Origin of the sequence: Bartonella sp. A1379B (genome assembly GCF_002022485.1) — a bacterium.
Taxonomy (GTDB): Bacteria; Pseudomonadota; Alphaproteobacteria; order Rhizobiales; family Rhizobiaceae; genus Bartonella; species Bartonella rochalimae.
In genome coordinates this window covers 461371-519041 of the sequence record NZ_CP019780.1, presented here as the reverse complement: position 1 = coordinate 519041, position 57671 = coordinate 461371, and the positions used below count along the sequence as shown (strand labels likewise).

The 57671-nt window shown below is 34.5% G+C and carries 42 protein-coding genes, 3 tRNA genes and 3 pseudogenes (2 of these 48 only partly in view); 23 read left to right on the top strand and 25 right to left on the bottom strand.

Going from position 1 to position 57671, the window contains the following annotated elements; all coding sequences use genetic code 11:
* The 3 genes in view from ribD to glyA are tightly spaced (at most 12 nt apart) and all read right to left on the bottom strand, a layout consistent with a single transcriptional unit that may run on beyond the window.
* Positions 1 to 846, bottom strand: the 5' portion of a protein-coding gene (ribD, locus tag BA1379B_RS02175; protein WP_078673708.1) for a bifunctional diaminohydroxyphosphoribosylaminopyrimidine deaminase/5-amino-6-(5-phosphoribosylamino)uracil reductase RibD. The gene continues 279 nt to the left of window position 1, outside the view; 846 of the gene's 1125 nt are visible here — the first part of the coding sequence; it begins with the start codon at positions 844 to 846; the stop codon falls past the left edge of the window.
* Positions 839 to 1321, bottom strand: a complete 483-nt coding sequence (gene nrdR, locus BA1379B_RS02170; RefSeq protein WP_078692340.1) for a transcriptional regulator NrdR — start codon at positions 1319 to 1321, stop codon at positions 839 to 841. The genes ribD and nrdR overlap by 8 nt, the downstream gene beginning before the upstream one ends.
* A gap of 12 nt (positions 1322 to 1333) precedes the next feature.
* On the bottom strand, positions 1334 to 2647 hold the full coding sequence (gene glyA, locus BA1379B_RS02165) for a serine hydroxymethyltransferase (protein WP_078692339.1): 1314 nt from the start codon (positions 2645 to 2647) through the stop codon (positions 1334 to 1336).
* A gap of 321 nt (positions 2648 to 2968) precedes the next feature.
* Here glyA and argC point away from each other — a divergent pair, with 321 nt between their 5' ends.
* Positions 2969 to 3901, top strand: a complete 933-nt coding sequence (gene argC / locus BA1379B_RS02160) for an N-acetyl-gamma-glutamyl-phosphate reductase (RefSeq protein ID WP_078692338.1) — start codon at positions 2969 to 2971, stop codon at positions 3899 to 3901.
* Positions 3902 to 3919: 18 nt separating this feature from the next.
* Here the strand turns inward: argC and BA1379B_RS02155 are convergent, their stop codons facing one another.
* From BA1379B_RS02155 to hfq, 3 genes are all read right to left on the bottom strand, one after another.
* The gene (locus tag BA1379B_RS02155; RefSeq protein WP_078692337.1) at positions 3920 to 4996 is read right to left on the bottom strand and encodes a COX15/CtaA family protein; all 1077 of its coding nucleotides are present in this window, start codon (positions 4994 to 4996) and stop codon (positions 3920 to 3922) included.
* 1636 nt (positions 4997 to 6632) lie between these two features.
* Complete coding sequence (gene hflX, locus BA1379B_RS02140) at positions 6633 to 7979, bottom strand: GTPase HflX (protein WP_078692336.1); 1347 nt, start codon at positions 7977 to 7979, stop codon at positions 6633 to 6635.
* Between the two features lie 52 nt (positions 7980 to 8031).
* Positions 8032 to 8271, bottom strand: coding sequence for an RNA chaperone Hfq (gene hfq, locus BA1379B_RS02135; RefSeq protein ID WP_035005952.1), 240 nt, complete (start codon positions 8269 to 8271; stop codon positions 8032 to 8034).
* Between the two features lie 792 nt (positions 8272 to 9063).
* Here hfq and BA1379B_RS02130 point away from each other — a divergent pair.
* From BA1379B_RS02130 to mazG, 8 genes are all read left to right on the top strand, one after another.
* A complete protein-coding gene (locus BA1379B_RS02130) occupies positions 9064 to 13653 on the top strand; it encodes a hypothetical protein (protein WP_078692335.1) in 4590 nt (1529 codons plus the stop codon).
* 327 nt (positions 13654 to 13980) lie between these two features.
* Positions 13981 to 16335 carry an NADP-dependent malic enzyme gene (locus BA1379B_RS02125; RefSeq protein ID WP_035005955.1) on the top strand — a complete coding sequence of 785 codons (2355 nt, stop codon included), beginning with the start codon at positions 13981 to 13983 and terminating at the stop codon, positions 16333 to 16335.
* Positions 16336 to 16509: 174 nt separating this feature from the next.
* Complete coding sequence (locus tag BA1379B_RS02120) at positions 16510 to 16794, top strand: acyl carrier protein (protein ID WP_035005956.1); 285 nt, start codon at positions 16510 to 16512, stop codon at positions 16792 to 16794.
* A gap of 9 nt (positions 16795 to 16803) precedes the next feature.
* Positions 16804 to 17979 (top strand): beta-ketoacyl-ACP synthase, encoded by a 1176-nt coding sequence (locus tag BA1379B_RS02115; RefSeq protein WP_078692334.1) that lies wholly within the window; start codon positions 16804 to 16806, stop codon positions 17977 to 17979.
* A 15-nt stretch (positions 17980 to 17994) separates the two neighbouring features.
* Positions 17995 to 19269: a beta-ketoacyl-ACP synthase gene (locus BA1379B_RS02110; protein ID WP_035006682.1), complete on the top strand. Its 1275-nt coding sequence runs from the start codon at positions 17995 to 17997 to the stop codon at positions 19267 to 19269.
* A 56-nt stretch (positions 19270 to 19325) separates the two neighbouring features.
* Positions 19326 to 20354, top strand: a complete 1029-nt coding sequence (locus BA1379B_RS02105) for a zinc-binding dehydrogenase (protein WP_035005958.1) — start codon at positions 19326 to 19328, stop codon at positions 20352 to 20354.
* A 2-nt stretch (positions 20355 to 20356) separates the two neighbouring features.
* Complete coding sequence (locus BA1379B_RS02100; RefSeq protein WP_035005959.1) at positions 20357 to 21289, top strand: lipid A biosynthesis lauroyl acyltransferase; 933 nt, start codon at positions 20357 to 20359, stop codon at positions 21287 to 21289.
* Between the two features lie 24 nt (positions 21290 to 21313).
* Complete coding sequence (mazG, locus tag BA1379B_RS02095; protein ID WP_078673702.1) at positions 21314 to 22135, top strand: nucleoside triphosphate pyrophosphohydrolase; 822 nt, start codon at positions 21314 to 21316, stop codon at positions 22133 to 22135.
* Positions 22136 to 22197: 62 nt separating this feature from the next.
* Here the strand turns inward: mazG and BA1379B_RS02090 are convergent, their stop codons facing one another.
* Positions 22198 to 22575, bottom strand: coding sequence for an iron-sulfur cluster assembly accessory protein (locus BA1379B_RS02090; RefSeq protein ID WP_035005961.1), 378 nt, complete (start codon positions 22573 to 22575; stop codon positions 22198 to 22200).
* A 569-nt stretch (positions 22576 to 23144) separates the two neighbouring features.
* Here BA1379B_RS02090 and BA1379B_RS02085 point away from each other — a divergent pair.
* A tRNA-Pro gene (locus BA1379B_RS02085) sits at positions 23145 to 23221 on the top strand.
* A gap of 188 nt (positions 23222 to 23409) precedes the next feature.
* Here the strand turns inward: BA1379B_RS02085 and BA1379B_RS02080 are convergent.
* Positions 23410 to 23916: an Hsp20 family protein gene (locus tag BA1379B_RS02080; RefSeq protein WP_035005963.1), complete on the bottom strand. Its 507-nt coding sequence runs from the start codon at positions 23914 to 23916 to the stop codon at positions 23410 to 23412.
* Positions 23917 to 24177: 261 nt separating this feature from the next.
* Here BA1379B_RS02080 and BA1379B_RS02075 point away from each other — a divergent pair, with 261 nt between their 5' ends.
* The 3 genes from BA1379B_RS02075 (at position 24178) to BA1379B_RS02065 (ending at position 26014) form a co-directional block, all read left to right on the top strand.
* A complete protein-coding gene (locus tag BA1379B_RS02075) occupies positions 24178 to 25074 on the top strand; it encodes a serine aminopeptidase domain-containing protein (RefSeq protein WP_078673701.1) in 897 nt (298 codons plus the stop codon).
* Positions 25075 to 25481: 407 nt separating this feature from the next.
* Positions 25482 to 25844 carry a cell cycle two-component system response regulator CpdR gene (gene cpdR / locus BA1379B_RS02070; protein WP_035006684.1) on the top strand — a complete coding sequence of 121 codons (363 nt, stop codon included), beginning with the start codon at positions 25482 to 25484 and terminating at the stop codon, positions 25842 to 25844.
* 95 nt (positions 25845 to 25939) lie between these two features.
* Positions 25940 to 26014 (top strand) — tRNA-Val (locus BA1379B_RS02065).
* A gap of 292 nt (positions 26015 to 26306) precedes the next feature.
* Here the strand turns inward: BA1379B_RS02065 and BA1379B_RS02060 are convergent.
* A complete protein-coding gene (locus BA1379B_RS02060) occupies positions 26307 to 26531 on the bottom strand; it encodes a hypothetical protein (RefSeq protein ID WP_078692333.1) in 225 nt (74 codons plus the stop codon).
* Between the two features lie 58 nt (positions 26532 to 26589).
* Between BA1379B_RS02060 and BA1379B_RS02055 the strand changes: the two are divergent.
* Positions 26590 to 27510: pseudogene (locus tag BA1379B_RS02055) on the top strand (MFS transporter); the annotation flags it as partial.
* Positions 27511 to 27753: 243 nt separating this feature from the next.
* Here BA1379B_RS02055 and BA1379B_RS02050 read toward each other — a convergent pair.
* The 3 genes and pseudogenes from BA1379B_RS02050 to BA1379B_RS02040 form a co-directional block, all read right to left on the bottom strand.
* On the bottom strand, positions 27754 to 29142 hold the full coding sequence (locus tag BA1379B_RS02050; RefSeq protein WP_078692332.1) for an amino acid permease: 1389 nt from the start codon (positions 29140 to 29142) through the stop codon (positions 27754 to 27756).
* Positions 29143 to 29578: 436 nt separating this feature from the next.
* Positions 29579 to 31072 (bottom strand): annotated as a pseudogene (locus tag BA1379B_RS02045) (aromatic amino acid lyase).
* Between the two features lie 43 nt (positions 31073 to 31115).
* A tRNA-Arg gene (locus tag BA1379B_RS02040) sits at positions 31116 to 31192 on the bottom strand.
* Between the two features lie 261 nt (positions 31193 to 31453).
* Between BA1379B_RS02040 and BA1379B_RS02035 the strand changes: the two genes are divergently transcribed.
* Together BA1379B_RS02035 and BA1379B_RS02030 are read left to right on the top strand one after the other, a co-directional pair.
* The gene (locus BA1379B_RS02035; RefSeq protein ID WP_035005968.1) at positions 31454 to 32227 is read left to right on the top strand and encodes an NAD kinase; all 774 of its coding nucleotides are present in this window, start codon (positions 31454 to 31456) and stop codon (positions 32225 to 32227) included.
* 149 nt (positions 32228 to 32376) lie between these two features.
* Positions 32377 to 33777 (top strand): DEAD/DEAH box helicase, encoded by a 1401-nt coding sequence (locus BA1379B_RS02030; protein WP_078692331.1) that lies wholly within the window; start codon positions 32377 to 32379, stop codon positions 33775 to 33777.
* A 39-nt stretch (positions 33778 to 33816) separates the two neighbouring features.
* Here BA1379B_RS02030 and gltX (BA1379B_RS02025) read toward each other — a convergent pair whose 3' ends face one another.
* The 6 genes and pseudogenes from gltX (BA1379B_RS02025) to rpiA all read right to left on the bottom strand — a co-directional run bounded on the left by gltX (BA1379B_RS02025) (position 33817) and on the right by rpiA (position 41336).
* Positions 33817 to 35205 carry a glutamate--tRNA ligase gene (gene gltX / locus BA1379B_RS02025; protein WP_035005970.1) on the bottom strand — a complete coding sequence of 463 codons (1389 nt, stop codon included), beginning with the start codon at positions 35203 to 35205 and terminating at the stop codon, positions 33817 to 33819.
* A gap of 11 nt (positions 35206 to 35216) precedes the next feature.
* Positions 35217 to 36893 (bottom strand): NAD+ synthase, encoded by a 1677-nt coding sequence (locus BA1379B_RS02020; RefSeq protein WP_078673697.1) that lies wholly within the window; start codon positions 36891 to 36893, stop codon positions 35217 to 35219.
* A 122-nt stretch (positions 36894 to 37015) separates the two neighbouring features.
* Positions 37016 to 38288 (bottom strand): annotated as a pseudogene (locus BA1379B_RS02015) (3-deoxy-7-phosphoheptulonate synthase); the annotation flags it as partial.
* A 108-nt stretch (positions 38289 to 38396) separates the two neighbouring features.
* Positions 38397 to 39776, bottom strand: a complete 1380-nt coding sequence (gorA, locus tag BA1379B_RS02010) for a glutathione-disulfide reductase (protein ID WP_371441553.1) — start codon at positions 39774 to 39776, stop codon at positions 38397 to 38399.
* Between the two features lie 236 nt (positions 39777 to 40012).
* Positions 40013 to 40570, bottom strand: coding sequence for a DUF2059 domain-containing protein (locus BA1379B_RS02005; RefSeq protein ID WP_035005974.1), 558 nt, complete (start codon positions 40568 to 40570; stop codon positions 40013 to 40015).
* A 61-nt stretch (positions 40571 to 40631) separates the two neighbouring features.
* Positions 40632 to 41336, bottom strand: coding sequence for a ribose-5-phosphate isomerase RpiA (gene rpiA / locus BA1379B_RS02000; RefSeq protein ID WP_078692330.1), 705 nt, complete (start codon positions 41334 to 41336; stop codon positions 40632 to 40634).
* A gap of 473 nt (positions 41337 to 41809) precedes the next feature.
* Here rpiA and bfr point away from each other — a divergent pair, with 473 nt between their 5' ends.
* Positions 41810 to 42295: a bacterioferritin gene (gene bfr / locus BA1379B_RS01995; RefSeq protein WP_035005977.1), complete on the top strand. Its 486-nt coding sequence runs from the start codon at positions 41810 to 41812 to the stop codon at positions 42293 to 42295.
* Between the two features lie 71 nt (positions 42296 to 42366).
* Here bfr and BA1379B_RS01990 read toward each other — a convergent pair whose 3' ends face one another.
* Complete coding sequence (locus BA1379B_RS01990; RefSeq protein ID WP_078692329.1) at positions 42367 to 44631, bottom strand: ComEC/Rec2 family competence protein; 2265 nt, start codon at positions 44629 to 44631, stop codon at positions 42367 to 42369.
* Between the two features lie 113 nt (positions 44632 to 44744).
* Between BA1379B_RS01990 and gltX (BA1379B_RS01985) the strand changes: the two genes are divergently transcribed.
* The 6 genes from gltX (BA1379B_RS01985) to BA1379B_RS01960 all read left to right on the top strand — a co-directional run bounded on the left by gltX (BA1379B_RS01985) (position 44745) and on the right by BA1379B_RS01960 (position 51557).
* The gene (gene gltX, locus BA1379B_RS01985) at positions 44745 to 46160 is read left to right on the top strand and encodes a glutamate--tRNA ligase (RefSeq protein ID WP_035006686.1); all 1416 of its coding nucleotides are present in this window, start codon (positions 44745 to 44747) and stop codon (positions 46158 to 46160) included.
* Positions 46161 to 46421: 261 nt separating this feature from the next.
* Positions 46422 to 47726, top strand: a complete 1305-nt coding sequence (gene gltA / locus BA1379B_RS01980) for a citrate synthase (protein ID WP_078673693.1) — start codon at positions 46422 to 46424, stop codon at positions 47724 to 47726.
* A gap of 711 nt (positions 47727 to 48437) precedes the next feature.
* Entirely contained in the window at positions 48438 to 49190 is a 753-nt protein-coding gene (locus tag BA1379B_RS01975) for a transporter substrate-binding domain-containing protein (RefSeq protein ID WP_078673692.1), read from the top strand.
* Positions 49191 to 49271: 81 nt separating this feature from the next.
* Entirely contained in the window at positions 49272 to 49985 is a 714-nt protein-coding gene (locus BA1379B_RS01970) for an ABC transporter permease (protein WP_035005981.1), read from the top strand.
* Between the two features lie 4 nt (positions 49986 to 49989).
* Complete coding sequence (locus BA1379B_RS01965; protein WP_035005982.1) at positions 49990 to 50697, top strand: ABC transporter permease; 708 nt, start codon at positions 49990 to 49992, stop codon at positions 50695 to 50697.
* A gap of 80 nt (positions 50698 to 50777) precedes the next feature.
* A complete protein-coding gene (locus BA1379B_RS01960; protein ID WP_078673691.1) occupies positions 50778 to 51557 on the top strand; it encodes an amino acid ABC transporter ATP-binding protein in 780 nt (259 codons plus the stop codon).
* A gap of 9 nt (positions 51558 to 51566) precedes the next feature.
* Here the strand turns inward: BA1379B_RS01960 and lpxB are convergent, their stop codons facing one another.
* From lpxB to bamA, 6 genes are all read right to left on the bottom strand, one after another.
* The gene (lpxB, locus tag BA1379B_RS01955; protein WP_035005985.1) at positions 51567 to 52760 is read right to left on the bottom strand and encodes a lipid-A-disaccharide synthase; all 1194 of its coding nucleotides are present in this window, start codon (positions 52758 to 52760) and stop codon (positions 51567 to 51569) included.
* Complete coding sequence (locus tag BA1379B_RS01950) at positions 52753 to 53625, bottom strand: LpxI family protein (protein ID WP_078673690.1); 873 nt, start codon at positions 53623 to 53625, stop codon at positions 52753 to 52755. Before BA1379B_RS01950 ends, lpxB begins: the two co-directional genes overlap by 8 nt.
* 9 nt (positions 53626 to 53634) lie before the next feature.
* A complete protein-coding gene (lpxA, locus tag BA1379B_RS01945) occupies positions 53635 to 54450 on the bottom strand; it encodes an acyl-ACP--UDP-N-acetylglucosamine O-acyltransferase (protein ID WP_035005987.1) in 816 nt (271 codons plus the stop codon).
* 22 nt (positions 54451 to 54472) lie between these two features.
* Positions 54473 to 54940 (bottom strand): 3-hydroxyacyl-ACP dehydratase FabZ, encoded by a 468-nt coding sequence (fabZ, locus tag BA1379B_RS01940; RefSeq protein WP_035005988.1) that lies wholly within the window; start codon positions 54938 to 54940, stop codon positions 54473 to 54475.
* A 1-nt stretch (position 54941) separates the two neighbouring features.
* Entirely contained in the window at positions 54942 to 55988 is a 1047-nt protein-coding gene (gene lpxD / locus BA1379B_RS01935) for a UDP-3-O-(3-hydroxymyristoyl)glucosamine N-acyltransferase (RefSeq protein ID WP_078692328.1), read from the bottom strand.
* A gap of 67 nt (positions 55989 to 56055) precedes the next feature.
* Positions 56056 to 57671: the 3' portion of an outer membrane protein assembly factor BamA gene (gene bamA, locus BA1379B_RS01930; RefSeq protein WP_035005990.1), read on the bottom strand. The gene runs 781 nt beyond the window's last position; 1616 of the gene's 2397 nt are visible here — the last part of the coding sequence; its start codon lies beyond the right edge, outside the window — the gene reads right to left on this strand; the stop codon is at positions 56056 to 56058.

The following is a 57671-nucleotide window of genomic DNA, read 5'->3' as shown; positions in this document are numbered from 1 at the left end:
ATTATTGTTAGTATCCACTGAACATATGGTTATACCACATTGTTCTAAAGCTATTTTTTTTCTTTTTTTCAAAGAACCTGTATTACAAATAACCCATGTAGGGATATTCGCTGCTGTTTGAACGACTTTCGCATCAAGAGGAATGCGTAAATCTTTATCCAAAATAACACGTATAGGTGAACGCATTTCAAGTCCTGGCAAACGACAATCTAATTGTGGATCATCTGCTAATATAGTGCCAATACCAACCATAATAACATTATTTTGGGCACGCAAAATATGAGTTTGTGTACGAGAAATTTCTCCACTAACCCTTACACTCCCTTGCCCTTTTTTGCCTATGCCATTATCTGCAGAAATAGCCATTTTCAAAGTAACTTCACAGCGCTGCAACTTCTTTACACATAAATAAGCACTTAATGTTTCAAAAGCCTCTTCAGCTAAAACCCCTTCAACAACTTCAATACCTGCTGCACGTAAGAGAGCAATACCACAACCATAAACTCGCTGATCCGGATCAGAAAGAGCAATGACAACTCGAGTAATACCTGAATTAATAAGTGCATTAACACATGGTGAAGTTTCTCCATAGTGTGAACATGGCTCTAAAGTAACGTAAGCAGTCGCGCCACAAGCCAAAGGGCCTGCCATAAGTAAAGCTTGCACTTCAGCATGAGGTCTCCCCTGAATAGCAGTTACGCCATAACCAACAATAGACGCACCTGCCCCTTTATTTTGTACAATTAACGCACCGACAGAAGGATTTTCACCCGTAAGACCAATATGACGTTCTGCCAAACGAATAGCAGCAGCCATAAATCGCTTATCTTGTTCTGCTTTATTCATCAAAACCAGATTCTATATCTGTTGTGTCTTTTGATAATTCATCTATCACATTATGAAAATCACTTGCGTTACGGAAATCACGATATACAGAAGCGAAACGAATATAAGCGATATCATCAATACCTTTTAAAGATTCCAGTACAAGATGACCAATTTTTTCTGAAGAAATCTCAGGTTCTCCTAAACTCTCAAGCTGTCGCACGATACCGGAAATTGCCTGTTCAATATGCTCAGAATCAATATCACGTTTACGTATTGCTAGATTAACCGACCGCATTAATTTATCACGATCGAACAACTCACACCGACCACTTTTTTTGAGAACAAAAAGCTCACGTAGCTGGACACGTTCAAAAGTTGTAAAACGACCACCACAAACGGAACATACACGCCGACGACGGATGACTGTTGCCTCTTCCGTAGGACGTGAATCCTTAACCTGTGTATTTTCACATTGGCAATAAGGGCACCGCATCTTTTTTATACCTCAACAAGAACTCAAATAAGAATAAAGAGGAAATTCACTTGTCATATCATGTACCTTCTTTTTGACAGCTCTTTCAACTGAAGTATTCTCTCCATCATTTCGTGCCAAGCTAAGATTATCAAGAACCTCTGCAATAAAATTTCCAATCTGAGTAAACTCACGTTCTGAAAAACCACGTGTTGTTGCAGCAGGTGTACCCAAACGAATCCCTGAAGTTATTGATGGTTTCTCGGGATCAAAGGGAATACTATTTTTGTTGCAAATAATATTAGCACGGCCCAAAGCTTGTTCTGCACTCTTTCCTGTTATATTTTTAGAACGCAAATCGACTAAAAATAAATGATTATCTGTACCACCAGAAACAATATTAAAACCATTATTTTTTAAGCTTTCTGCTAAAGTTTTAGCATTAATAACTACATTAGCAATATAGTCTTTAAAAGCAGGTTGCAAAGCCTCTCCCAATGCAACAGCCTTAGCTGCAATAACATGCATTAAAGGGCCACCTTGAAGACCTGGAAAAACTGCCATGTTAATTTTTTTGGCTAAGGCTTCATCATTTGTCAATATCATACCACCACGGGGACCACGCAACGATTTATGCGTTGTTGTAGTGACAACATGAGCATATGGTACAGGTGAAGGATGAGCATTTCCAGCAACTAAACCTGCAATATGAGCCATATCAACCATCAAATACGCTCCAATTTCATCTGCAATTTCACGGAACAATTTCCAATTCCATAAGCGTGAATAGGCTGTGCCACCTGCTAAAATAAGCTTTGGTTTATGCTTTTTTGCTAAACGCCCTATTTCCTCCATATCCAGAAGCTGATCTTCTTGACGAACACCATAAGAAACAACATTAAACCATTTGCCTGACATATTAACAGATGAACCATGGGTGAGATGGCCACCAGAATTCAAATCCAGCCCCATAAATGTATCACCAGGCTGGAGCAGAGCTAAAAATACAGCCTGATTCATTTGGCTACCAGAATTAGGCTGCACATTTACAAAAGCTGCACCAAAAAGCTTTTTTGCTCGCTCAATTGCTAATTCTTCAACTAAATCAACAAAATGACAACCACCATAATAACGCTTTCCTGGATAACCTTCTGCATACTTATTGGTTAAAATTGATCCCTGAACTTCAAGAACTGCCCTTGAAACAATATTTTCTGAGGCGATCAATTCAATCTCATGGCGCTGCCGTCCAAGCTCACCACTGATTGCATCAAAAACCACAGAATCAGTAACTTGTAAACTATCATTAAAAAAACACTTCCGCAGATCATTTGCTTGCTTGGTCATAAACATGTCCTAATATTAGAAATTAAAGTAATAGAAGGTAACACAGCAAATCTTATAGATAAAATCTTTTAAATTTAATTTCAAAAACTGTAAATACAGCAAAAGTTCAGTCTATATCTTTATTTTTGTAATAATAAAATCCTATCTTCAAAAAAATAAATGACAAACAAATTACATTCTAAAACTTATATTACGTAATGTTATTATACTCTTTTCAAACAAGAAAATAATAAGCTTGCAGTTCTAAAATATCCAATTATTTAATTGAATAGAATATTAAAAATGGGATCTAACAGTAAAAATTAAATTTAAGGATAATAGATGGCAACAAAAATTTTTATTGATGGTGAACATGGAACAACCGGACTGCAAATACAAAAGCGATTGGCGAAACGTTCTGATTTAGAATTGCTATCTATCCCTCACAAAGATCGCCATAAGCTTGATTCTCGAAAAGACTACCTTAATCAAGCTGACATTGTTATTTTATGCCTTCCAGATGAAGCCGCACAGGAAACTGTTAACCTCCTTAAAAATAATAAAAAAATTAGAATTATTGATAGCTCAACAGCGCATCGCACTGCTGCAGACTGGGTTTATGGCTTTCCTGAAATGACAACAGGACAAAAAAAACGTATCCAAGAAGCGCACTATGTTGCAAATCCTGGATGTTATCCAACCGGCGCAATTAGTTTGATTCGGCCATTACGTGAAGCAGGTTTAATAGACTCTGATTACCCAATATCAATTAATGCTATATCTGGCTACACAGGCGGTGGCAAACAATTAATTGCTCAAATGGAAGATCAATCTAAAAAAGATTCTCTGAAAGAAAACTATTTTATTTATGGTCTAAATCTTAATCATAAACATATTCCCGAAATCAAAATTCATGGGCAAATTAGCCAAACACCTATTTTTGTGCCAAGTGTTGGCCGTTTTCCTCAAGGAATGATTGTTAATATTCCCCTACATCACACCTTATTTACAAAATCAGTTAACTGTTCTGATCTTCGTGAAATTTTTCATGTTCATTACAATAAACAAAATACAATATCTATTGCATCACAAGAAGAAACCGAAATACTAACCAAACTAAACCCAGAATCCTTAGCACATAAAGATAGTATGAAACTTTTTGTTTTTGGCAATGACAATGACGGTATTTTCAATCTTTGCTCTATATTTGATAATCTCGGAAAAGGAGCATCCGGATCTGCTGTTCAAAATCTTGATTTAATGCTTTCAGGCTGAAATTTTTTTTAAAAGTTCTTATTTAAGAACAAGATATGGCCCCTTTGTAGCCCGCCAATGAACAACTGAAAAACACAATACTGCTAAAGCAATACTTTGATGAATAAGGCCCCAACTAATTGGCACTTCATTTAACAATGTAATAATACCCAAAAATGCCTGAAAAACTATGATAACAAATAACAAAAATGCACGACGAGCATGCGTTGAGTGAGGATTTCTTTTGCTTACATACAAAACGTGAATAATCGCCATAATAAATAAAAAATAAGCAAAAAAACGATGTACAAATTGCACTGTTAAAGGATTTTCAAATAAACTGAGCCAAACGGGACTATAGTTCAGCAATCCATCAGGTATAATTTGTCCATCCATTAATGGCCATGTATTATAAACCTTGCCTGCATGAAGACCTGCAACTAAAGCACCAAAATAAATCTCAACTAAAATGCAAAAAACAAGCCAACCTGCAAAACGTTGTACAGTTTGATCTGCCGGTTGTTCTGAATATTCTGTAAGACCTCGAGATAAATAAGTAACAAAAATAATCACAAAGCATGCCGTTATTAGATGAATCGCTAAACGATATTGACTAACGCTTGTTAAATTACTTGACCCTAAACCAGAAGCTACCATCCACCAGCCAATAACACCTTGAACAGCAATAAGAACTGGTACGGATACAAGCTGAAGAAGAATATTTTTTTCGATACGCTTAGTTGCCCAAAACCAAATTAAACCGCACAAAGCTAAAAGACCAACCAAACGACCAAGAAAACGATGACCCCATTCCCACCAAAAAATCACTTTAAATGCATTTAAAGTCATATCACGATTGAGTACTTTATACTGTGCTATCTGTTGATATTTTAAGAACTCTTCCTGCCATTGTTCTACACTAATCGGTGGAATTACACCATAAATCGGCTTCCATTCAGTTATTGATAACCCAGATCCTGTCAAACGAGTAGCTCCGCCTATTAAAACAATCGCTAAACAAAGCAATAAAATAGCATAAAGCCATATCTGTATTTGTTTTCGATTTTGTTTCTGTAGTGGCGTCAAAACTATGTCATTCAACCTTTTTATTGTCATTTCTGATTATCTCCAGTTTATCTACAACTACAAAAATGCCCTATAAAACACCAAAGCCCTGCTATAAGATATAATTAGCGCTGTTTTTGCACATTACAACTATGAATTGATACAATAAATATTCTTTGAGAATTTATATATCGTCTGCACTATCCAATTATGTTTACAAAGTAGAACACCACAAACATAATAATCTGTCAATTCTGCAATTTCTTCAAATCTATATTGAGGCTCAACAGTCATCTCTAAAATAATAAAATCATAATCTTTTTTAAGTTCTTGTAATATAATTAAGGGTAGCATTTGAATTTTTTTTGCGCGCTCAGCAATTCATTGTCCCCCACGGAAAAATATCAACTCCCGTATCATAATCACGATAAATAACATCATGCAATTGCTGACATTCTTTTAAAACATCACCCCTGAACATGAGCTCATCGCTTTTTCTATTTGTTGCCAAGAAATATCTACCAACAAGATTATTTTATATTCCTTGATAAGAAGAGATAATTTTTCTGCTATTCTTGCAACTTCTGGTCAGATGATTGAAAAAACTGTTGAAACACATAATTTAAGCAAACTGATAATTTTTTATTACACTCAAAATTTAAGAGCTTCTTTTTGCCTTAAATCAGAAGTACTATCATTGCTTTTAAAACTTTCTTTCTCTAAGTGTTTTTTGTTACAGAATATTTTTGCAGTAATAGCCCTTCTCCACAAGTGATAAGGATTGAGATTGCTCCTTCACAAAAGTATTAATTTTCTCTCTTAACTGTGTTTTAAAGCTTTCTGCAATGATCCCATCCCAATGAATTTGATCAACAATCTGGGAAATTTTACTTTCTAACTGAGCAAAAAGTTCCTCTATTTCTACCAATCATTACCTTGATTTGACGCAGCCATTAAGCCTAATTGTAAAGCCATATGAGCTTTTTATGTATTCAAAAATCAAGTTTAGTCTTTATAGCTATAACAACAGAATTATCCATTATAAATTAAAGATAATAGAGATTGTTCTTGTTGATACATGATTTTAATAGAAACAATAGATGAATGAAATGTCTTTAAGATATGAAAAGTGTATTTTTATCGTATTTGATCTCGCTTCATGATTTTTTCAGAAAAGTTAGAAAATCAGGTTTCTAAGCCCTGTCAGGTATCTTCAACAGTTTTGCTTCAAAAGAAAGATCAATAAAATCACCTTCGCGTAATAATTGGATATTTTTATAAACTCTTTCACGTCTATATCATAGAAAATTATTCTATCAGAACTTGAATAATTTAGAAAAACCGGTTGAGAAAATAGTAATGGGATAATATTATTTTGTTTATCAGTCGATAATCGATAATAGTATTCTATCAGAAGCGCATAATATAAATGTTAATATTGCTTGGTAAGGTTTTGGATAAACAAAATTCACAATACACAATGTATCGTTATTAAAAAAGCAATAAGAGTTTTTTGCTACATTATGCGCACTAACAATTTTTTATCGTATTTAAAGATTCATTTTTATTTTAACCAGAAAAATATATTACTCTCTTTTATTTAAGAGATAATAGGAACACTCCTCTTAACTACAGCCTATATTCGTTCAAGATAAGAAAATATAAAAACTTTTTATTTACGATAACTTTAGTACATATTTTGTTTTATATAATTCAATCGTTTTCTTGCCTCAGCAGTAAGCATTGCTTTAATAGTAATAGAGCCATCATCGTTGCTTTTTTGTTCTATTTGACCAGAGTTCTTATAGAACCAATCAATAATCCTCATTTCATCAGGCTTTAAAATCAACTCAACACTCTGTATATCCCCAAAAATCTTCTTTTCAATAAATGCTAACAATTGACTTAAACCTTTACCAGTAAGGGCTGATATCATCAGTGCAGAATTTAACATTTTTTTTGAATTTGTCTGCAAAACGCCCAATGCGTGTTGATCCAACGTATCAATTTTATTCCAAATTTCCACGATATGATCCGTGTCATTAATATCAACACCAAGATCTGAAAGTATTTCAAAAACATCTTGAGCGTGAGCGTAATGATCAGGATCGGATACATCTCTTACATGAAGAATTAAATCAGCTTCTATCACTTCTTCAAGGGTTGCTCTAAAAGCTGCAATTAAATGTGTTGGTAAATTAGATATAAAACCTACAGTATCGGATAAAAGAACTGTTTGCCCATGAGGTAGAACAATTTTACGTAAAGTGGGATCAAGAGTTGCAAATAGCATATCCTCTGCCAATACATTAGAATCACTTAAATGGTTAAAAAGTGTTGACTTCCCCGCATTTGTGTATCCTACCAAAGCAATAACAGGATGAGGTATCCTTTTTCTTTTAGCTCTGTGAAGAGCACGTGTTTTAACAACAGTTTCTAATTCGCGACGAATACTAATAATTTTATTTTGCAAAAGACGTCTATCTGCTTCAATTTGAGTTTCACCAGGACCACCCAAAAAGCCAGTACCACCACGTTGCCTCTCCAAATGTGTCCAACTACGAACAAGCCTACTTTTTTGATAAGATAAATGAGCCAATTCTACTTGTAGGACCCCTTCCTTTGTTCGCGCCCGATCACCAAAAATTTCAAGAATCAAAGCTGTTCTATCAATAACCTTACAATTCCATAATTTTTCCAAATTACGCTGCTGCACTGGTGTTAGAAAATGATCAACAATCGAAAGCATAATATGATGCTCATTTATATAATGAGCAAATTCATTCGCCTTACCTATCCTAAACAAAGTTGAAGAACATGGCTTAGCAATATTGATAATTTCATAATGAACAACATTCAATTTAATAGCACGTGCTAATCCTAACGCTTCTCTTATTCGAGAATCTACTGAGCGTTCATTGAAAGTCTTTTTCTGCTTGTATCCATCAGAACAGATCGGTACAAAAATAGCAACACGCATCTGCTGCTCAATCTGTGAAATAAACTTCCCAGATTTCTTATTTTTACATATCATGACAACTTAAAAATTATAAAAAGGATAAAAGATATACAATACTGTAGGCTGTTTACTGATCATCTTCATTTTCGAACAGCTGTACAGATTGCCCGGGCATAATTGTAGAAATAGCATGTTTATAGACTAACTGCACATGCCCATCACGGCGTAGAAGGATACAAAAGCTGTCAAATGATGCAACAATACCTGTCAGCTTAACACCATTTACAAGAAAAATTGTAAGAGAAATTTTTTGCTTACAAACTGTATTTAAAAAAATATCTTGCAGGTGTTGTGATCGTTCTGCCATTATTTTTACACCTTGTGTTGTGAAATGCATAAATATTTATCACAATATTTTTTAATATATATTGACTGAAAGTACTAACTTGTCAATGTATCGGTACTAAAAATTTTATAAGATATTATCTTATATTACATCGAATATAATATTTATGAATTATGAGCATAAATATTAGCAAATTCAGATACAAAGTATGATAACTTTTTAGCACTTACTTGGCGTTAATAAATATTATTTAAAGATTCACTTTACTATTTTTCAATAAAATTTTCAGTAAAAATACGATATTTTTTAACTGAAAGAATAACAACCATGTTTATTTTATAAGGAATAAACGATTAGACTATCTAATTTAGAAATATAGTACTTTGATTATGTCTTCTTATTATAAAAGAAATTAATGTGCTTCAGAAATTTCTCCTCAATACAAATATCGCATTATAATATTATTTTTTGTATATCGACATACTCATTACATTTTGCAACAATCTCTAGAACATTATTTTAAATACAATTTCTATTAAATTGCTCCCAATTAAATGCGCTAAATTTGTAATATTTTCTATCAATTTAAATTATCTATAGATAGTTCCATTACAGTTATAATTTTATATGATATTGTTTTTAATATGTTTTTTATTGTTTTTGAGCATAAAACAAAAGCCGCGTTAACTTTATCTTGATAAGTTTTTAAATTTTTCCTTAAACATATTCCTTTCTAAACAATTAACGGTTAGTATATAGAAATATCTGGATAAGGGCGTATTCCTTTTCCATCTGTAAGAGTATGAGGCGAGTATGGCACGCAGAACCAAATTGCAAACATTTGAAATCGAAGTCGAAGAAGCTCTTGAAAAAGCAATGAACTTTGACTTTGATAACGCAGAGATCGAAGAAATAATATCAAGTGACTCTGAAAATCTAATTAATGTAGATGATTTGATTCAAAAAATTGCAACTTCAGAAGAAGAAATCCTTTCTGAAAATGAAACTTCAGTTCTCACCTCATCTAATATTCATGATAATGCTGTTGTTGATGAATCAGTTGCTGAATTACTTTTTGGTCAAAAACCGATTCATGAGCTTTCAGGTGGAACTGTACGTGATACACTATTACCTACACAACCTCTCCCTGCTAATGATGATATAACAGTACCTTTCAATTTCAAATCATTAAAACAAAATGGTGCTTCTCGAATTTATTGGAGCACGACAGCTCTCAGTGCTCTATGGGCAACAGGTGGTGCTTTTATTGCTCATAAACTAGCTCCTTCTGGTCTAAGCTCTTTAGCAAATATAATTACTTTTATTACATCCCCCCTCGGATTAGCTGTAGCGGCAGGAACTACAATTCCTATCCTTATGTCTTGGGGAGTTACCCAACTTATAAAACGTTCAAATGAATTGCGTAATATTGCCATTCTTATGACCAATGCTGCACAACGCCTTAGCGAACCACAGAACATTTCTGAAAAACAAGCAATTGCTATAAGTCAAACTCTTCGTAAAGAAGTAGCTGCGATGAATGAAGGAATCGAACGCACCCTCGGCCGTGCTGTTGAACTCGAAGCTATCATTCAAAGTGAAGTTCATAATCTTGAACGAGCCTATTCTGAAAATGAATCACGTATTTATACCTTAATTAAGGAGTTAAATAATGAACGTACAGCAATCTTGAATCATGCTGATCGCGTACAAACAGTAATCAAAGGAACACAAGAGCAACTGAGTGATGAATTTGACTTAGCTACTTCCAAAATTGCAACCAATGTTGAGAAACTTGCGCAAACTCTTACCCAAACCTTACAACAACAAGGGGAAGATCTTGTTAAAAAGCTCTCTTACGCAGGTGATGGTGTAACAAATCAACTCTTTGAACAATTTAATGAAACAACATTACAAGTTCAGCAGAAAAATACAGAATTTTTTCATGTATTAGGAAAAACCTTTGATACTTTTGCAGAGCGTTTTGATAATAATGAAAAACAATTAGAAAAAACTTTCGATGAAACAGCTGCTAAAGCTGAATTGCATATTGCTAAGCTTGCAACGCGTATACAAACTGCAACAGACCAAACTTTATATAGTGTTGATGAGAAATTTAAAACATTAGATGAAGCAATTATTGACCGTAATAATCAATCATTACAAGATTTTGATGAAAAAATTAAGCAGCTTGATCAACAAGCATATAAACTCTCTTCTAAATTTGATAATATCACCTCAGAAGCAATTGAAGCGTTTGGAAATCGCCTAGTAAACGTTGACTTATCTCTTAAAGAACACAGTGATACCATTATCGAATCCTTCGTTGCACGTAGTAAAGAATTAGAAAACAACGCTGAAAAGCTTGGTAACTTTCTGGAAGCTCATGCCTCTCAAATCAACGTAAATCTTAAAGAAATAACTACTGATATTAGTAATGTATTTACAAACGGACATGATCAGATTTTTTCTGCAGTTGATGCAAGCAAAAAAGTTTTACAAGAAGAAATCAAAAATGTCGATAATGCAATTATAGACATAATAAATGAGCGCTCGCAAGACTTCAAAACACAAATCGCTAATCAAAGAGATGTCATGGCGAGCATGTTGGACAGCGAAAACAATAAAATTGCTGACACATTAAAAGATCAAATTGATGTATTGACCAAAAATGTTTCAGATGTTGAAAAGACGTTGAGTCAAAATATTCAAATTGTTGATCAACATGCTAAAGATCATGCTAATAACATAATTCAGTGTACAGAAAAACTACAAGAATCCATCACACAAAGCTGTGATACAACTAAAAATGCTTTAGAAGAACAAATTAAAAATATTGATATACGTGCCGATGCTCTTCGTGATTCCTTAGCTATCAATAGTTTTGCTCTTAATGAAGTCCTTGCAGATCAAGCGCGCACACTTGAGCAACGTATGGAAACAATTCATAATATCATCGCTAAAAGCGATATACATGTTGATATGGCATTAAAACAACAAGCAGACTTAGTCGAAAATGCAATTACTAATAATAACAAAGCCGTTACTGAAACCGTTCAAAACCATATAAAAAATCTTGAAGGACATACTGATCTCCTTAAGAACACTCTTTCTCAATCACATGATGTATTCCTTGATACTCTTCAGACACGCGTAGGATTATTCGACGAAAATTTGGAAAGTCGTGCACGTCAAGTTTTTGAACGTGCCGCTACATTGGAAGAAACGTTATCCGAAAAACTTGAGAAAGTATGTGAAACCATCGACATGCAAACATCTACTTTTGAAGAACGATCCAATAACCTAAAAAAATCTATAGTCCTTAATAATGAACATAATCAAGCAATCCAAAAAGCACTAGAAGAAAGCGCAGATAACATACGTCTCTCATTAGAAAATTCTGTTGATACAGTTACAGATAACGTACAAGAGAAGTTTACCAATATTTCTGAAAAATTAGTATCAATAATAGCTAATGAAACAGAAAAGTCAGAGGCTTCTCTTGCTACTGCTGGTAATCAATTTATTTCATCTTTTGCTGATGTTGTTATCAAAGCAACAAATATTATCTCAGAATCTAGTAACCGTATTGCATTGAATGTTGAACAAACGGTCAATGAAACTAGTGAGAAAGTCATTTCTGCTCTAACTGAGCAGACAGCTCACACTGCAAATGCCTTCACAACAGTAAGTAATAATGCGCAAGCATTGATTAATGAAACAATTCATGCTTCAGCAGAAGCAGTTAATCAATTACTCAGTGAACGTTCTAATGTTCTTCATCAATCGATGTTAGATTTTCAAAATAATTTAAGTCATCAATTAGCTAATGTAAACAATCGCTTAGAAGAAGCAAAAGATGAAACATCCGCGAAAATTTCAGGACATATGGAACAATTAACAGAATTAACAGATTATTTGAATCAAACAGTATACAATACAACTGAAACGGTTAGTAACTTAACCCAGCAAATTGGTGAACAGCTCTCGCTTTCAACACAAGAAGTTGAACAAAGAATTTATGCACAAAATGAATCCTTAGTGAATACTCTTACACAAAAAAATTCCGAAACTATTCAAACTATGGCTACTGTACAAGAAGATCTTATTAAGAATGTGTCAGGTGTCATCGAGCAATTGAACCAATCCATTTATAATATTCATGAAAACAGTAACATTTTGATATCAACGGTTCAAAGCCTTGACGGTCAGTTGAATGAAACTGCTAATAATTTCTTCCATAATACCAATCAAGTAGCAGAATACTTATCAACGTCAAATCAAGAGCTCAATAGCAATGTAGAGACGTTACAAGGACTTTCTCAAAATACATTTGAACAAATTAGTCATATAACAAACAATTTTGGTGAACATGCTAAAACGCTTTCTGAAGCTATTCGCGTTCTTGAGCAATCAGAAAACACACTTAATATAACACTCCAAGAAAAGCAAAATGCACTTTCCGTATTAAGCAATGCCCTTATTTCGAAATCTGATGAGGTTAATCAACTTATAAAACATTACGAAAATGTTCTTAGCTTAACATTTGAACGTGCTGATGAAAATACACGTAACTCGACACATTTAATGCAACGAACACTTCATGAATTGATTAATGAAGCTTCAACACGTTTTTCAGATGCTGCAGAAAATATACGCTTTTCAGCCAATGAAATTCGCTCAGAACTTTCAAAAGTTAATAATGATTTTAATGAAAGTATTCAAAAATTACCAGAAAAAGCGAAAGAAACAACACAGACAATTCGACATGCCTTAAGTGAACAAATTGTAGCACTAAAAGACTTAACGAATATTATGCACAATACTGAAAAAGAACAATCAACACCAACAATATCCCCATCGTTAATGTCAAATAGTGCAACTTCTGGAGTCAATAAAAAAATAGTGCCACCACAGCCTATTGTACAATCAGGACAACACAAAACAAAACAAAACAAATGGGTATCAGACCTTTTAGAAAGAGTCTCACATGAAGAAATATTATACTCAGAAAAAGATAATAATTTCTCTTCCTCACCAGAAAAAGAAAAGTCTGATTCTATGAATGAATCCCTGAACTCACTAGTAAATAGTATTGTTCAAACCATTAATCATAATGCTGCTGTCGAGTTATGGAATCGTTATAAACGTGGACAAAAAAATATCATAGCTGAACATCTTTATACACCGAATGGAAAAATAATATTTGAAACAATTAGAAAAAAATATCTAAATGATATAGATTTTAAAGATTCAGTTAATCAGTATATTTCAGAGTTTGAAAAATTATTACGTGATATATCTCGCAATTCTGGAAATACCCATTTAGCCCGCCAATATTTAACATCAGATACTGGAAAAGTTTATACTATGCTTGCTCATGTAAGTGGACGAATTCAATAAAATAAAAAGAAAGGTGAAAAAGTTTTTCTTTTTCGCCTTTTTTCTTTTTAATTTTATCTATTATATATAATTATATTATACTTTTACTGAAAGCATAATCTATTTAAAATTGTAAAAATTATAGAAATTCTGTCAGAAGGACAAAATAATACTACTAATATTAGTGAACCTATTAATTAATATACTCTCAGAAAGTGGTTTCGTAATCTGGAAAAATTAACCTACCCTTACCTTGTGATATGAAAAGAAATCAGAACCTGTAATGGATAAAACTGATTATAAATAGCAACGCTTCTATAAATATAGACTAACTCGGATATTATCAAAATGTCTAAAAAACAAAATAGCAATACTCGTCTGCAACAAACTGAACTTGAAAGCGCAGCACTTTTTTATCACCAACATACGAAACCTGGAAAACTAGAGATACAAGCAACAAAGCCTTTAGATAATCAACGTGATCTAGCGCTTGCTTATTCTCCAGGTGTTGCTGCGCCATGTCTTGCGATTTACGATGATCCAAAACTTGCATCTCAGTATACTTCTCGTTCTAACTTAGTCGCTGTTATAACAAATGGAACTGCCGTTCTTGGCTTAGGAAATATTGGCCCACTCGCCTCTAAACCGGTTATGGAAGGAAAAGCTGTTCTATTTAAAAAATTTGCAAATATTGATGTTTTTGATATCGAACTTGATGCACCCGATATCACAAAAATGATAGAAACTGTATCTGCATTAGAACCGACATTTGGTGGAATTAATCTTGAAGATATTAAAGCTCCAGAATGCTTTGAAATTGAAGAACAACTTCGTGCTAAAATGAATATTCCGGTTTTCCATGATGATCAACATGGAACTGCTATTATTGTTTGTGCAGCGGTGTTAAACGCTTTAAGTCTTGCTAACAAAAAAATTGAAAATGCAAAAATAGTTTCCTCAGGTGCAGGCGCAGCTGCCTTGGCTTGTATTAACCTTTTAGTCCGTCTTGGAGCAAAAGTAGAAAATATTTGGCTTAGCGATTTAGATGGTGTCGTGTACAAGGGTCGCAAAACACTTATGGATCGTTGGAAAATTAACTACGCACAAAAAACTGATGCGAGAACTCTAGCCGACATCATAGAGAATGCAGATATCTTTTTAGGCCTTTCAGCAGCTGGAGTTTTGAAACCTGAATATTTAAAAAAGATGGCTTCAAAGCCTTTAATTCTAGCACTTGCCAACCCAAAACCGGAAATTATGCCAGAAGAAGCAAGTGCAGTACGACCCGATGCGATGATCTGCACAGGGCGTTCCGATTATCCTAATCAGGTTAATAATGTCCTTTGTTTTCCTTATATTTTTCGTGGTGCATTAGATGTTGGTGCAACTGCAATTAATGAAGAAATGAAAATGGCCGCAGTTCATGCGATTGCTGCCCTCGCCCGTGAAGAATCTTCAGATGTCGCAGCATGTGCATATTCAAAAAAGCCACCTAGTTTTGGGCCTGAATACCTCATTCCTTCGCCTTTCGATCCGCGTTTAATACTACGCATTGCCCCTGCTGTCGCCAAAGCAGCAATGGAATCGGGTGTGGCAGTACGGCCGATTGAAGACATGGAGGTCTATAATGATACTCTTAATCGTTTTGTATTCCGTTCTGGTCTTATAATGAAGCCTGTTTTTGCAGCAGCCAAAACAGCAAGATGTAAACGTGTAATCTATGCTGACGGTGAAGATGAACGTGTTCTTCGTGCCGCACAAATTGTTCTTGAAGAACAAACAGCTATTCCTCTTCTTATTGGTCGTCCACATGTGGTAGAAACAAGATTAAAACGCTTTGGTTTAAAAATTCGTCCCGGCATAGATTTTGAAATCACAAATCCAGAAAATGATCCACGTTTTCGTGACTATGTCAATTTATTTCTACATTATACAGGCAGATGTGGAGTTTCACCTGAAGTTGCGAAAACAATCGTAAGAACATCAACTACAGCTATTGCAGCTCTTGCAGTTATGCGTGGTGAAGCTGATGCAATGATTTGTGGTCTAGAAGGACGTTTCGAACGTAATCTTGAATTAATTGAACAAATCATTGGGCTTAATCCAAATGTTAATCATTTTTCTGCCGTTAGTCTCCTTATCTCTACACGTGGTACTCTTTTTCTAACGGATACTTACGTTAATGAAAATCCTTCTGCGGAAGAAGTAGCAGAAATGACAATCCTAGCAGCGCAAGAAATTGAAGCATTTGGTATAAAACCAAAAGCAGCTTTATTATCACACTCAAATTTTGGTTCCAAAAATACAGCAAGCGCGCGCAAAATGCGTCGTGCTACCGAAATCCTTGCTGAATTATATCCAAATTTGGAAGCAGATGGGGAAATGCATGGTGACTCTGCACTTTCCAAAATTCTTCGTGATCGTGTTTTCCCTGCTTCACGCCTTACAAGCGAAGCTAATTTGCTAGTCTTTCCAACACTTGATGCAGCCAATATCACGCTTAATATCGCAAAAAATTTAACAAATGCACTGCATGTAGGCCCTATTTTGATTGGAGCTGCACGTCCCGCACACATTCTAACACCTTCAGTAACTTCACGGGGTGTTGTCAACATGACAGCTCTAGCAGTCCTTGCTGCAAATAGAAAAAATCTTACAATAAAACAAATGAAAACAAAAGATTCTCATGTAGATAAAACTTAAAAGTCTCCTGTAGAAACACTTTAGAAACCAAGCTAAATTTATTGTAAATTCATTTTCAATATTGAAAAGGCAATTCTATTTTGGATTAAGCCTTTTTTTTTAAGATAAAAAAGGTTAGATAGAATCGTAACTGAAGTCTTTTATAAAGCTACTAACATAATAAGGAATCATACATTGTCTTATACTTTTGACAAAGTCGCTGATATTATTGCAGAAATCAGTGAAATTGATCGGAGCACGATTACACCCGAAAGTCATACAATTGATGATTTAGGAATTGATAGTCTTGATTTTCTTGATATTGTTTTTGCCATTGATAAAGCCTTCGGAATTAAAATCCCACTAGAACAGTGGACACAAGAAATCAATGAAGGTTCAGTCGCAACTGAAGAGTACTTTGTTCTTAAAAACCTTTGCACAAAAATTGATGAACTCATTGCTTTAAAACAAGCTAACTAATTTTTTGCTATGCAGAATCATGCTGTATTCATTACTGGTATAGGAATTATAAGCTCTTTAGGTGAAGGAGTTGTTCATCATTGGAATCAATTAAATAACCCCGCAATTAAACCGAACCTTGATTGTACAACTTTCGCACCCTATGCTGTTCATCAATTGACAGAAGTCGATTGGAATCTGCAAATCCCAAAGCGAAGTGACCAACGACAAATGGGAATATGGCAACGCCTTGGTACCTATGCAGCTGGTCTTGCTCTTGATGATGCAGATATGAAAAATGATCACCAGTTAACATCAACAATGGATATGATCGTTGCAGCGAGTGGAGGAGAACGTGACATTACTGTTGATACGCAAATTCTTGCAAAAGCCCGTACAATCACTCATTATGAGCCTATGTTAAATTTAGCCCTTTCGACTGAGCTTCGGCCAACTTTATTTTTATCGCAGCTATCAAATCTTCTAGCTGGGAATATTTCGATTGTTCATAAAATAACCGGTTCTTCTCGTACATTTATGGGTGAAGAAGGAAGTGGACTTTCTGCTATTCAAATTGCTGCTGCACGTATTCGCTCAGGACAAAGCACACACGTACTGGTAGGTGGCTCTTATAATGCACAAAGCTACGATATGCTGTTAGCTCATGAGCTTGGAGGACTTTTAACACGTGGTGAATGGACACCAGTTTGGTCCCGTAAAAAATGCCCTGGTGGTGGATTAATTACTGGCTCTGGTGGTGTTTTTCTTGTTCTTGAAAATGGTGAACAAGCTCAAAAACGCAATGCACGTGTTTATGCTGAAATTAGTCAAATGATTACGAATCAAACAAATAGGACAAAAAATTCCCTTAAAGATACAATTACGTCAATGTTAAAAATAGTAAAGGCTGAAGCTTCATTTACAATTTCAGCAGCCTCAGGTTGTCATAACGCCACAAGAGCAGAACAAAGCGCTCTTGACGATGCTAATATATTTTACCGTGGTATTACGACATTATTTGGCTATATGCGAGAAGCGCAATTTCCTTTAGCGCTTGCATTAGCTGCTATTGCTGTTAGGAAAAAACGTAGCTTTCCCTCTTTGAGTTCTCATGAAAAGCTGTTTTCTGAAGAAATACGTGAAGCATTTATTACAACTATTGGTATAAAAAGAGCTGAAGGAATAGTGCACCTTACCGCTGTCTAAAAGAAAGTTTCTATGATGAAATATAATGATCATCTTGGACGTCCACTTGTAGCAATCACTGGAGCAGGAGTTGTAACATCACTAGGACAAGGAAAACAGGAAAATTGGAACAAATTAATTAATGGTGTTAGTGGCATTCATAAAATCACGCGCTTTCCTGTTGAAGGATTAAATACACATATCGCAGGAACGATTGATTTTCTTGAAGAAAGTACAATCGGTGCTGCAGCTCTTTCCGAAAGATTAGCGCATCTTGCTGCAGAAGAGGCTTTAGAACAAGCAAATCTTGACAAAGAAGATTTTAATGGACCATTGTTTTTAGCTGCTCCTCCAGTTGAACTTGAATGGAAAGCACGTTTCGCTCTTGATAAAGAAGTAATATCCAGTCATGAACCTACTTATGCACATCTTCTTGAAGTTTGTAGTAAAAAACCTCATCATGCGCTTTTTGAAGCTACTCAATTTGGAACAATTGCAGAAAAAATTCAAGAAAAATTTGGAACAAAAGGGCTTCCCATTACCCTTTCAACCGCTTGTGCATCTGGTGCAACAGCTATCCAGTTAGGTGTTGAAGCAATTCGACGAGGTGAAACAGATCGTTCCCTCACAATCGCCACGGATGGTTCGGTTTCAGCAGAATCCCTTATCCGTTTTTCACTATTATCTGCTCTTTCTACCAAAAATGATCCAGCAGAAAAAGCAGCAAAACCATTTAGCCGCGATCGAGATGGTTTTGTGATGGCTGAAGGATCAGGTGCTCTTGTCCTTGAGTCTGTTCAAAGTGCTTTAGCTCGTAAAGTGGAAATTCTAGGAATTTTGGCAGGCTGTGGAGAAACAGCTGATGATTTTCATCGTACACGTTCAAAGCCCGATGCATCACCTGCAATTGAAGCAGTTCGTAAAGCCTTAGCCGATGCAAAAATAACTATCAATGAAATTGATTATATCAACGCGCATGGAACCTCTACACCTGAAAATGAAAAAATGGAATATCTAGCATTATCAACAGTTTTTGGTGATATTTTAGAACACATCCCAGTCTCTTCTAATAAGTCAATGATTGGCCATACATTAACTGCTGCAGGTGCCATAGAGGCCGTTTTCTCACTTCTAACCATCCAAACAGGAATACTTCCCCCGACAATTAATTATGATGATCCTGATCCTACAATTCCTTTAGATGTTGTTCCTAATCATAAGCGTAAAGCCTGCATAAATGCAATTTTATCCAACTCATTTGGTTTTGGAGGTCAAAATACTAGCCTTGTTATTACAGCGTATAAAGGATAATCATTTAAATTGATCTGAAAACTATCAATCTTTATAGAGATTCAAAGAGAATAACGATGCGTACACTGCAACTAATCAATGAGCGCCAACTTAAAATTACTAATACTCCACCACCACCGCCACCAAATCCCGGTGAAGTCACAGTACGGATAAAGGCTGTTGCTCTCAACCATATTGATGTATGGGGATGGCGCGGTATGGCCTTTGCAAAAAGAAAAATGCCACTTATTATAGGTGCAGAAGCTTCTGGTGAAATTGCTCAATTAGGAGATGGCATTGAAAATTTTCAAGTTGGGCAACTCGTTTCAATTTATGGAGCGCATACTTGTGGTCTATGCCAAGCCTGCTGCGAAGGGCGTGATAATCTTTGCGATCAAGTAAAAGGTGTATATGGTTTTCATCTTGATGGATTTGCTTGTGAGCTCGTCAATCTTCCAGCACATCTACTAGTGCCAGCGCCTTTAAAATGTGATGAAATAAAAGCAGCTGTGGCCCCTATTACCTTTGGAACCGTAGAGCATATGCTGTTTGATAATGCAAAATTACAAGTTGGAGAAACAATTCTAATACATGCTGGTGGTTCTGGTATTGGATCAGCAGCTATTCAAATTGCAAAAAACATGGGATGTACAGTCATCACTACAGTGGGTTCAGACAGCAAAATTGAAAAAGCACAATCTCTCGGAGCAGATCATGTTATTAATTACCGTAAAGAACGTTTCGAAGGTATTGTTCGTAAATTAACGCAAAAAAAAGGTGTTGATGTTGTTTTTGAGCATGTAGGAGCTGATACATGGGCAGGTTCTATGCTGAGTATGAAACGCGGAGCACGTTTGGTAACTTGTGGTTCTACTTCTGGTATTTCAACATCTATGAATTTAATGCAATTATTTCAGCAACAACTGAAAATATTTGGTTCATTTGGTTGTCGTATGGAAAATATGGCAAATGCTATGGAGAAAATGGCGCAAGGAATTATATATCCTGTCATTGATACAATTATTAATTTTGATCAAATTGATATAGCTTTAAAACGCATGGAAAGTCGTGATGTTTTTGGAAAAATCATCCTGAAAATCAATTAATTATGTTAAAGTATTATATTAAAAATTTTATATATCGTATTAAAATCAATATAAAAAATTATTTCAATTTTCTATGGGCGCACCTATTAATCGGTTTTTTAGCCATTCTACGATATCTTCCTGCTAATATTGGTTTTTCTTTTTTTTCCTGGTTAGCAAAAACATTTGGTCCTCTTGTACCTCGTCATAAAATTGTACTTTCTAATCTTAAAGCTGCATATCCAGAAAAAACAGAACAAGAATTGTGTAAAATTGCAATAAAAATGTGGGAAAATATGGGGCGACTTCTGGCCGAATATATTTTTCTTGATAAAATTTTTGACTTCGATCCTAATGCTGATAAGCCAGGATTGGTTGAAGTCAACGGCATTGAAATATTTCAACGATTAAAGAACGAAAAAAAACCACATATTTTTTTCACAGCTCATACTGGAAATTTTGAACTCCTTCCTATATGCGCTCAAAGTTTTGATCTTAACGTCACAGTATTATTTAGGCCACCCAATAATCCCTATATTGCAAAAAAAGTTCTTAAAGCGCGCAAAACTTCTATGGGACATCTTGTACCATCCAAAGCTGGTGCAGTCTGGATACTAGCTGCTAAACTAGCAAAAGGTGAAAATACAGGCGTTCTTGTCGATCAAAAATTCCGTCGAGGTATTCCTGGAACATTTTTTAACCGACCAGTTAAAACAAATCCCCTAATTATAAAACTCGCTCGACAATATAATTGTGATATTTATCCAGCACGTTGTATCCGATTAACTGGAGGACGTTATCGTCTAGATTTATATGAACGTGTAGACCTACCACTTGATGAAAAAAATGAAATTAACATACCTGCTGCCACACAAAAACTAAATGATATTGTTGAATCTTGGGTACGTGAATATCCCGAACAATGGATGTGGTTTCATAGACGCTGGGACCTATAATTATATTATATTAAAGAGACATTAATGCTAGCATCAAAAGATATCAATGACCTTATTTCAATTGTAGCAGCATTACGAAACCCTGAAAGTGGTTGCGCTTGGAACATAAAACAAACTTTTGAGTCCATTATACCTTATATGCTTGAAGAAGCTTACGAAGTTATTGATGCCATTGAACGAGGTAATCGAACAGATCTTTGTGAAGAACTCGGTGATCTTCTTTTACAGGTAGTGTATCACGCTATGATTGCTACAGAAGAAAGAAGCTTTACTTTTGAAGATGTTGTTTATGCAATTACGGCAAAAATGATTCGCCGTCATCCTCATGTTTTTGGAAATACAGAGCAAAAAAGCCGTGGTTTTGTGGAAGGAATGTGGGAGCATATCAAGAAAATAGAAAAAGCCGAACCGAAAAAACAATATGAAAAAATAAGTGTACCAGATAATGAACTAGCAAGTTATCTTATCCAAGTAAAATCAGCTCAACCAGCAGATCAAGAAGCCCTCGCATTACAAAAAGCAGCTGCAGAAGTTGGTTTTAAGTCGTATGATAGTGATAAAACTTTTGCAAAAATCAAAGAAAAACTCAATACACTCAAAGAAGCAATAAAAATTGAAAAAAAATCCGATATAGAAATAGAATTCGGCGATCTTTATTTCACGCTATTGAACCTCGCACGTCACTTGAATATTGATCCACAAAAAGCACTTAAAAAAACTAATACAAAATTTCGAAATCGCTTTGCGAATATTGGAGAAAATCTACTAGCTCAATCTAAAATGCTAACCGATGTCTCTTTAAAAGAAATGGAAGATCTTTGGAATAAAGCCAAAAATGCAGAATAAAAAATTATTTATACATCTTAATAGATATAATTAGAAAAATTATATAACAATTTGTTATTTAACTAAATTTTCTTGTATATTTCATTTATCTTATTTTGCGAAACAGGACGAATCTCTACCGATTCACCGCATCCACAAGATGAAATTTGGTTAGGATTATTGAATATAAAACCTGAGCGTAATGTTGTTACCTCATAATCCATCTGCGTTCCTAATAAAAATAATACTGCATCGCGTGCGACAAAAACACGAGCACCGTTAACTTCAACAACATCAGCATCATGCATTTCTTCTGTTACAAGAGTTATGGTATATTCCATACCTGCACAACCACCTTTCTTGATACCAACAAGAATACCATATGCATTTTTTGTTTTCATAATAGTTTTAACGCGATCTATGGCAGCTTCTGTCAAATTTATTACTGAAAAACGGCTCATCGTTTATTATTCTTTCACTGAACAAAGATTTTAGCTGCAATAATGCCATTTTTGATATTAAAACAAGCATCGGATTAAGCAAATAAATTATGTATACATTTCTTTAGATTTTTAATTCCTCTTACAATCTCTTTAATTCCTCTTACAATCTCTTTAAAGTAGTTAAAAAGTTCTTTTCGTTTTATTTAATCTATCATTATGTCAACATAATTGATTTATCCTCAAAACAGATTCTCAATATACACAGAAATATGAAAGAGATATCCTTGCTTTTCCACTAATGCCGCAATAAAAATAAATTTATTTGAAATCATAAAAACTATTCACTTTCTTCATCATCATACTATTAATAATCCTTAAGCTCTGCATACAGCAGCTGCTAAAAATCAGTAAATAAAAAACTTAGTGATCGAATTACTTATCGCAAATAAATTATAAATACTGGACTACAAAGTCTTTCTTTTATCATCTTAGTGGTTCTTTCTTGTCACAAAAGAATATTCTGATAGATTTGATGTTGTTTTTCTCTTGCCTTTAAAGAAACAGTTGTTTAGTCGTGCTAAATAGTTCGGAGCGTAGCGCAGCCTGGTAGCGCACTTGACTGGGGGTCAAGGGGTCGTGGGTTCAAATCCCGCCGCTCCGACCATCCTTCAAAATTAAGAAAAAAGGATGCTTTCCTAAAGAGAAAATTTCTTTATATATAATTTCAAACATCTATTCTGCTTTTTCAATTATTTATAGCTGTTTTTATACAAAGAATCTTTAGACTTTCTCTTCAAGGCAATATAAAAAACACGGGACTTTTATCCCGTGTTGCTCAAATAACTTAGAAAATTATAATTGTTCTTTTGCCTTAAGTTTTAAATTTTCTGTAGATGTATTATGATTATTGCTATTTTTAGTAGCAGACGTCGCTGCTTGCACAGCTATTTTTCTTGGTTTTAATTCAGCTGGCGTTTCTCTTTGAAGTTGAATATGGAGAAGACCATCACTTAGTTCAGCTCCAATAACTTTAACATGATCAGCTAAATGGAAACGACGCTCAAAAGCACGTGAAGCAATTCCTCGATAAAGAAACTCACGCCCTGCAACGTCATTTTCTGGCATTTTCTCACCCTTAATGGTTAGCTGATTACAATGTATTTCAATATCTATTTCATTTTGTGAAAAGCCAGCAACAGCCATAGAAATTCTATAAGAATCCTCACTTAAACGCTCAATATTATACGGTGGATAAGAAGAAGAAATATCATCTAATTGTGTCCTGGAATCAAACCAGTTAAGAAGATGGTCAAAACCTACTGTTGAACGATAAAATGGTGAAAAGTCTACTTGACGCATAAACTTGCCCTCCTTTAGAGCGACTATAATTGATCCTTCAAGTCTCCAAATGGCAGATATATTTGCAGACCAACAGTCCCAATATGGCAACTGTAATATTTATTTGGGAACAAATCTTTTTTATTTCAACTCCTTTGTATTTTAATTTACAAAAATACATATAAATAAAATAAATGTTTTTTAACTCTTCATCAGCATTACAAGTAACAGATTTTTTTATCTTGCATCAACTTGTGCACGTACATCAACAAAGGATGCCAATTGAAAACACCTCTTTATTCTCCAGAGCATAATTCTTCTTTTTCTAATATGCATAGTAGCTATTTCAAAACAGCTAACAACCATGAGATTCGTTTTGCAATAACAAATTCTGAAATAAAAAAAACTAAAGGAACGGTTGTTATTCTCAAAAACTATGCAGATACTCTAGAAGAATATTTTTTACCAATGAATGAAATCTCTCAACGCGGTTTTTATACCGCAATATTTGATTGGCTTGGTCAAGAAGGGAACCAACCGAACAAACAAAAATGGTATCAACATAATTATTTTAATATTAATAATTATATCAATTATTTATCAGAATTTCTTAAAATAATTGTTTATACTGATTGCCCTCCACCTTATTACATGCTTACTTACGGTATGGGAGGACTAATAGCACTTAACGGGCTAAGCCTTATCACTCATCAATTTAACAGAATGCTTTGCGTTTCTCCTCTTTTTGCTCCACTAGGCAATAAAACAAACAGTTTTCAACATAAGCTAACACAATTTTTTTCCGATATAGGCCTTGGCTTTTTACCTGTTAAAGATAGAAAAAAATTAAAACAGAAAAACACAGAATCTAATTTTTCTTTTAATCCAACAACGGCTCAGTGGCTGTCCTCAACGCTCAATGCAATCGATGCAATGAAAACAAATATACTTCATGGGAAGTTACAAATTCCAACACTGTTTATCCTTGCTAATCAAAATAATATTGCGAATAATATTGAAGCAAGACAATTATGTCGATCAACACATTTGACAGACAGTATTACAATTATAGGAGCTGAGCTTGATACAATTATGCGTGAAGAATACTTTTATAAACAATTTTGGTCTGCATTTGACTGCTTTATTTCTAACAACCATCAAAAACACAAAATTTTTTAATAAATATATAAGTTTTCACACAATCAAAAGCATTGCCTGATTATATAAACTTTCGATATAAAAAATAATTAATAATCTTCTAATGTTTCAATAATTAGCAGCTCCTAAAACTGACATAATCATAAAATGTATATAATCAATCTGATAAGAATCAGCAAAAGTGGAAAAAAATAGAATCTGCAATTAAGTGAGCTAAAACCTTCAAAATATCGGATTCTTAACCCAAATTATGTACATAACGAATTCAAAAAGTAAAAATAATAATGTGAATTCTGGATAACAGCTAAGAAATTAACCATTTCGCCATTCATTTTCATTATAAATGTTTTATAGCTTTTCCTATAAATGCTCTACAATGTATAAATCAATATGATAAATTCTGATAAATAAAGCAATTGGACATAATGATGAAACGAATCTTGCTTGCAGAAGATGATAATGATATGCGCCGCTTTTTAGCAAAAGCACTCGAACGTGCAGGCTATGAAGTTACTGATTTTGATAATGGTGTTAGCGCATATGAATGCTTACAAGAAGAGCCCTTTTCTCTTCTACTTACTGATATTGTAATGCCAGAAATGGATGGAATCGAATTAGCACGACGTGCAACTGAAATTGACCCTGATTTACGAGTAATGTTCATTACAGGCTTTGCAGCAGTCGCATTAAATTCAAATCATGATGCTCCTCCTGATGCTAAGGTGCTTTCTAAGCCATTTCATTTACGTGAATTGGTTAGTGAAATCGAAAAAATACTTATAGCTGCTTGAAAAAGATATTTTTTTTAATTATTCGTATTTTATTATAAAAATTCAATCAAGCATTAACGTTTACAGTTTTATACGTGATGCTACCATTATATAATGGGCGTGTAGCTCAGCGGGAGAGCACTACGTTGACATCGTAGGGGTCACAGGTTCAATCCCTGTCACGCCCACCAGGTGTTTTATACATAAATATAACATACTGATTTTACTTATCTTTTTTTAAGATTAGGGATAAATAAAGGTTAAGGAATAAGATTTTAAATTTTTCTCTAAAATACATTGCGAATCAGTCTTGTTTTTTGATCTCTTTATCTTTGTGTTTTAACTTTTTGGACCTGTTTCCATCCACACAACTATTCACCATATTTGTTATGTTTCAAGATTTGTTTGGCCAAGTTGATACTGATGACAGTGAGATCTTTCTGATCCAAATACAGAGGAGACCAACCGATACAAGAAAAGCTTCTACTTCCGCACCCACTGAGAAAGATCAGAACGCACACCGCCATCACTTTGCTTATTAACTTCATTTTCTATTTCCAGCCGGGTTATTGCTCTCTTGATGAGGGTTTCTGTTTGTTTTTGCTGTTCAGTCTTCTTGACTAAACGAAAAACTCTTACTAAGGCTATAAAAAAAGCGGCTATAGCCGCCATCATCACCACACAATATTTTTTTCCCCACAAGATCACAAACGTTCCTCCCGTAAGCGCTTAGCAATCAAGATTAACTCCACACAAGACGCAAGAACTATATACAATCAATATCCAAGCCTTTTTAATACTACGCTTTTTACAAGGACTTGGAGCCTGTTCAGGGATTGTTTTAAGTCGCGCTATTATTAACGATTTAATGAACAAAGAAGCTGCAGGAAAATTTTATTTGGTTATTTTCCCTTTTGTCGGAACATCACCAGCACTTGCACCGTTAATTGGCCAGCTTTTATTACAATCTTTTAATTGGCAATCCATTTTTATCTTTTTAAGCCTTTTTATACTTTTATCCATTTTCCTTTGTCACTTTGTATTAACAGAAACTCTCCCTCTTACAAAACGTCAATCTTTTACTCCTGTAGGAATTATTAAGAACAGTTTGGAAGTTCTTAGAAATAAACAGTTTATTTTTTACGCATTGATTCCATGTTTTGCCTATGCAGCCTACTTTGCTTATATCGTAGAATCTCCTTTTTTTCTTACAAACCTAGGTTTATCAACTCTATACATTTGTTATAGCTACATTGGTGTTTCTTTAACCTATGTCTTGGGTAATTTGGTAGCGCGAAGCTTTCTTAAGCGAGAGTCTATGGAACGTACTATTCAACGTGGATATGTTATTTTTGTTATGGGTGGCATATTATTTGCTATACAAATGTATGTAAGTCCGTGGCCGCTTCTAACGAGTTTAATAGCCATTTCTATTCTTACTTTTGGCAATGGTTTTTTGTTGCCATTAGGAATAGCATTGGCTATTTCATCACACCCAAAAGCCGCTGGAGCAGCATCCGGAGTCATGGGAGCATTACAATTAGGAAGTGCTGCATTCAGTGCAATAATGATTGGAACAATATCTAGACATAATCCATGGGGTTTTGCCATTTTATTGGCACTATGCTGCATAGTGGGTTTTGTAATTTATAGTCGAAAAGCAAATTATTTTATGACTTTGAAGTAAATTAAATAATCAATTAGGGAGAGAATTGTGCTTAAAAAACTTGATGTTACTTTGCAAGATGGGGGTTATAAAAATCAGTTTTCTTTTTCACTAAATAAAGCAATATAAGTATAAAAACCTTAAAAAAGACTACCCTCTCTTCTTAAATAGCGACGTTCTCTTAAAATCATATCGCTCAATCATTTTTTATATTCTAAAGCCTCCTTAACTATAGATAATTATATAAATTACACTTTTTTGATTTTAAATCTTCTTTTCTCTTCTTGATAGACTTTTCTTTAAATTATAAAGTTTAAGTGCATAAAAACAAACAACAAGAAAAGAAAGCCAAATAACACCTATCATCAACACTGATCTCGTATTATCAAAAAACCATAACAAAATAAAAATAAAGATCATAAATAAAGTAGCAAAAATGGATCCTATTGGCCAAAACGGTATTGGAAACTTTAGATCACGGTGTTCTTCTGCAGACATTTTAAGCCGCATAAAAATTTGCGAAAGCAAAATCATTACCCACACAAAAACTGTCGCAAATGTCGCCATTGCCGCAATAAGAAAAAAAAGCTGATCATGATAATAATAATTAAGAATAACACCAAAAATAAAGATGCTAAATACGAGTAAAATAACAAAAATCGGTATACCGTTTTTTGATAAATATTGGAATTTTTTAAATGCATAACCTTCCTGCGACAAACCATGTATCATGCGAACCGCACCATACATTTCACTATTAATCGCAGAAACTACAGCTGTGATAACAACAATATTAAGAATATGAGCTGCTGACGAAATACCAAATCTTTCAAAAATTGTAACAAAAGGACTACTAATAAGGCGAATTTCATTCCAAGGATAAAGCGACATTAAAACTGCTAACGTCATAACATAAAAGAGCACAATTCGAATTGGAATAGAATTAATTGCTCTTGAAATTGTTTTATCAGGATCCTGTACTTCCATTGCAACCATTCCAATAATCTCTACTCCTCCAAAAGCAAAAACAACAACACTAAAGCAAGCTAAAAAACCAAATAAACCATTTGGAAATACTCCACCATTTTGCCATAAATTATGAATCCCAATGGTAGAAAATGTATTTGTATTCCAATTAAAAAAAATAATTGCTATTCCTAAAATAATCATAGCGAAAATGGCAATAATTTTTACGGAAGAAAGCCAAAATTCTAGCTCACCGTACACTTTCACTGCTGCTAGGTTAATACCAGTAATGATAAGAGTAATACTCAATGTCCATATCCAAGAAGCAACATCAGGATACCAAAAACTCATATAAGTTGCAAAAACTGTAATATCAGCTAAACCAACAAGCACTACTTCAAAAACATATGTCCATCCTGTTAAAAAACCAGCTAATGGTGATATATAATTTGTAGCATAACGAGCAAAAGAACCAGACAGTGGATTATGAATAATCATTTCTCCTAAAGCACGCATAACTATAAAAATAGCTAAACCTGCAATACAATAGGCAATTAAAACACTTGGGCCAGCAAGATTAATCGCCTGTGCCGATCCATAAAAAAGCCCTGTTCCAATAGCAGAACCAAGAGCTAAAAATATAACCTGACGCTGATTTATACCTCGTTTAAGTTCATTTGTTGTCATTTCTATCCTTCTTCAAACATCATCCTAACTTTTACAGAAGCAAAATTGGCAGATTAATAAGAACCGAAGCCGATTGAAATGTAAAAAACTCTAAAAGATCTGAAGGATTTGAATTTTTATTTTCTATATTTTCATACAAGAATACAATTCACAACGGCTAAGATGCATAATTTCATTTTATATGGTGATGCAACATATACCGTTTACAACAAAAAAACCGCATTCTTCCTTTCCCTTCAGCTTTAAGGAAATGTAGATAATAGGGCAATTGTATTATGACAACACACACTACTCTCTCACTTAAACTAAGTAGCTCTTCAATTTATCAAAAAAAAATCTGATGGGCAAGCATCATAAAAAAACGAGTCTCTAGCCTCTTTCTTTATAATTTTCTTTATAATGTTCTCACCATAGTTTAAAATTAATTTACTTATGGCTACAATAGTGGAAAAATTGTTTCTGATAAAACTGATAAAAAATATCCTTTATTCATAAAGGCACATATCTTCTCAAAATCTGAAGCCATATAACGATATTTCTCTAGAATCTTAATACGGTGACGTAGGTGCCTTATAACAAATTGTAATAAGGGACTCGTTTTAAAAGGAGTGTGATATTCAATTCCTTGTACTGCAACAAGCATTTCGATATCAATAATAACAAAGATTCCCACTCATTACCAACAACCGACAAAAACCGTGGCAAGCCATTGAAACGTGATTTTCTTGATTCGTCAAAGTTATCTCGAATCAACTGAAGAAGAATATGCCATTTGCTTATTTTCAAACATGAAAGCAGCAGTCACCTCAGTAATTATAAAACCGGAATTAAGTCTTATATTTTAGCTTAAAAAGCTGAAAATCTGCAAGAAATTGTTAGCTCAACCATTAAGAGCAATACATCTTTGAGAAATTAATCCTATTTCATGTAAAGAAAAACAATCTGATCAGAAACAAATACTCAAATGCTATACTATAAGTTTAGTATGAAAATTTTCATCGGATAGAATATCACTATTTCTTTAAATTAATGAATTATCTGTAACTGCATTTGTTTCAATAATTAGTGTTTTTTCTGCTGCTATTAGAATATCAAGAAATGTATAGTTAGCAACGTATATAATAAGAATCTTGGATACAGTTACCTTTACATAAATGTGCTCCTCGAATTTCTCAATCTTTTACAAGCCTTTCTAGTGTCTGTGACACAATAATAGCCATGCAGAATATGAATATTAGAGTGAAATGGTTCCATTGCATCCATAGCAACATCTGTTATTAATGCCTCTGAAAGAAGTCCACCACACAGTGCACTATAACTATAAAAAAACCGCAAGAACAAGCACTGTTGATGTTTGAGTCTATTGCATAGGCTCTCCCCTCTTTTGCCTCTAAAATAATGGCAGATAATCCTGATTTTTCTAGTGCAGCCTTCTCATTCATACAAAATGTTGAAAAAACGCGCCTCCCTCTCCTATCATCACAGAAGCTATATGTGCAAGCGGAACAAGATTATCTAATGTACCTACTGAGCCTTTTTCAGGAAAAACAGGAATAACTCTACTTGCAAGCATATTCTCTAGTAAATACAATAATTCCAAACCAACACCTAAAATCCATCGTCCCAAAAGAGAAATAAGCTTCAAAGTCATCATCAATCATAAAACACTTTCAGGTGAAGACGTTCCTATTCTACAATAATGTGATAAAATAAGATTTCTTTATAAAATGGATAAATTATCTATATCAGTTTTAATCGAGGCTAATTTGCCAAATCCAATATTAATGCCATAAACTTATTCATTGCCAGCAGCAATACACACTGCTTCTCTTTTAATAGCCAAATGTGTGTCATGATGGAGCTTGCTCATTTTACCATCCCAATAAACAGATTCAAGTTCATTCAAAGTAGCATTACCTGGATTTAATATTTAAAATAGTTTTTATAAGAAATATACAGAAAAGTGGAAAATTTGGTGCACCCGACAGAATTCGAATCTGTGACCTCTGCCTTCGGAGGGCAGCGCTCTATCCAGCTGAGCTACGGGTGCTTAAATGATGATTAAAACTGCTATACTCCTTTAGCTGATCATGTTCCCAGCTTCAATGATGAATCACTCCTTTTAAAAATTAATAAAGAATATATGCTTATTCTTGATAAAATTATATTATTTTTTAATGCTACTTTGCATACATATTCCTTTTTTTTAATAAATTACTTTTCATACAAAATTCTTTCTTTTATCAAAACAATCCTTATATAAAGTTTTTAAATTCTAAAAAATAAGTCGTGAATATCAGGACAATTTTTAATGACTACACTACCAAGTCGCTTTCATTTCGTTTCTGCAGAAACTGAAGAAGCTATCAAGGCCACCAATAAATTAATATCTATTTATGGTCACTCTTCTCTTGAAGAAGCCGATGTCATTGTTGCACTTGGTGGAGATGGAACAATGTTGCAAACAGTACGGGATGTCATGAATACCGGTAAACCTATTTATGGTATGAATCGAGGTTCAGTAGGTTTTCTAATGAATGAGTTTCATGAAAAAAAATTACCAGCCCGTATTGCTGCTGCACATAAAAAAGAAATTCATCCCTTACGCATGATCGCAAATGCACAAACTCAAGGACATATTGAAGCACTTGCAATCAATGAAGTATCCTTATTTCGTCAATCATATCAGGCTGCTAAAATTCGTATCAGTATTGATAACCAAGTTCGCATGGAAGAATTAATTTGCGATGGTATTCTTGTTGCCACACCAGCGGGATCTACTGCATATAACTTATCAGCCCAAGGACCTATTCTACCTCTCATGGCGCCCCTTATGATCCTTACTCCCGTTAGCCCTTTTCGTCCTCGAGCCTGGCATGGAGCTTTACTTCCAAATACCGCCACAGTGCGCTTTGATATGCTTGAATATAACAAACGTCCCGTCAATGCAGCTGCTGATAACATTGAAGTGAAATCTGTCCATTCAGTTACTATTTCATCAGCAACAGAAATAACAGTCTCTATCCTTTTTGATCCTGACCATTCTTGGGACGAACGAATCTTATCAGAACAATTTCGTTATTAATTTTTTATCGTTCTTTTTGCGGATATATAGTAGTTATAGTTGACTTTTTTTAAAATGCATCTTAACCCGTCTTCAAGAAAATGGAATGTTGACTTAGCCAATATCCTAGATAATCGTTAAAATTGCAAAATAATCAGCAAAAAGAAAGAATGACACTAGCTTTGGACAATTTCGATAATTTAGGCCTTTCAAAAAAGGTTATTAAAGCTATAAAATCAGCAGGATATACAATCCCAACTCCTATTCAAAGTAGGACGATCCCTCATATTCTTCAAAAAAAAGATGTTTTAGGAATTGCTCAGACAGGTACTGGTAAAACAGCTTCCTTCGTCCTTCCTATGCTTACCTTACTTGAAAAAGGACGTGCAAGAGCAAGAATTCCCCGTACCCTCATATTAGAACCAACACGAGAGCTTGCTGCCCAAGTTAAAGAAAATTTTGATAAATATGGTGTTAATCATAATTTAAACGTTGCATTATTAATTGGTGGTGTCTCTTTCGAACACCAAGATCGTAAACTTGAACGAGGCGCCGATGTTTTGATCGCAACACCAGGACGCTTGCTGGATCACTTTGAGCGTGGTAAATTACTCTTAGTAGGTGTTGAAATTCTAGTCATTGATGAAGCTGACCGCATGCTAAATATGGGCTTTATCCCTGACGTTGAGCGTATTTGTAAAGTGACTCCTTTTACACGCCAAACTTTATTCTTTTCAGCAACAATGGCACCAGAAATTGCACAATTAACAAAGCAATTTTTACATTCTCCTGTATATATCGAAATTACAGAAGCGTCTTCAACAGCGAAAACAATCACGCAACGACTTGTTAAGTCTGGAAGTAAATCATGTGATAAAAAAGCTGTTTTAAAAGAACTTATTCAGAATGAAGGTGATGAACTTAAAAACGCTATCATTTTCTGTAATCGAAAAAAAGATATTTCTGAACTTTTTCAATATCTTATTAAACATAATTTCAGTGTAGGTACACTTCATGGTGATATGGATCAACATTCACGCACAAACACATTAGCTAGCTTCAAAAACAATAAATTTATACTTCTTATTGCTTCTGATGTCGCTGCTCGTGGTCTGGATATCCCAGCAGTCAGCCACGTTTTCAACTATGATGTACCGACACATGCGGAAGATTATATTCATCGTATCGGCCGTACAGGACGTGCAAAACGCAGTGGTAAAGCTTTTACCATTGTCACAAAAGCTGACGAAAAATATATCCGTGCCATTGAAGAAATAAGCAAAGAAAAAATTGAGTGGCTTAATGGCGATCTTTCTACTTTAATAGCTCATGATGAAGAAAACGATACTATTTCAAAAACAAAACCCACAAAATCACAACAGAAGACTGCTCAAAAAAAACGTAAAACTCAAACGAAAAAAATACTAGAAAAAGAGAAGTCAGCTTACATTGAAACTAAAGATAATAAAGAGAAATCATCAAACAAATGTCATGAAAAAAACAACAGCCCTATTCCAATTGGATTTGGCGATGATATCCCAGCATTTATGCTTATAAAAAACAATACTTAATTTGGTTACTGATAAGTAATAGCGAATGCTCTACTGGATTTAGAGTTTCCCACTACCTACCGTGGTCAGTCTTTTTACTACCTTTTCACGTCCTAAAAGTGGTAAAAATTTTCCCATTTCAGGCCCATGCGTTATCCCTGTAAGAGCTTGACGCAACGGCATAAACAAAGCTTTTCCTTTTCGCCCCGTTTTTTCCTGCAATGCTGTCGTCCAAATTTTCCAGCTTTCATCATTCAATACTCCGTCAGGTAACGAATGAACAGACTGTTGTGCATAAACACGATCTTCAGGTGAAATTATATCAAAGCTCTTATCAGTATGAATAATTTTCCACCATAAGGCTGCATCATTCAGCTTAGTAATATTGTTTTTTACCGTATTCCAAAAATATTCTGCTTGTTCTCCATGAATAGAAAATTTTTCAAGTCGTGTCTTAATATCTTCATAAGTTAATTCGTGAACAAAATGACTATTCAATACAAGAAGATCAGCCACATCAAATTTTGCTGATGATTTTGATGTATCTTCGAGATGAAAATGCTTTAAAAGAGTATCTTGATTAGAATATGCCTGCACATTTTGCGATGTTCCAATTAACACTGCAAGACACTGAACAGCCATAGATTCAAAGCCATCTTCGCGTAAAGAACGAATGGAAAGATCACTATTTCGTTTTGAAAGCCCTTCTCCTGAAGCTGTTGTTAATAAATTAATATGACCAAAAATTGGAGGCACTGCATCGAGGGCTTTAAAAAGAGTAATCTGCGCAGCAGTATTAGCAACGTGATCACCGCCACGAATAATATGTGTAATAGCCATATCTATATCATCAACGACAGAAGGTAGAGTGTAAAGATAGCTCCCATCCTCACGAATTAAAACAGGATCTGACATAGAAGCCAAATCGATCATCTGCCTACCTTTTACGATATCATCCCAATAAACTTCTGTTCGTTTAGTTTGAAATGGATTACTTTCAAAATTAGGCAAAAGAAACCGCCAATGAGGTTTACGACCTTGATCCTCAAAAGCTTTTTTATCTTCTAATGCCAATTTTAATGCATCACGATTATAAACAGGAGGTAATTTACGTGAAAGTTGTATTTTACGGCGTCGATCCAATTCCTCTGCTGTTTCATAGCAGGGGTAAAGGAGGCCACGTTGTTTTAAAACTTCTGCAACTTCATCATATCGATTAAAACGTTTAGACTGATAATAAACTTCATCTGGTTGAATACTAAGCCATTCGAGATCAACCATAAGAGCATCAATATATTCTTGTTTGGACCGCTCAGCATCTGTATCATCATAACGTAAAATAAATGTACCGTTATGCGCTTTCGCGTACAGCCAATTAAACAATGCAATACGAGTATTTCCTATATGAATATAACCTGTTGGAGATGGGGCAAAACGAACTTTTATCATCAAAATAATGCTCAACTTTTATCGCGAAAATAATTGGTAATAGGGTAACGACGATCACGCCCGAAGTTTTTATAACTAATTTTCACACCCGGTGCAGATTGCCGTCTTTTATACTCAGCCAAATAAAGCAAATGTTCTACTTTCTCAACTGTTTGCCGTGAGTGTCCACGCTTAAGAATATCACAAACACTCATGTCATCTTCTACAAGAGATTGCAAGATATCATCTAAAACAGGATAAGGAGGAAGAGAATCCTCATCTTTTTGATTGTCCCGAAGCTCTGCAGAAGGTGCTTTTGTTGTAATATTACTTGGAATGACAATTCCTTTGGGTCCCAATAAATTCTGCAAGTAATTTTTATTACGCCACTCAGCTAATTTATAAACCTGCGTTTTATAAATATCTTTAATGGGATTAAAACCACCATTCATATCGCCATAAAGCGTGGCATACCCAACGGCCATTTCCGATTTATTACCTGTCGTTATTACCATCGAATCAAATTTATTTGAAAGAGCCATTAAAATGCTTCCACGTACACGGCTTTGAAGATTTTCCTCTGTAACATCAGCTTTCAACCCTGAAAAAATAGGAGCCATTATGCTCAAAAAACTCTCAACAAGTTTAAAAATAGGTATTATTTCATAACGACATCCTAAAAGATGAGCACAATCTTTAGCATCCTTTAATGATTCCTGTGATGTATAATAATAAGGCATCATCACAGCATGAACCCTTTCAGCTCCCAACGCATCGACCGCAATTGCAGCACAAAGTGCTGAGTCAATTCCTCCTGAAAAACCAAGAAGCACATCCTTAAAACGGTTTTTATTGACATAATCCTTTAAACCTAAAACACAGGCATGGTAATCAGCAGCGATCCCATCTAAAAGTTCTTCATTTGGACCAGAAATACATTGCCACCTAATAGATTTTCTTTGCCAATGACTCAAGGCAATCTGACTTTCAAAATGCTTCATTTGAAATACTATTTGACCGTGTTCATCCAGTGCAAAAGAACCTCCATCAAATACTAATTCATCTTGGCCTCCAACTTGATTAGCATAAATAATTGGCACACATGATTGAATAGCTTGTGCACGAACAATTTCTAAACGCTTTTGCATTTTATTACGGTAATAAGGGGACCCATTAGAAACGAGAATAATCTCGGCTCCTTTATGGCTAAGTTCAGCACAAATAGAAGGATCGTTCCAAATATCTTCGCAAATCACAACTCCTAACGTTATCCCACGATAAACAATAGGCTCAGGACGTGGACCAGAAGAAAATACGCGCTTTTCATCAAATTCACAATAATTAGGTAAATCACACTTAAAACGTTCCGTAATCACCTGCCCATCATCAAGAAGCATGATACCATTATAAAGGCTATTATCACGTTTTAAAGGAACGCCAATAATAATTCCAGGCCCTTCTTTCGTGAGTTGTGCTAACTTTCTCACAGCACCTTCACATGCTTTTGTAAAAGAAGATTTAAGAACAAGATCTTCAGGGGGATAAGCACTTATAAAAAGCTCAGTCAACAAAACAAGATCAGCATTCTGTTCGTAAGCTTTTTGATATGCCATTTTCGCAAGAGAAAAATTTCCCTTAATATCACCAATGATAGGATTTAATTGAGCAATTACAATCCGCAAATCGTCTTTTATAAGTTTTTGTGTCATTGTATCAATTTAGCGTGGCCATCAATCAGTTTCAACCATCAAAGGACTTTTTACCAAAAGTGCTTACTTCCATAAAAATTGGAAATAAATAACAGAATAGGATTGTTACCTAAACCTTCTCCCTAAAATAACCGAAGCAGCATCACGACTTTTTTCAAAAGTTCAACAAAAAAAGCCAATTCAGGTAATCGATTCCCGTTTAATCTTATATCACAATGAAGTACTTATTATAGCAATCAGAAATATCTTTTTCTGAAATGGCTTTCATATTGTCTGTATATTTAGTAACGTCGCATCCTATCACTGCAATATGAATACGCCTGGGCAAGCCCCCTTTTCCCAATAAACTGAGAAAAAATTCTCAAATTCTTTTAAAATATAATTAAAAGAACGCATTTATAATCATTAGCCGTAATTGTATTACTATGTATTGAATCACAAAAACAATACTACGATTCTCACATTTAACCACACCAATTAATTTAAGAAGATAGTTCCAAACCTATCATAACCAAAACGCATAATAATGATATAAGTCGCTCCGGTTTGTTTATAGGATTGAGAATATCAATCAATTTCAAAAGCTCATCAGAATTAATAGAAGAATTACATTTTAATCCAATAGAATTTTTCTACGATAATGTTCTACATGCACATGATTAAGATAACATGCATGATCAGCAATCTATAACATATGGCCAGATACCGCATACCAATTATCAAAGGTTGCATTAATTCCTATCAAAGCCTAACAAAAACGCTTTGTGGCTTATATAAGAACATGCTTCACGTAATGAGAGATTCATTTTAGCTGTACCTCCTATTAAATGTATAAAATCGATTACTTTAGAAATACGCTTTGTTAATAGCTCATAACGTTGTGGACTATTAAAATAAAATCTAATATCCATTTATCGACATCTTCTAGATTAGCATACCCGCCTTATTAAAAAGCACGCAATAAATTAAGTGTTGCCCTCAACTAATGATAAACCATGGACATTCATTAAAAGTACAAGCAGTTTTATTAAATTTAGTCCCATTAATGACATTCTCTCTATAAGGAAACAATTCTTTATTTTCTTTTCTTCCATATCAGAAAAGCGTATTTCTGAAAATTCACCAACAGTATAATCAATTTTAACAACTGACTTAAAACTCTCAAAAGTTAAAATGACTGCCATGTATAAAAATACACGAAAAAAATCACGGATATGAACAACCTTATGCTTAGCAAAACTTTCTGCACAATCTCCCCCGTAATAAAGCTGCTAGCTCATTCTTTAAACTAGCACACTTCACCATAAAAAAATAAAGAGAATATTTGCTCAATTCTTCTCTAATTTCCGCTAATATAGATTTATCGGGACAAGTTAGAATTTGTTTAATTAATTTTCTCTCCAAGATTCAAGGAGCTATTTTTTTATCATCGCATCCTCTCTAAAGCCTATCTAATCAGCCTACAGTATGCAAATCTTTATAATTTTCTATAACATCCGCTATTTAACTTTCTAATTTCTTTCCATTTTCATATATATAACTCGGTTTATACATCGTTACCAACTCTTCTGCGGATGTTGGATGAACTGCCATAGTTTCATCAAATACATCTTTTGTCAGCTTTCCTTTCAGGGCAACTCCAACAAGTTGAGCCATTTCACTAGCACCTTCTCCCAAAATATGAGCACCAATAACAATACGGCTCTGACCATCAACAATCAATTTCATAAACATCTTTTCTGCATTACCAGAAAGAGTATTACGCAAAGAACGAAATTGTGTACGATAAATTTCAACACGCTTATAATCACGAATGGCATCTTCCTCTGAAAGACCGACAGTTCCAATCTCTGGCTGCGAAAAAACAGCTGTCGCAATTAAATTATAATTCGGTATCGTTGGAGTATCTTCAAAAGCAGTTTTAATAAAACACATTGCTTCATGTATAGCAACAGGTGTTAACTGAACATGACCTGTTACATCACCAACAGCCCAAATGTGAGGTATATTTGTTGTCATTTTTTCATCAACAATAATAGCGCCATCCTTATTAAGTTTAACACCTGCCCTCTGAAGTTCTAAGCCTTTTGTATTTGGCACACGTCCCGTAGCCAACATAACCTGATCAGTGTTAAGAATTTGTCCATTCGATAAAACAACGTTATAGTGGCCATTTTGAGATTCAACCTGATTAACTGTAGCCTCATAGATAATAGAAATTCCCTTTTCAATCATCGCATCATTTAATAACCGCCGCAAATCATAATCAAAACCACGAAGAAATAAATCACCACGATGAACTAATGTTGTTTTCACACCTAATTCGTGAAAAATACCAGCAAATTCAAGAGCTATATAACCACCACCAACAATAACTATTGATTTTGGTAATTTTTCAAGATCAAAAATCTCATTAGAAGTAAGACATAACTCACCGCCTTTTATTGCAAAATCTCGCTCCGTTGCCCCTGTCGCAATCAAAATCTTTTCTGCTTTTACTCGCTCACCTGTTGCAGAAAGCTCTAATGTATGCTCATCAATAAAAACAGCGCGACTCTTATAAATTTGAACATTGTTAAGTTCTAATTCCTTAGAATAAAGCGCCTCTAACCTCGATAATTCTATATTTTTACCTTTAATCAACTTGCTCCAATTAAAAACTGGATTAACATATTCCCAGCCAAAACCAATGCTATCCTTAAATTCGTGTGCATATTGCGATGCATAAACAAACAATTTTTTAGGAACACAACCGCGAATAACACAAGTTCCTCCCACACGATGTTCTTCTGCTATAGCAACACGCTTCCCCAGTTGTCCAGCAAGACGAGCAGCACGCACTCCACCCGATCCCCCTCCAATAACGAACAAATCATAAAACATCATAAAACATCATAAAACATCATAAAACATCATAAAACATCATAAAACATCATAAAATATCCTTTCCCACGCGTTTTCACTGTACAAGTACTACTTTTTGTCAACAAATAAAAGCTTTTTCTTTTTTCTGATTTTTTTATACAAAGATAATACTCTCAGAGCACTCTTCTTCCTTAAAGTAGTATCTAACTGCTGCTTTTAAATAAAACGCTTATAATACTCATGAAACTAATGAATTACATTGGAGATTGTGAAGAAGTAGATTCCATAGGAGTAATAGAATTATTTAAGTTAAGTGTTTGGGACATTTCTTTTTCTACATTTTTTATAAGATCCTGTATTACAGTAGAAGACCATGCATCAAATGCAGAATAAGCATCGCGCGCAACATCTGGAACTGTCATCAAAAATTTTTTACCAACATCAGAACTGTAAAATGCTGAAATTTTATCAAGTTCTTCCTGACTAAAATGCTTTGCATATACATAGGCCACTTCTTTCTCTAAATCAGCACGCCGTTTAGCTAAAGCAAGCGCTTCTTTATCAACAATTACAGAAATATTTTTTTCTAAGTTTGGATCATTACTTATTAATTTTTCTTTAATATCACGTGCTGCCATTGGTAAAAAACTATCAAACTGATCAGTTGCACGAATAGCACTAATCACCTTTTTAGCTGAATCTAAATGTTTATCACTCACATCTTGCGCATAAGTTATTTGAATATTCACAATCAAAATAGCAACTGCACTAAGTAATGTTATAAGTTTCTGAAAAAAAACTGTTATTCTCATAATAATGATGACTCCATAGAATTATAGTTTGAATTTATTATTTTAAATTTTTAACAAGTTTTCAATTACTAGATGATTCTAAAAATTTTATTGTACCATCTGCCATAGCTACAATTACACGAGAAGCAAAACCTAAAAAAAGACCATGTTCAACAACACCAGGAACTCCCAATAACGCATCTGATAATTCTTTTGGATTTAGAATAGATCCTAAAAATGCATCAACAATAAAATGACCGCCATCAGTCTCAAAAGGAATATCTCCATTCATACGTAATTTAATTTCTCCTGAAAGTCCTAAATTATTCACTACCTTTTCAATCGCTTTGCATGTAGCATTCATCCCAAATGGATTAACTTCTATTGGCACCCCAGAAGTACCAAGCGTTTTTACCATCTTTGTTTCATCAGCAATAATAAACATCTCATCAGATGCAGATGCTACAATTTTTTCATGCAATAATGCTCCACCCCTTCCTTTGATCAAGCTCATCTGAGGATCGATTTCATCAGCTCCATCAATACAAAGATCAAGCTTAGATATTTTATCTAAAGTAGTAATAGGCACTCCAAACTGACGACATAAATGCTCAGAATGATATGAAGTAGCAACACCAGTTATCCTTAAACCATTTGTAATGCACTCACCAAGAAGACGAATAAATTCATTTACTGTAGAACCAGAGCCTATACCAAGATTCATATCATCTTGCACAAATTCAAGCGCTTGAGCAGCAGCCATTTTTTTTAATTTTTGGATATCCATACATTACCTTCCTTTATATCAATTCAATGAGCAATATTTATTATGAATTATAAAAAACGATTTATCGCTCTAAGCAGCTATAACTTTATTTGTTAGCTTATTGGAAATAAGACCTGTTATATAGAATACAGTAATTAACTATTCTGTTTTTTAATAAAAGGCTTATAATTTATAAAATAATTATTTAAAAATCCTAATACAAAGTATGCTCCTATAGGCTTATAAAGCAGGAAAATATCAAGAAAATGCCTACTTTAAAAAAATGATTATTAGCTATTGATTCTTTCTAATTAATTTATAAATTAATCGAATGATGTAGTAAAATGTGCCAGTTCATTTTCCTCATGTTATTGAATCATTCACATCAAGGATAAAGAGGACTAGCCCAACACTTAATCAAGGCAATATATTAAGTATCATTTCTTGTATTAGTCGTATCTAGTACTAAAAACAAAATAGGACAATAGAATACTATGAAAGGTCATCCACAAGTTATCGAGCAACTCAATAAAGCTCTTTCTCTTGAGCTTAGTGCTGTTAATCAATATTTGTTGCATTCTTCTCTTATAGAAAACTGGGGCTATATCAAATTAGCTAAAATAGAGCGCAAAGAATCTATAGAAGAAATGGAACATGTAGATAAACTCATTAAGCGTATTACTTTTCTTGAAGGACATCCAAATATTCAAACTTCTGAGCCTTTACGTATTGGAAAAAACCTCAAGGATATTTTAGAATGTGATCTTGCCAGTGAATATGAAGCTCGAGAATTTTATTTAAAATCACGTGAAATTTGTGCTAAGCTTTCTGATCATGTCTCAAAGAAATTGTTTGATGAATTGCTTGAAGACGAAGAAAATCATATTGATTTTCTTGAAACTCAACTTCAGCTTTTTAAAACAATGGGAGAAGAGAAATATAGTCAGCTCAATGCAAGCTCTGCTGAATGTGAATGTTAGAAAAACTATTATCTCATTTGTGAAATGAAGTTATTATAAAATTTATATAGAGGCTATAAATTAGCTAGCCTTTATAAATTTTTTCTATGAATATTCCATGGTCTATAAAAACCTGCAGAAGACCAAAGAGTGCTTTTGTTTTTAGTCAGTATAACACTTCCTCGCGATAATAATTGTTGAGACGTAAATGTTATTGCATTTATTGAATCGCATATTTCATTGCTTGTTGCATGTTTTTTAATTATGATATCTGCTTTTATACAATGATCTGTCTCTCCGTATAAAATAGCAATTTTAAATCCATTTTCTAATAAAGTTGTACAGATCTTATCATCACAAATAAATTGTCCTTTGAGAGATGGACCAATTTTTGTTGGTTTAATGGTTTTATTTATGCGAAACGATTTTTCCCATAAAGATATTGTAAACTTAGAAGGATGATAACGATCAACATATAATATCTTGTCATTCAAAACACCTACAATTTTCATATCATCTGCTATGATTAACTGTACAGGTGACTGCATCATACAAACTAGAATACCTGCCAAAATAAAAAAAACAAAGAAGAGTCTAATAGCCGTTTTTAAAAAAGTGAGCCCAACTAAACCGATACTTAATAAAATCAATGCAGATAGCGGGATAAATCCAGGATTTAAAACAGGAGAAATAGCCTGTATTGCATAAGCAATTTTTATCATAAGGTTCGTACCAAATCCCATAATCTGCAAAGGCCACCATTCAAGCCAAAAAAACATTGAAAAAACTGAAAGTAGTCCAAATGGCATGATGAAAATTGATACTATAGGCAAAGCTAAAGCATTACTGATAACACCTAAAAGAGCTACATTAGAAAAATGATAAGCTGCATAAATCCCACTTGCAGAACCAGCTACTAATGAGGACATACAAGTTGAAACAACGGATAAAAAGACAAAACGAAGCACCTTTCCTCCAATATAAGAAGGTGCTGTATTTCCTTTACAAGAGCAATACCCATCACTCCACCAGGAAAAAGCAGCAATCAAAGCTACGGTTGCAGAAAATGACATTTGAAAACTAGGCTCTAATATCTCATGCGGACTTATAGCTACAGTTACTAAACCAGCAATAGCAAAATTACGCATTGTTACAGCAGAGCGATTACATAATATAGCAACCAACATAACAGCTACCATCAAAAAACTTCTTTGTGCAGCAATATTTGCACCAGACAATATCAAATAAAAAGCTGTAACTATTAATGCAGCAATGGCAGCAAATTTTTTAACTGAGTAATAAGAGGAAAAGACTGGAAAAAATGCAAAAAAGCTCCGTATAATAATAAAAACCATACCACTCAGTAAAGCCATATGCAGACCTGATATTGATAAAATATGTGCCAATCCGGCTATACGTAATGCTTCATTGGTATTATGTGAAATACCCCCTCTCTGCCCTGTTATTAAAGCAGCAGAAACTCTCCCTCCTTCTCCACCAACCGCTTTAACAATTTTTTCAGTCATTTGCATGCGTAAATTTTCAATTTTTTGTAAAACTTTTCCTAGCATCATATCAGGCTGAAGAACTGATATCTTTTTGGGTTTTCCTAAATAAAATCCCTGTGCACCAATTCTTTTAAAATAATTATGAAAACTAAAATCATAACTTCCTGGACGTATCGCTCCAGATAAAGCACGAAGCTTTACTTTCCCATATAAGCCATCTCCAGGAGTTAACCCATCTGGTAAAGACTTTGCGACTAAATGCACCCGATTGAGATTATAAGATAAAGTAGGTTTTTCTGTCTTCAAAACATCTACTTTTAAGCGAAATCCCCCTTTCCCTACAGACTTAATAGAAACAATTCGTCCTGTTAATATGGTAACAACATCGCGACTCAACATTGGCGTAGACATATGCCATGTTTCTATTTTTGCAGCCAAAGCGCCTAATACAATACAAAATAAAAATCCAGTTATAAACCATATCTTCCGATAACACCGTAAAACATATAACAGGCTAGGGAATATAATAATCAATATAACAAATTGTTTCCAACTTGGTTCTTGCTCTAAGCTGAAATAAAAAATAATGCCTGTAGAAAAAAAGACAAAAACTAATAAGAAAAGCAGCCCAAAAGAAATTTCTCTGTTTATACAATCTATCAGCCACTTCCAGAAAAAAACTACTTTTTCCTTAAAAAAGGAAAATAAAGAGTCCTCTTTCCTATTATAGATAGCATTGCTTGCACCATCAATAACAAACCGATCACCCTTCTGTAACAAAACAAGACTTTTTCTTTGTGAGAAAAAACCTCCTGGTAGATCATCTTTAACTTTATTTTGATCTAACATCCGCAAATCCCCACTTTACTTGCAATGCGGCTATTGCACACCCTAATACCTATGCTAACATAGTTCTTCAATAAAATTCATAAATAACATCTTAATTTTAGAGGATAATGTCTGTGTCTGTTATTACCCGTTTTGCACCATCTCCTACAGGATTCCTTCATATTGGTAGCGCTCGTACCGCACTTTTTAACTGGCTTTATGCAAAACATACTGGAGGAAAAATGCTTTTACGTATTGAAGATACAGATCGAGAACGTTCAACAGAAGCTGCAGTTAAAGCTATCATAGATGGTTTGCACTGGATGGGACTCCAGTATGAAGGAGATCCTATTTCACAATTCAAACGAGCAGAGCGTCACCGTCAAGTTGCTGAACAACTGGTAAAAGATGGCAAAGCTTATTATTGCTATGCAACACTTGAAGAATTAGCTGAAATGCGTGAGAATGCTTTTGCAAAAGGTCTCCCAGCACGCTATGATGGGCGCTGGCGCGATCGTGATATTTCTGAAGCCCCTAAAGGAATCAAACCTGTCATTCGAATTAAAGCTCCACAAGATGGTGAAACAATTTTGCACGATCGTGTTCAAGGTGATATTCGCTTTCCTAATAAAGATCTAGATGACTTTATAATTTTACGTTCTGATGGCTCTCCAACTTACATGCATGCTGTTGTTGTTGATGATCATGATATGGGGGTAACACATATAATTCGTGGTAATGATCATCTTACAAATGCAGCTCGCCAAGCAATTATCTTCAATGCAATGGGATGGGATATCCCTGTTATGGCCCATATTCCGCTCATCCATGGTGAAAACGGTGCAAAATTATCAAAACGGCACGGTGCGCTAGGTATTGATGCATATCGGAAAATGGGATATCTCCCCATTGCCTTGCTCAATTACCTTGTTCGTCTAGGTTGGAGCCATGGTAATGATGAAATTATTTCAATAGAAGACATGATTGCCTGGTTTGATATTGATGATATCAATAAAAGTGCTGCTCGTTTTGATTTCAAAAAATTAGATGCCATCAACGGACACTATATGCGTCTAAGTAATAATCAAGATCTATGTGATGCTGCATTTAATATTTTACCAGAAAATGCAAATGAATTAAAAATAACAAAACAACTTGATGAAAAACATCGTGCGCAATTTCTAGCTGCAATACCAATTCTGAAAGAACGTTCAAAAACGTTGCTTGAACTTATTAATGACGCATCATTTATCTTCGCACAACGACCGTTGCCTCTTAATGAACAAGCAAAAACACTCTTAGATGAAAATGGTCAAACTATTTTAAAAGGAATTTATCCTATTCTAATGTCATGCCAAAAATGGGATGCAAAAACTTTGGATGAAACCATCCGACATTATGCACAAATACAAAAACTTAAATTTGGAGCTGTTGTTCAACCACTTCGAGCCGCCCTCACAGGACGCGTAACATCACCAGGAATTTTTGATATGCTTATCTTATTAGGAAAAGATGAGTCCCTGAACCGCATTAATGACCAAATTACCTGAACAGTATATTAATTTAATATATAAAACTAGAAAATATTAAAGTATAATTCTCTCAATGAAAAATAAATTTGTTTTTTAATTTAAAAAATTGAAATAAATATTAAAAAAAACTATGCTAAACAATATTTCAGATTGCATAAACAAAATTTTAGAGTCAATCTATTCTTAAAATAGGTAGGAAAAGCTTTAACTATAAATTGCTATAGCTAATAAAACAGCATATCAATTTAAAAAAATGGAAGCACTGAAAGGAAATATTTAATGTCCGAAAATAAAGCATATATGACTGTCAATGGTAAAAAAATAGAATTACCTGTCCGTAAAGGTACCATTGGCCCTGATGTCATTGAGATTGCATCTCTTTATAAAGAAACTGATACCTTTACTTATGATCCTGGCTTTACCTCAACTGCCTCTTGTGAATCAAAAATCACGTATATCGATGGTGACAAAGGAGTCCTACTTTATCGCGGTTATTCTATTGACCAACTTGCTGAAAAAGGTGACTTTCTCGAAAGCTGTTATCTTTTGCTTTATGGAGAACTACCAACCAGACAAGAAAAAATTGATTTTGACTACCGTATTATGCAACACACGATGGTGCATGAACAATTTGCAAGATTTTTCCATGGCTTTCGTCGTGATTCTCATCCTATGGCTGTTATGGTTGCTTGCCTTGGAGCAATGTCTGCATTCTATCATGATTCCATTGATATTACAGATTCCCAACAGAGAATGATTGCTTCTATTCGTCTTATTTCCAAAGTACCAACCCTTGCTGCGATGGCATATAAATACAGTATTGGGCAACCATTTATTTATCCCCGTAACGATCTCAGTTATGCTGCAAACTTCCTTCATATGTGCTTTTCTGTTCCTTGCCAAGAATATAAAATTAATCCAGTACTTGCTCGAGCTATGGACCGAATTTTCACCCTTCATGCAGATCATGAGCAAAATGCATCTACATCAACGGTACGTCTTGCTGGTTCATCAGGAGCTAATCCATTTGCGTGTATAGCAGCAGGTGTGGCATGCCTTTGGGGACCAGCGCACGGTGGTGCTAATGAAACATGTCTAAAAATGCTGCAAGAAATAGGCACTGTTCAAAAAATTCCTGAGTTTATCGCACGTGCAAAAGATAAAAATGATCGTTTTCGTCTTATGGGTTTTGGTCATCGTGTCTATAAAAATTATGATCCACGTGCAAAAATCATGCAACAAACCTGCCATGAAGTCTTAAAAGAACTCAATATTCAAGATGATCCACTTCTTGATATTGCTATGGAACTTGAAAAAATTGCTCTAAATGATGAATACTTTATTGAAAAAAAGCTTTATCCTAATGTTGATTTCTATTCTGGTATCACATTAAAAGCCTTAGGTTTTCCAACTGAAATGTTTACTGTTCTCTTTGCATTAGCACGTAGTGTTGGCTGGGTTGCACAATGGAAAGAAATGATTGAAGATCCAGCACAAAAAATTGGCCGTCCACGCCAACTGTATACAGGTCCTTCAACACGTGAATATATTCCGATAAACGACCGCACAAATTCAAAAAAATAAAAAATCAATTAATAAAGCCTTAATTTATTGGGGCTTTATTTTTTTTGGTATTTCCTTCCAATTACCAATCTCATTTTTATCAGATAGAGTATATTGATCTTTCTATTTTTAAAAACATAAAGACGTCATATTAAGTTAAAATAAGGTCTTATATTACATTTAATTCTTCCTAGCCGCGGCTTAACTTGCATTCTAATAGACCATGCTCTTTAAAGATATGTTATGTCAATAACAAATAAAGAGGCTATAGAAACTACTTCAAACCGTGAAAAATTTAATCATTTTACTAAAAAATGACGTTAAGCTAGTAAATCTATTCTATCACTACTTTTTATCGATATTTTACCATTCTTAAAATTATTTATCATGTTTTCTATGCTTGATATGTTTCTTACTAAATGCAAACTGACGACATTAAAACATGTTTATTGCAACATAATAGAACAGTGCCCAGCCATTCCCAAAATATTAAACTATAGCATCATTAATTTAAAATAATGCTTATATAGAGATAATGAAAATACAACTCATATTTTACTTACTGTGAATTTCTTCCTGTACAGATATTATATACTCCTAACATGATAAAGACTTGTTATGATTATAATTAAATCAATACCAATAAATTTTTGTATTGCTCTTCATAAAGCTTACAGATTATAAAATATGTCATAGCATAGTATCTCTTTGTGCACTTCATAGGAGAGGATAATGAAATTATTGGCTGCAGCTTTCATAATAAGTGCAACACTATTTTCCCAATTCGTTAATGCTAAAACGTTGACAATCGCAACTGAAGGCTCCTATCCTCCATTCAATTATATTGACTCAAATAATAAACTTCATGGTTTTGATATTGATATAACTCATGCGCTTTGCAAAAAGATGAAAATTGAATGTGTTATCACTATTCAAGATTTTGATGGAATTATCCTAGGCCTTCTTGCTAAAAAATATGATGCTATTATTGCATCTCTATCCCCTACACAAGAGCGACTAAAAAAAATTGACTTTACAGATGCTTATTACAGTACAGAATTAGCTGCAATTGTTCCTAAAGATTCACAAATTAAAGAAATCTCAGTAGAAGCATTTAAAGGAAAAAATCTTGGTGTACAATTAAACACAACACAAGCTATATATGCAGAAAATCATTATGCATCTAAAGGGGTGAATATTAAACTCTATCCCACAACAAAAGAAGTAATACGTGATTTGTTAAGTAACCGCCTTGATGTCGTTATTCTTGATAAATTACAAATATTAGATTGGTTTAAACACAAAGGAAAAGATTGTTGCCATTTTTTAGGAAGTATTGAAGGAACTGAACTTCCTATTGCAATTGCTATACGCCAAAACAATGACGATCTTAAAAATCAGTTCAATAAAGCCATAAAAGAAATCCGTAATGATGGAACATATGATAAAATTACTAAAAAATACTTCCAAATTGATATTTATTAAGTATAAAATTAATTACAAATTGAGCAAATGATTTACGTTTTCAGCAAATAATTACTTCAAACCTTTATTAGGAGAATGGAGATGATTGACAGTTTATCATTGCTATCATTTAGCAATGGTGGGTGGGGTATGGTAATCCTGACAAGTGCAGGAATGACATTATCATTAGCTCTATGCTCCATAATTTTAGGTCTTCCTTTAGGGCTTATGAACGCAACAATGATTCAATCCAATATCAGGATACTTAAAGCTATAGCAACTTTATTTTCATCCGTATTTCGCGGACTACCAGAAATTTTAACATTGTTTTTCGTTTATTATGGCTTACAAAACTGTATTCAAGCTATATTTGATTTCTTAAATATTGACATAATATTTAGTATTAATGCTTTTATTGCTGGTGTTCTTGCATTCAGTATGGTTTTTGCAGCTTTTTCTTGTGAAGTTTGGCTTGCGGCATTTAAGATGTTTGATAAAAGCCAATATGAAGCAGCGCAAGTTCTAGGTCTCTCACGCTCAACAACATTTTTCCGGATTGTTTTTCCTCAACTTCTCCACAATGCTTTACCAGGCCTGTCTAACAATTGGCTTACTCTGCTTAAAGATACATCCCTCGTTTCAACTATCTCACTGCTTGATCTCATGCGACAAACTAATTTAGCTGCTACAGCAACCAATGAACCTATTTTGTTTTATCTTGTAGCATGCTTACTCTATCTATTATTTTCAGCAGTTTCTTCAGCAATTTTACGTTATCTAGATAAAATGCACTCAAGTAGGAATAAAAGGTACTAATCTAATGATTTCTGATGCGCCCTATTTTCTTTTTAATCCTGCACTTTTAAACCGTTATAGCCTAAAATTATTTGATGGCTTTATTGTTACTTTAAAACTTGTTTCTATTTCTTGTTCAATAGGACTTCTTCTTGGCATATTGATCACATTCATACGTTTATCTAATAATAAACCCTTACAATATTTGGCGCGTGCTTATATCTACTTTTTTCGCAGTTCTCCTTTATTGGCACAGCTCTTTCTCTTCTACTATGGACTTGGATCGTTGAGTAGCTTCTGGCAACAAATTGGCTTATGGTGGTTTTTTCAAAATGCTTGGTATTGTTGTCTTTTTATTTTTTCGCTTAATTCTGCTGCCTATCAAGCTGAAATCTTTAGAGGCAGCTTATTAGCAGTAGCAGCAGAACAACGAGAAGCATCAAAAGCTTTAGGACTGAATCGCTCTACAACATTTTTCAAAATTATTTTTCCACAAGCGATGGTAGTAGCATTACGCCCCTTAGGAAATGAATTTATTTTAATGACTAAATCTAGTGCTATTGCTTCACTCGTAACTGTCTATGATTTAATGGGTACAACTAAACTAATTTACTCACGTACTTTTGATTTCCAAGTTTATGTTTGGGCTGCTATTATTTATCTTATTATCGTCGAGCTTATTCATCGAGTTATTATTTTGATTGAACACTATCTAACCCGATATTTACGATAGATAAAAAATCATTATAAAAGCTTTTCGCCCAATCAAAATGCTAAATTAATCTATTTATTTATCAATTGAGAAAATGAAAAATGAATCTAGAAAATAAAAATAATCATCCTATTGATAATACAAAAAGTTTGATTATCTCTATCCGCCACTTAAATAAATGGTATGGGGATTTTCAGGTACTGTGTGATATCAACTTAGATATAAAAACTGGCGAACGTATTGTTATTTGCGGTCCATCAGGATCAGGAAAATCAACTCTAATTCGTTGTATTAATCAATTGGAGCAAGCACAAGAAGGTTCAATTTTAGTCAACAATGTTGATATTAATACAGCTCCCATACAACAACAAAAAAATATTTTACGTACAATAGGAATGCTTTTTCAAAACTTTAATTTATTTCCTCACATGACCGTTATACAAAATTGTATCTTAGCACCTATAACCGTTCACAAACTTTCTAAACAACAAGCAACAGAAAAAGCAATCCATTACCTTACACAAGTTGGTGTTGAAAAACACTGTAATAAGTATCCTTTACAACTATCTGGTGGACAAAAACAGCGTGTAGCTATAGCACGTGCTCTTTGTATGGAACCTCAAATAATGCTTTTTGATGAACCAACGTCAGCACTTGATCCAGAAAGCGTTGGAGAAGTCTTAGAGGTTATGGCTCAACTAGCAAATACCGGAATAACAATGCTTTGCGTTACCCATGAAATGGGGTTCGCTCGCAAAGTTTCAGAGAGGATACTCTTTTTAGAAAACGGAAAAATTATTGAAGACACAACATCGAGCACATTTTTTACTAATCCTAAAAGCCAACGTGCTCGTGATTTTCTAGCTAAAATCAAACATTAGCCATAAACATTATGGTATCAGCAATTTTTTATGCTCTGTTTTTTCCTTAAGAAACCGTATAATCGTTTGAGCAGCAATATCTTCTGATGGCACTTCTGTTTTCATTTTCGTCTCTATTATATCAAAGGAATCAAATTGTACATGCCGTAATAAATGGTTATGTAAAAGTTGTTCTATCTGCCTTGCTAACATGCCAGGTCGCAAAAATTCATTAAAATATTCGGACACAACAGGCTTATCAGCAATAATATTCGGAAGAGCAGAACTCCATAGTAATACTTTTGAAAAAAAAAATAATTTAAAAAAATAATCAAGCTTATAGCAAAGAATCATCGGAATTCTTGCCAGCGCTAATTCAAGTGAAACTGTTCCTAACGCTGCAAGTGCAACATCAGCTTCTGCAAAAGCAGACCATTTCTCATCTTCACCAACAACAATCTCAACCTCATTTTTCCAATCTTGCGTTAAAAGATGAATCTCATTTATTAAATACGGTAAAGTTGGTAAAATAATACGTAAATGAGGAATACGTTGTTTAACAATTTCTATTGCTTGTCCAAAAATAGGCATCAAACTGCGTATCTCTGACCTCCGTGATCCTGGCAAAACGACAATTGTAGGTTGCAATATTGGTTCATTACGTAAACGCTTTTTTTTCGATTGAACAGCTAAAAGCGGGGGATAGGTTAAAAGACGATGCCCAACATAAGTTGTATCTGGTCCATTCAAATCTTTTATAATCTTTTCTTCAAACGGAAAAATAGCCAATATATGATCAACAAATTTACGCATAATTTTAGCACGTTCTGGCCGCCATGCCCAAACAGTTGGCGCAACATATTGAATAATAGGAATAGAAGGTGCTAAAGTGCGTACTCTTTTTGCAACACGATGAGTAAAATCAGGACTGTCAATAATAATTAAACAATCAGGTTGTTCCTGTACAATGAACTTAGACAAATTACGAATATGCATCAATAGTAATGGCAATTTCTTTAATACTGCTCCTAAACCTATTAAAGCAATATCATTAAAGTCAAAAAAACTTTTCAAGCCTAATGCTTCTAAATGTCTGCCTCCAACACCAATCAAATAAATATTGCATTCTGTCTGTTTAGATAAAGAAGAAATCAAGTCTGCTCCAAGTAAATCACCAGATTCTTCACCTGCAATAACAGCAATTTTTAAAGAACTATTATTCATTATCCGTTGTCCTAAATGTTTCTATAAACAAAGAACGTTTATTTGCTTCCTCTATCGTTTTTTCTAAAGATAATATCAAACTTTTCTTTGCTTCCACTGCAATACCAGACAATCCACTTTTAGCAGCATTAATTACTGTTGTAGGTCCAATTGATGGCAAATCCACCCGATGATCTTGTTGTGGTTTTACACATTTCACAAGAACACCACCTTGCGGGACAATTTTCTGCCTTTCCCGCATTTCCTGAACTCGCTTTAACATATTATCAGTTCCCTTTGAATCTTCTACTGCTACCACTCGGCCATCAATAGCTACAGCTGCTTGTCCAATATCTAATCGACCTAAGCTTCTTGCTGCTTCAGCCGCCAAAAGAATATCAGCATTCTGCTTGGAATTAGCACGTTGCACTGTTAAATTAAATTCTATTGGAGCGAGTAAATCTGGTACAACTTCATGAGCACCAATAACACAAAAACCATAGTCTTCCAAAATACGGATAAAAGCTCTTAATAATGTATCATCTCCACTTCTCAATGCCTTAAATAACTTTGATAAAGCCGACAAAGTTGTCCAATCGGGCCGTAATTGCAAAAGAGATGGACGCTTTTTCACACCACCTGCTAAAATAATATTGTGAATTTCAGCCGCTTTTAAAATTTTAAATAATCGTGCTAATTCTACAATTGATAGTTCACAATGCTCATAATCATAAAGTGCCATATCAGCTTCACCACGCAAAAGAACAAGAAAAGGATTTTGTCCACGTTTTTCAAGTTCTTGAGCAACTACAGTAGGTAAAACACCGTTTCCAGCGATTATGGCAGTTCTACCGGAAAGAAAACTTCTGGCATTAGAAGAAGGCACTTTTAGTCCTTATGAATCTATCACGTTATCTTCAAATTTAGGCGTACAATAAAAACGTTTTCCCTTTTCTTGAATAAAATTAATTACATCAATTACAGATTGCGAAGTAGAATAAGAAGAAAAAACGTCATTAACACGTTCTTTAAACGGTTTATTGCGATCAAAAAGCATAGAAACTGCGTGACGTAAAGCGTGAATCTCTTTACGTGCAAGACCAGCACGCTTCATACCAATAATATTGAGTCCAGCAAGTCTCGCTTGTACACCAACAGCCGTTCCATAAGGAATCAAATCTCCAACCAATGCAGATACACCACCAATAAATGCATGATGTCCGATACGAACAAACTGATGAACAGCTGCACCACCACCAATAATAACATAATCACCAACTATAACATGACCGCCAATCATTGCATTATTTGCGAATGTCACATGATTTCCTACACAACAATCATGTGCAACGTGAGAATAAGAAAAGAATTGACAATTATCACCAACAACTGTTGTTCCTGAGCTTGAATCCGAGCCTCTATGCATCGTAACACCCTCACGAATCATACAGTTTTTACCAATAAAAAGAGTTGTATGCCCCCCTTTATGTTTATTATTCTGTGGCTCTGCACCTAAAACTGCATGAGGAAATATCTTACTATTCGCACCTATCACTGTCTCGCCCATTATGACAACATGACTCATTAAATGACATCCATCATCAATTACAGCTTTTGGACCAATATGACAAAACGGCCCTATTGATACATTTTTACCAAGTTGCGCTCCTTTTTCTACAAAAGCAGTTGGATGGATTTTTGTATCAGACATTCCCACATTCCTATTACATTATTTACTTTGATTCAACAATCATTGCAGAAACTTCTGCTTCAGCAACGCGAACATCTTCTACTTTTGCAATACATAAAAAACGTCTAATATTTGACCGTTTTTTTAATAATCGGACATGAATTTTCAGTTGATCACCGGGTGTAACCGGTTTACGAAATTTCGCATTATCAACAGTCATAAGATAAACTAAGCCTAATTCCTTACTATTTAAACTTAAAAGTGAAATCGCTCCCGCTGTTTGTGCCATAGCTTCTAAAATCAAAACACCAGGCATAACTGGCTTTTCAGGAAAGTGTCCCGTAAAATGGGGTTCATTAATTGTTACATTTTTAATGCCGATAGCTTCTTGATCACCATCAATTTCGATTATACGATCGATCAATAAAAATGGATAACGATGTGGTAATATTGACAATAATTTATCAATATCCATAGATTCTAGACTTTTAGTTTCTTCAGTATCGGTCATATCACCGTTTCTCCCTTTTTACTTTTCCGATACTACGCAATGCTGCCACTTCGCGAAACCATTGTTTAAATGGCCGTGCTGGACTGCCTCCCCATTTCTCTCCATCTGGAATATCATTCATAACACCACTGCCAGCAGCAATTTGAACACATTCACCTATTGTAATATGATCCGCAATGCCAACACTTCCCCCCAGCTGAGACATATCTCCTATAGATGTGCTTCCAGCGATTCCACATTGAGCAGCAATAAGGCAATAACGACCAATTTTCACATTATGAGCAATCTGCACCAAATTATCAATTTTGCTCCCCTCGCCAATAATTGTATCATCAAATGTACCGCGATCAATCGTTGTGTTTGCACCAATTTCTACACCATCTTGAATGATCACACGGCCAAGATGAGGAATTTTTTCAACACCAATAGCACTTCGAACGTAACCAAAACCATCCTGCCCAATACAAACACCAGGATAAATATAAACTCTATCACCGATTAAAGAATATTGAACTGTTACCTTAGGAGCAATATAGCAATCACGTCCAATACGACAATTTTCTCCAATAACAGCTGTTGATGAAATAAGAGTACCCGAACCAATTTCAACGTTTCTACCAATAACAGCTCCTGCCTCAACACACACATCATTTTCAAGTTTAGCACTTGGATGAATATGAGCATGCGGTGAAATTTCTTTTTGACCGAACCAAGGTGTTGGCCTAACAGAAGCAGGAAATAAAATACGTCCTACTTGAGCAAAATCACGTTGCGGTGTAGATGTCACCAAAACTGCAATAGTTTCAGGCACTTTAAAAACAATATCACTCGTACAAAAGACAGCAACCGCAGAGCTCCCTAATAAAGCATCAGAAAACTTTCGATTCTCTATAAAAACAAGAGAGCCCTCCCCAGCACTCTCTACAGAAGAAAGAGTATTTATAACTGTATTAGAAAACTCTGGATTAAGAAGCTTCGCACCTGTCAACTTTACTACGTCAGCAACTGTCAACCGCCGAGACGGCGTAAAAAAAAATGTATCCGCCATCAAAATACTCTCTCTCCCGGTCTAATGTAATTTCCCTTAAAGTTTACTCTCCTAGAGAAAATCCAAATTAAAACTTAGTAGAAATACCAAAGTTCAGATTTTGTACATTATCGCCTTCTTGCTTAGTTAATGGCCAAGCATAATCAAAACGCAACGGACCAAATGGAGATTCCCACATTAAACTAATACCCGCAGATGTTCGCCATGAACTATGAGAATTTGTAACTGGCGTTTCATCTTTCAAAACAGGCTTATAATTATTACCATAAAGTGTCGCAGCATCTAAAAATACAGCACCACGGAATCCTAAACTATCAGGAACAATAGGTATAGGAAATTGCACTTCAGCAGTTCCATTCATATATGTTGTACCACCTAAGAAATACACTTCACCCAACTGAGAAACCTGACGCGGCCCTATTCCATTATATTTAAAGCCTCGAATCATATCATTGTTGCTTTTAAACATATCAAAAATACGAAGACCATCATCTCCTATTCCATATATATAACCCGCTCCAACAGAAAATAAACTGACCATATCCATTCGATCAGAGAGTGTCTTGTACATCATTGCCTTACCAGTTGTCTTCAAGAACTGCGCATCTCCACCAAGCCCTGCATATTCCTGAAGAAGACGAGCATATATACCATCATGGGGATTTTTCATATCATCGATGGAATTATAAGTTAAACCATAACTAATAGACGAGCGATGCCAAGGGCTATGCTTAGCAGCTTGAACGATTGCACCAGAATATTTTCCGTACAATTCTTTTACGACTTGGTCATCAGTTAAATCATATTGTGCACCAAAATCATATTCTTCTTGTACATAAGAATAAGCTAAATTAGCAGATAATTTATCATTAATTGGCAACCCAAATCGAAGCGAGCCACCTGTTTGCCGTACATCATATGCTTTATCAGCGCGATAAGTACTGCGAAAAATATCAAGACCCGCAGATGAACGATAACCTAAGAAATGAGGATCAACAAACGATAAATTATAATTACGAGATTTTTCTTGACCAGCCCCTAACCCCAAACGTACATATTGACCACGCCCTCCAAGGTTACGCTCAGTGACAGATACTTCAAGTGACATACCTGGACTCGTACCACCTGTCGTATACCCTCCAGAGAAAGAAAGATCTCCTGTTGGAACTTCTACTACATCTATAACCAATGTAACCTGATCAGGTTGATCGGTCGTAACCATTGAAATATTAACTGATTTAAAAAATCCTAGAGATTCTAGTCGACGTTTTGCACGTTGCACCATTGTTTGATTGTAAGCATCGCCTTCATTTAAATCAAGTTCACGCCGAATAACATAATCACGAGTCTTTTCATTACCACGTATCTCAATTCGCTGGACATACGCTCGAGGACCTTGCTCAATGTTATAAACAATTGAAATTGTATTATTCTTAAAATTACGGTTTCCTCTTGGATCAACTTTAGCAAAGGCATATCCAGAGTCAGCAACTTTATTATTAATAATTGCTACAGACTGCTCAACATGTTCCGCATTATAAACATCGCCTGTACGAGTTTTAATAATCTTTTTCAGAGACTGAGTATCAACTCCAGCAATATCACTTTCAATCTGAATATCACCAATTTTATAGCATGCCCCTTCATCAAGAATAAAATGAATTTTATAGGCATTATTTTTTT

Bases quoted from the DNA above. Each gene is read 5' to 3' on its own strand.
- nrdR (WP_078692340.1), bottom strand. From the start codon at position 1,321: ATGCGGTGCCCTTATTGCCAATGTGAAAATACACAGGTTAAGGATTCA.
- glyA (WP_078692339.1), bottom strand. From the start codon at position 2,647: ATGACCAAGCAAGCAAATGATCTGCGGAAGTGTTTTTTTAATGATAGT.
- argC (WP_078692338.1), top strand. From the start codon at position 2,969: ATGGCAACAAAAATTTTTATTGATGGTGAACATGGAACAACCGGACTG.
- BA1379B_RS02155 (WP_078692337.1), bottom strand. From the start codon at position 4,996: ATGACAATAAAAAGGTTGAATGACATAGTTTTGACGCCACTACAGAAA.
- hflX (WP_078692336.1), bottom strand. From the start codon at position 7,979: ATGATATGTAAAAATAAGAAATCTGGGAAGTTTATTTCACAGATTGAG.
- hfq (WP_035005952.1), bottom strand. From the start codon at position 8,271: ATGGCAGAACGATCACAACACCTGCAAGATATTTTTTTAAATACAGTT.
- BA1379B_RS02130 (WP_078692335.1), top strand. From the start codon at position 9,064: ATGGCACGCAGAACCAAATTGCAAACATTTGAAATCGAAGTCGAAGAA.
- BA1379B_RS02125 (WP_035005955.1), top strand. From the start codon at position 13,981: ATGTCTAAAAAACAAAATAGCAATACTCGTCTGCAACAAACTGAACTT.
- BA1379B_RS02115 (WP_078692334.1), top strand. From the start codon at position 16,804: ATGCAGAATCATGCTGTATTCATTACTGGTATAGGAATTATAAGCTCT.
- BA1379B_RS02110 (WP_035006682.1), top strand. From the start codon at position 17,995: ATGAAATATAATGATCATCTTGGACGTCCACTTGTAGCAATCACTGGA.
- BA1379B_RS02105 (WP_035005958.1), top strand. From the start codon at position 19,326: ATGCGTACACTGCAACTAATCAATGAGCGCCAACTTAAAATTACTAAT.
- BA1379B_RS02100 (WP_035005959.1), top strand. From the start codon at position 20,357: ATGTTAAAGTATTATATTAAAAATTTTATATATCGTATTAAAATCAAT.
- mazG (WP_078673702.1), top strand. From the start codon at position 21,314: ATGCTAGCATCAAAAGATATCAATGACCTTATTTCAATTGTAGCAGCA.
- BA1379B_RS02090 (WP_035005961.1), bottom strand. From the start codon at position 22,575: ATGAGCCGTTTTTCAGTAATAAATTTGACAGAAGCTGCCATAGATCGC.
- BA1379B_RS02080 (WP_035005963.1), bottom strand. From the start codon at position 23,916: ATGCGTCAAGTAGACTTTTCACCATTTTATCGTTCAACAGTAGGTTTT.
- cpdR (WP_035006684.1), top strand. From the start codon at position 25,482: ATGAAACGAATCTTGCTTGCAGAAGATGATAATGATATGCGCCGCTTT.
- BA1379B_RS02050 (WP_078692332.1), bottom strand. From the start codon at position 29,142: ATGACAACAAATGAACTTAAACGAGGTATAAATCAGCGTCAGGTTATA.
- BA1379B_RS02035 (WP_035005968.1), top strand. From the start codon at position 31,454: ATGACTACACTACCAAGTCGCTTTCATTTCGTTTCTGCAGAAACTGAA.
- BA1379B_RS02030 (WP_078692331.1), top strand. From the start codon at position 32,377: ATGACACTAGCTTTGGACAATTTCGATAATTTAGGCCTTTCAAAAAAG.
- gltX (WP_035005970.1), bottom strand. From the start codon at position 35,205: ATGATAAAAGTTCGTTTTGCCCCATCTCCAACAGGTTATATTCATATA.
- BA1379B_RS02020 (WP_078673697.1), bottom strand. From the start codon at position 36,893: ATGACACAAAAACTTATAAAAGACGATTTGCGGATTGTAATTGCTCAA.
- gorA (WP_371441553.1), bottom strand. From the start codon at position 39,776: ATGTTTTATGATTTGTTCGTTATTGGAGGGGGATCGGGTGGAGTGCGT.
- BA1379B_RS02005 (WP_035005974.1), bottom strand. From the start codon at position 40,570: ATGAGAATAACAGTTTTTTTTCAGAAACTTATAACATTACTTAGTGCA.
- rpiA (WP_078692330.1), bottom strand. From the start codon at position 41,336: ATGGATATCCAAAAATTAAAAAAAATGGCTGCTGCTCAAGCGCTTGAA.
- bfr (WP_035005977.1), top strand. From the start codon at position 41,810: ATGAAAGGTCATCCACAAGTTATCGAGCAACTCAATAAAGCTCTTTCT.
- BA1379B_RS01990 (WP_078692329.1), bottom strand. From the start codon at position 44,631: ATGTTAGATCAAAATAAAGTTAAAGATGATCTACCAGGAGGTTTTTTC.
- gltA (WP_078673693.1), top strand. From the start codon at position 46,422: ATGTCCGAAAATAAAGCATATATGACTGTCAATGGTAAAAAAATAGAA.
- BA1379B_RS01975 (WP_078673692.1), top strand. From the start codon at position 48,438: ATGAAATTATTGGCTGCAGCTTTCATAATAAGTGCAACACTATTTTCC.
- BA1379B_RS01970 (WP_035005981.1), top strand. From the start codon at position 49,272: ATGATTGACAGTTTATCATTGCTATCATTTAGCAATGGTGGGTGGGGT.
- BA1379B_RS01965 (WP_035005982.1), top strand. From the start codon at position 49,990: ATGATTTCTGATGCGCCCTATTTTCTTTTTAATCCTGCACTTTTAAAC.
- BA1379B_RS01960 (WP_078673691.1), top strand. From the start codon at position 50,778: ATGAATCTAGAAAATAAAAATAATCATCCTATTGATAATACAAAAAGT.
- lpxB (WP_035005985.1), bottom strand. From the start codon at position 52,760: ATGAATAATAGTTCTTTAAAAATTGCTGTTATTGCAGGTGAAGAATCT.
- lpxA (WP_035005987.1), bottom strand. From the start codon at position 54,450: ATGTCTGATACAAAAATCCATCCAACTGCTTTTGTAGAAAAAGGAGCG.
- fabZ (WP_035005988.1), bottom strand. From the start codon at position 54,940: ATGACCGATACTGAAGAAACTAAAAGTCTAGAATCTATGGATATTGAT.
- lpxD (WP_078692328.1), bottom strand. From the start codon at position 55,988: ATGGCGGATACATTTTTTTTTACGCCGTCTCGGCGGTTGACAGTTGCT.